We start from the raw sequence: 56276 nt of genomic DNA, 5'->3' as shown, positions 1-56276 counted from the left end.
ACCTCGTCCTCGATCAGCAATGCAGGATCGACCGAGGGCCATTCGGCATCGGCAATAAGCCCGGGCTTGCCAAGCCCAGCCCAGGCTTCCTCGGCCAGATGGGGCATCATCGGCGCGACGAGGCGGACCAGCGTCTCGATCGCCGCGCTGCGGCTGGCGGACGGGGCGGCCTTCTCCACCGCGCCGGTCAGTTCGTAGATCCGCGCCACCGCCTTGTTGAAACCGAGCGCCTCGATATCCTCGGCCACTGTGGCGATCGTCTGATGGGTCTTGCGCTCGAGCGCCTTGTCTTCTCTTGCCGCGTCCCCATCGTGCGCGGCAAACAGCCGCCAGAGGCGATGAACGAAGCGGCTGCACCCCTCGATCCCGGCTTCCGACCACGGCAGGTCGCGCTCGGGTGGGCTGTCGGATAGCATGAACCAGCGCACCGCGTCCGCGCCATAGGTGTCGATGATCGTGTCGGGGTCGACGACGTTCTTCTTCGACTTCGACATCTTGACCACGCGGCCGATCGAGACCTCGCCGCCATCGGCCCGCAGCAGAGCCCGTTCGGCCTCCCTGCTGATCTCCTCGGGTGCGTAATAGACCGTCTTGCCGCCTTCCGAACGACTGTAGGTCTCGTGGGTGACCATGCCTTGCGTGAAAAGGCTGGCGAAGGGCTCCTTCACATCGATCAGGCCGATTCGGGCGAGCGCTCGAGTCCAGAAACGGGCGTAGAGCAGGTGCAGGATCGCATGTTCGATGCCGCCGATATACTGCTCGACCGGCATCCACTTCGCCACCTCGTCGCGGTCGAAGGGCTTGTCGGCGGGCTGGCTGGCGAAGCGCAGGAAATACCAGCTGGAATCGACGAAGGTGTCGAGCGTATCGGTCTCGCGAATCGCCGCGCCGCCGCAGGACGGGCAGTCGACATGCTTCCAGCTCGCGTGGCGTTCGAGGGGGTTGCCGGGCGTACGGAAGTCGACATCCTCGGGCAGAGTGATCGGCAGGCTGTCCTTCGGTGCCGGAACCACCCCGCAGGCATCGCAGTGGATGAAGGGTATCGGCGTCCCCCAATAGCGCTGGCGGCTCACGCCCCAGTCGCGCAGACGCCAGACGGTCTTGCCCTCGCCCCGCCCCTCGGCTTCCAGCCGCCGGATGACCTCCCGCTTGGCCTCCTCGACCTCCATGCCGTCGAGGAAACCGGAATTGACCAGCACGCCTTCTCCGGCTTCGGCCTCGCCATCGAACGGCTTGTCCGCCTCATCTGCGCTCGCCGCGACGACGCGCGGGATCGGCAGGGCGTATTTGGTCGCGAATTCGAAATCGCGCTGGTCATGGCCCGGCACCGCCATGATCGCTCCGGTACCGTAGTCCATCAGCACGAAATTCGCGATGTAGACGGGCAGATCCGCTCCGGTGAACGGATGCCTCGCAGTGATGCCGGTATCGAAGCCGAGCTTCTCCGCAGTCTCCAGCTCCGCCGCCGTCGTCCCGCCGCGCTTGCACAGCGCGATGAAGTCGCGCGCCGCATCGCTATCGAGTGCCTGCGCCACCGGATGATCGGCTGCCACCGCCACGAAGCTCGCGCCGAAGATCGTATCGGGGCGGGTGGTGTAGACCGGCAGCTTCGCGCCGCTCGACAGGTCAAAGCTGAATTCCAGCCCCTGCGATTTGCCGATCCAGTTTTCCTGCATCAGCCGGACCTTGTCGGGCCAGTTCTCGAGGCCGCCCAGACCCTCCAGCAGCTCCTCGGCGAAGTCGGTGATCTTCAGGAACCACTGGCTGAGCTTGCGCTTCTCGACCTCCGCGCCCGAGCGCCAGCCCCTGCCGTCGATCACCTGCTCGTTGGCGAGCACAGTCATGTCGACCGGGTCCCAATTGACCTCGCTTTCCTTGCGATAGACGAGGCCTGCCTCGTACAACGCCAGGAACAGCGCCTGCTCGTGCCCGTAATACTCGGGATCGCAGGTGGCGAATTCCCTCGACCAGTCGAGCGCGAAGCCGATACGCTTGAGCTGCTTCTTCATGTGGGCGATGTTGTCGCAGGTCCAGCCGCCAGGGTGGACGCCCTTTTCCATCGCCGCGTTCTCGGCCGGCATGCCGAAGGCGTCCCAGCCCATCGGGTGCAGCACCTCGTGCCCGGTCATCCGCTTGTAGCGGGCAAGCACATCGCCCATCGTGTAGTTGCGGACGTGGCCGATATGAATGCGCCCGCTGGGATAGGGGAACATCTCGAGCACATAGCTCTTGGGCTTGGAGGAATTGCTGTCGGCCCGGAAGGTCTGCGCCTCGTCCCAGGCACGCTGCCAGCGCCCGTCGGCCTGCGACGGATCGAAACGCATCTCGTTCATGTCGCCCCCGGTAGGAGTGGGTGGATCAGCCGGCGATGGCCTGACGGCGCAGCTCGCGAGCCTTGGTCAGGATGATGTCTTCCAGCTTTTGAACGGTCGCCGCCTGGACCGGCGCCTCGACCCAATTGCTGCCCTGCGCCACCTGCCGGCTGGCAGCGACCCGCAGAGCATCGGCCCGCAGATCGGTGTCGAGGATGGTGACGGTCATCTTCACACGCTCGCCGGGATTGGTGGGGTTCGAATACCAATCGGTCACGATCACGCCGCCGGCACTGTCGGTCTGGAGCAGCGGCGCGAAGCTCACTGTCTCGAGCGCGGCGCGCCAGAGATAGGAATTGACCCCGATCGTGTTGACCTGCGCGGCAGCGAGATTGGCCTCCGGGCGATCGCGCCCGCCACAGGCCGATAGCGCGCCGATCGCGGCAAGGGCGAGGGCGATGCGGGTGGTTCGCGAGTGGGCTGGCGAGATGGTCATGGGAATCCTTGCTGCGTCTGGCCTGCGCTCTATACCGCGCCGCTGGGGCGGGCAAGGCATAGAGCCGCGGCGAATGCGCTCTCGCCACCGGGCGACTGAACCGTCCGTGAATTGGCGTCGGCCCCGGTCCCCGGCATCCGATTGTGTGCACGAAGCCACACTTCTCGCGATTCGCGGGCCGGGGCTTGTGGAAAAGCTGGCAATGCGAATGTCACCTTCCTAACAAGCACATGAAGCCGACGGGATTCGGGGAATCGCGGTGGAGCCGGAATCGGACGATTTCAGGAACCGTTAAGCCGCAGATGGGTCAGTTCGGCAGGTGCAATTGCGAATGGGGACGCAGACAGTGGCATCGAATGGCAGCAAACCGGTTACCGCGCGCTTAGCGCCGGGCCTGTTTGCGGCTGCCGCTTTGGTCGCGATTCCCTCCGCGGGTTACGCGGTCGCCACCGGTGGGGACGTTCCTTCTGCCCAGGCGCCGGCATTCGCGGCCTTCACCCCTGCCAATGTCGATCCCGCTCTCGCCCGCCAGGTGGCGGCAATCGTCGGTAACGACGGTTTGCGCTTCACTCCGGCCGCCCGTCAGCAGCGCAGCGAACGGACGGTGACCATGGCCGTCCGCGTCGATCCCGGTGCCGCACGGGCGATTTCGGTCCGCAACGCGCTCGACAGCATTTCCGACGCCGAGCCTGGCCGCGGCAATGCATCCACGATCATTGCGCCGACACGCTACAATCTCGGCATGGCCAAGGGCTACCAGACCTTCACCCAGCCGGCGCCCAAGGCACTCGATCTTCCGGCCGGCATCCGCAGCATCGCCATGCCCGATCTTGCCGATTTCCGCAGCGAGGAACGCCCCGGCAAGCCGAGCCGTTTCAGCGCGCGGGTCGAACTGGACAGCAACGCTGCCGCCGGTCGCGCGCCACGCACTCTGGAGGGTACCGGAGATCGCAATGTCGATTTCGCCGGCTCCTACCGCGTATTGCGCAATCTCGACGTTACTGCCGGCGTCCGCGTCTCGCAGGATCGCAACCGCATCGCCCCCCTCACCGACGGGGTCGAGGACAGCCAAGCGGTCTATGTCGGAACCCAGTTCCGCTTCTGATCGCCGGGTTCTTCCACCTTCCGACCCGCAAGACCCCGCTTCGGCGGGGTTTTTCTTTGCCATCGCCCGTGCCTTGCCTATGGCTGGCATCAGGGAAAGAGGAGAGACGAGATGGGCAAGATGGCGATAGTTACCGGCGGCACCCGCGGGATCGGAAGAGCGATTTGCGAGACTTTGCGCGAGGACGGGTTCACCGTCGTCGCCAATTACGCCGGGAACGACGATGCGGCCAAGAAATTCACCGATGAGACCGGGATCGCCACCTACCGCTGGGACGTGGGCGACCACGCTGCCTGCATGGATGGGTGCCGTAAGGTGTCCGAAGAGGTCGGCCCCGTCGATGTCGTGGTCAACAACGCCGGGATCACCCGCGATGGTACCTTGCTCAAGATGAGCTACGACGATTGGGACGATGTCATGCGCATCAATCTCGGCGGCTGCTTCAACATGGCGAAGGCCTGCTTTCCCGGCATGAAAGAGCGCGGCTGGGGCCGGATCGTCAACATCGGTTCGATCAACGGCCAGGCGGGGCAATACGGCCAGGTCAACTATGCCGCCGCCAAGAGCGGCATCCACGGCTTCACCAAGGCGCTGGCGCAGGAAGGCGCGCGGTTTTCGATCACCGTCAACGCCATCGCGCCTGGCTATATCGACACCGACATGGTCGCCGCCGTGCCCGAGCCGGTGCTGGAGAAGATCGTCGCCAAGATTCCCGTCGGCCGCCTCGGCCAGGCGGAGGAGATCGCCCGTGGGGTGAGCTTCCTGTGCAGCGACGGAGCCGGCTTCGTCACCGGCTCGACCATGAGCATCAACGGCGGTCAGCACATGTATTGAGCGGGGAAGGGCGGGGTAGCAAGACCCATCGCGCCCGCCGCTTCCGCTCCACCTATTCGGGACCGCCTATTCGACGTATATCCCAGCGATCCGCCACGCTCCGTCTTCACGGATCAGCGATACGGTCTCCGTCAGCCCCTTCTCGCGGGCGAAATCGGTGCTGAACTTGGTCACCACATAGCCCTGGGGGGCTGGTGGGGTTTCGACGGAGAGGAGTTTGCGGCGCAACATGACGCCGGTTCGGCCGCGAACCTCGCGTGAAACGTCACTCCAGACGGCCTCGGTGTTCGCTCCGCGAAAGGCCGAAGCGGTTCTGGCATAGCTCGCACTCCAATCGCTCGCGTCGATCAGTTCGAGAAATTCGCGCGCAGCGATTTCTGCTTCGTCGTCCCGCTTCTCGGAGGAAACCGCCGCCGGCCCATCGAGGGCGGGTTCGAGGCCGAAAGCGAGTATTGCCAGAACGATCGACATGATGAAAACTCCTGCGATGAGAGATGCGCGGACCATCCGCCCATTCGTCGGCTCACGATCGTTTCCAAAGGTCGGATCGGCATCCCCCAATCCTTTGTGCCCTAAAAATTGGGGGGCATCACGTTCGCGCTCGAACAGCATGCGCGCCGCTTCCTTGCTGCTCGTCACCCCGAGCTTGCGCCGGGCGTTGCGCAGCCTTTCGTTGATCGTATGCACCGAAAGGTCGAGCGCGGCAGCCATCGACTTGGCGTCGTGACCGTGGAGGATGAGCCGCAGCGTTTCCTTCTCCTTTTCGGTGAGCGCCCGATAGCCATCCGTCATGATGAAAGGTCTAGGTTCGCTCCGCCATGGGAGCCACCCCCAAAAATTGGTGGGGCCATGGGGCTGGCTGCCCTAGAAGAACAGCCGATGCCCGTCCCCTATCACCCCCCGGTCAAGCGTTCGGTCGAGATCGCCGGACACAAGACCTCGATCAGCCTCGAGCCCTTGTTCTGGGACATGCTGCGCGAGGCCGCAGGGCGCGAAGGGGTGGCAATCAGCGCGCTGGTGGCGCGGATCGATGCCGAGCGTATCCGCAGCGCGACACCGCCGGGGCTCGCCGGCGCGATCCGGATTTGGCTCGTCACCGACCAGCGTACACGCGAAAGGGGCGGCGAAATCGCTTACGCCGCCCCTTCCTAATGCTAGTACCGCGTCAGTATTTGGCGGTCGCGTCGCTGGCCGGATAGGTCTCGTCGAGTGCCTCGTCGGTCCGGCTCATGGGCTGGTGCGAGGTTGTCGATTCCGCACCTGCGTTGCGGAAGGCGCCGCGAGGCTCGCCATCGGCGAACGCGACACCGTTGCGGTCCCGCTGGACCTTCTCGTAATATTTGTAACCGCCGTAACCGATAGCCCCGAGGGCTGCGAGCTTGAGAAGCATGGTTATAATCCTTTCTTTGCGACCCAACGATTAGCGCGCGCGAAAGGTCCTCTGCCCCCGCTATTCGTCGCCCACCCGTTCGATATCCGCGCCTACCAGCTTCAGCTTTTCCTCGAGCCGCTCGTAGCCGCGATCGAGATGATATATGCGGCGGACCTGGGTCTCGCCCTCCGCGGCGAGCGCCGCGATGATGAGACTCATGGAGGCACGCAGATCGGTCGCCATCACCTGCGCGCCGGTGAGCCGATCGACACCCTTGACGATCGCGGTGCGACCCGAGACCTCGATGTCCGCGCCCATCCGGCGCAACTCAGGGACGTGCATATAGCGGTTCTCGAAGATCGTCTCGGTCAGCACGCTGGTACCCTTGGCCCTGGTCAGCAGGCTCATGAGCTGCGCTTGCATATCGGTGGCGAGGCCGGGATAGGGCGCGGTCGATAGGTTGACGCCCTTTAACGGCCCGTTGGCGCTGACCCGCACTCCGTCCTCCTGGGCTTCGACCGTCACGCCGATGTTGCGCAGCGCGTGATTGGTCGCCGCCATCTCCTCCGCATTCGCGCCTTCCAGGAACACCTCGCCACCGGTGATCGCCGCGGCGCAGGCATAGGAGCCGGCCTCGATCCGGTCCGCCATCACTTTGTAGGTAGCGCCGTAGAGCTTCTTGGCACCCTTGATGACCAGCTCGGAACTGCCGATTCCGTCGATCTTCGCTCCCATCGCCACCAGAAGACGGCACAGGTCGACGATCTCGGGTTCGCGCGCGGCATTGCCGATGCGGCTTGTTCCCTTCGCGAGAACGGCGGCCATCACCGCATTCTCGGTCGCGCCCACCGAGACCAGCGGGAAATCGTATTCGCCTCCCGGCAGCCCCCCCGCGGGAGCCTTGGCCTTCACATAGCCTTCGGCCAGCTCGATCTCCGCACCCAGCGCTTCCAGCGCCTTGAGGTGTAGGTCGATCGGGCGGTTGCCGATAGCACATCCGCCCGGAAGGGAGACCGTCGCCTCGCCGGTGCGAGCCAGCAACGGGCCGAGCACCAGGATCGATGCCCGCATCTTTCTGACCAGATCGTAGGGCGCCACGTTGGAAGTGATCCGCGTCGCCTCCAGCGAAACGACTCTGCCGAATTCCTCCGGCCGCTTGCCGGGGATCGAATGGGCGACGCCGAACTGCGTCATCAGGTGCTGGAACCCGTCGATATCCGCGAGCCGCGGCAGATTGCGCAGCGTCACCGGCTCCTCGGTCAGCAGCGCGCAGGGAATGAGGGTGAGGGCCGAATTCTTCGCGCCCGAGATCGGCAGGGTGCCGGAAAGGCCGTTGCCGCCCTTGATGATGAGCTTGTCCATGCGCCCGCTCTTACCGCCACGAGGGAAAAGCGCAAACGCGGCAACCACGGCCTAGCTATGTCGGTTGCTCCTGGCTTCGCGGCATCCTATCCCCGAGCCATGACTGCACACAAACCAATCCGCAAAGCCGTCTTCCCCGTTGCCGGACTCGGCACGCGCTTCCTGCCCGCAACCAAGGCGATCCCCAAGGAACTGCTGCCGATCGTCGACCGTCCGCTGATCCAGTACGCGGTGGACGAGGCGCGCGAGGCGGGGATCGAACAGATAATCTTCGTCACCGGCCGCGGGAAGACCGCGATCGTCGAGCATTTCGACGTGGCCTACGAGCTCGAGACGACCATGAGCGAACGCGGCAAGGACCTTTCGGTGCTCGCTCCCACCCGCGCCACCCCGGGGGACATCATTACCGTGCGCCAGCAGGTACCGATGGGCCTCGGCCACGCGATCTGGTGTGCCCGCGCGATCGTGGGGAACGAACCCTTCGCCATCTTTCTGCCGGACGAGCTGATGGTCGCGCACAAGGAGAAGGGCGGGCGGGACGGATCCGGCTGCATGAAACAGATGGTGGATGCCTACGAAAAGGTCGGCGGCAATCTCGTGAGCGTGCTCGAGGTCCCGCACGAGGAGGTCTCGAGCTACGGGGTGATCGATCCGGGCGCCGAGGACGGCCCGCTCACCGAGGTGCGCGGCCTGGTGGAAAAGCCGCCGATCGAAACCGCGCCGAGCAACAAGATCGTCTCGGGTCGCTACATCCTGCAGCCCGAGGTCATGCGCCTGCTCGAGAGCCAGGAGAAGGGCGCCGGCGGCGAGATCCAGCTGACCGACGCCATGGCGAAGATGATCGGCACCCAGCCCTTCCACGCCGTCACTTTCGAAGGCCGCAGATACGATTGCGGCAGCAAGCTCGGTTTCGTCGAGGCTACCCTGGCCCTGGCGCTGGAACGCGACGACATGGGTGCGGAAGTGCGCGGAATGGCGGAGCGGTTGCTCGCCAAATAATCAGGCCGGCGCGAATCGCAGGGGAAGGGTCTTGAGGCCGCCGACGAAGCTCGATTTGGCGCGTTTCGGCTGGCCGGCAAGTTCCACCGTCTCGAGTCGGTCGAGCAGCGTTTCGAACAGGATGCGCATCTCCAGCCTCGCGAGATGAAGGCCGAGGCACTGGTGCGCGCCGGCGCCGAAGGCAAGGTGCCGGTTGGGGCTACGTGCGGCGTCGAAGCGGCGGGGGGTCACGAACTGGGCCGGATCGTGGTTGGCGGCGACGTAGTTGATCATCAGCCAGTCGCCCTCGGCGATCCGCTGCCCACCGAGTTCGGTGTCGGTGGCCGCCGTTCGCATGAAGTGCTGCACGGGGCTGGTCCAACGGATCGCTTCTTCGACGATGCCGGGCAAGAGGCTGCGATCGGCCCGGACCCTGGCCCATTGGTTGGGATCGCGGGCAAGCGCCAGCATCGCGCCCGCCGTGCTGGCGCTGGTGGTGTCGTGCCCGGCGGCGGCGAGGATGATGTAATAGCCCATCATGTCCCGGTCGTTCAGCGGCTTGCCATCGATTCTGGCGTTGGCGATGATGCTGGCGACGTCGCCGGTGGGGTGCACTCTCTTCTCGGCTGTGAGGCGCGCGAAATAGGCCTCGAAGTCCTTGACCGCGCCGGCCACCAGCATGGTGATCTGCTCGGTGGTCATGTCCTTCATGCCGGACTGGTTGAGTTCTTCGTCCTGCCCGCCGAACATCTGCTGGGTAAGCATCAGCATCCGCGCCTCGTCCTGTTCGGAGACGCCGAGGATCTGCATGACCACGTGGAGCGGATAGGGCGCGCTGACCGCCGCGACGAAATCGGCCTCGGGCCCCGCCGCGAGGAGCCGGTCGACCTCGGCCGCGGCGATAGTGCGGATCTCCCCCTCCAGACCGCGCAAATTCTTGGGCATGAACCATTCCTGGGTCAGCCGGCGGTAGGTCATGTGGATCGGCGCGTCGAAGGTGACGAGGCTGGCGACCAGATGCGGACTGCCGCCGGTCAGCGACTTGGCGAACTCTATCCCCTCGGTGAGGCTGAAGACGACGGTCTGCGGACTGTTGAGATAGGTCGCATTGTCCTTGGACACCCGCATGACATCCTCGTAGCGGGTGACCAGCCAGAACGGTCGATGGATGCCGGCTTCGCTCTCCACCCAGGCCACCGGTGCTTCCTCGCGCAGTCGGTCGAAGGTGTCGAGCAGACTATCCCATTCAGCATAGCTTGCGGGATCGATCACCTGGCGGGCGGTGGCGGGATCGAGCCTCGGGCGGTCCCGCGTCGCCATCACGCGTCCTCGGCCTGGCGCGCACGGGCGGCGTATTCGTCGCGCAGCTCACGCTTGTAGAGCTTCCCGTTCGCCTCGCGTGGCAGCTCCGGGCGAAAGTCGAACAATCGCGGCATCTTGATCCGGGAAAGCTCGGTGGCGAGGTAATCGCGCAATTCCTGTTCCAGCGCTTCGCCCGCATCCGTCATGTCGACCGGCTGAACCACCGCGACGACCTGCTCGCCCAAATCGGGATCGGGCGCGCCGATCACCGCCGCGTCCATCACCTTGTCATGGCTTATGAGAAGGTTCTCGACCTCCTGCGGGTAGATGTTGACCCCGCCGGAAATGATCATGTGGCTCTTGCGGTCGGTGAGGTAGAGGAAGCCCTCTTCGTCGATATGGCCGATGTCGCCCAGCGTCATCCAGCCCTTTGGGTGCATCGCTTCGGCGGTCTTGCCGGGATCGTTGTGATAGGTCGGCAGCACCTCGTTCTCGAAAAAGATCAGGCCGTCCGAGCCCGCCGGCAACTCCTCGCCATCCGGCCCACACACGTGCAATTTGCCGTGGATCGCCCGGCCGACGGTGCCGGGATGGGCGAGCCAGTCCTCCGCCTTGACCAGCGTCATGCCGATGCCCTCGGACCCCGCGTAATACTCGTTCACGATCGGCCCCCACCAGTCGATCATCGCCTGCTTGACCGGCACCGGACAGGGCGCCGCTGCATGCAGGGCGCGCTTGTGGCTCGAGAGATCGAAGCGGGTGCACGCTTCGGGATCGAGCTTGAGCATGCGGACGAAATGCGTCGGCACCCACTGGCTGTCGGTCACGCCGTACCTTTCTATCGCGGCCAGCGCTGTCTCGGGATCGAACTTCTCCATGATCACCACCGTGCCGCCCAGCCGATGCGCGGTGGTGCACCAGCCGAGCGGCGCGGCGTGGTAGAGCGGCGCGGGAGAAAGATAGACCATCGATCCGTCGGCCGGCATGCCGGCACCCATCACCGCAAGGCCGACCAGCGGGTTCGGTTCCTGGATATCCTCGGTCTGCGGCGGGCGCGGTCGCACCCCCTTGGGCCGGCCCGTGGTCCCGCTCGAATAGAGCATGTACTGGCCGGGCCGCGGATCCTCGAGCGGCGTATCGGACTGGGCGGCAATGGCAGCCTCGAGGTCTTCCTCGCCTTCTCCGCCCAGAATCAGAAATTCGCACTCGGGGCACAGATCGCGCAACTGCGCGATCGTATCGGAAAATTTGGTCGAAGTGATCAGCAGCCGCGCATCGCTGTCCTTGAGGATATAAGCGATTTCAGGCGCGGTCAGCCGGGTCGAGATCGGCACCATCATCGGTCCTGCCCGCTGCGATCCCCAGACGAGCTGGAGGAACAGGACGTTGTTTTCCATGAGCATGCCAAAATGGCCATCGCGGTCCAGCCCGCGATCGCGAAGGAGATGCGCGAACCGGTTGGCGGTGCGGTCCATCTCTCCATAGGTCACCCTCTCGCCGCTGCCGGCCATGACGATGGCGGGGTGGTCGGGGCGCGACTGCGCATGGGCGATCGGATGCATGAGCCTCTCCTCGGCGACGTCTTGGCGAGCCGTCCGGTTGCGAGGAGAAACTTACCGGTGTGGTCGCAGCGGGCAAGCAAAAAGGCGGCAGGTTTCCCCGCCGCCTCTTTGCTCTACCGTCCGTGGCAGTTCGTGACGTCGATTATTCGTCGCCGCCGCCCTGGCCGCCGTTCTCGATCATGGCGAGTCTCTCGCCGTTCATATAAGGGGTGGGATCGACAGCGAGGCCGGCGACGCGGACTTCGTAGTGCAGGTGCGGGCCGGTCGAGCGACCGGTAGATCCGACATAGCCGATGAGATCGCCCTTGCGCACCTTGTCGCCCTCGCTGACCTCGATGCCCGAAAGATGGGCGAAACGAGTCTGCATGTCCGCGCCATGCTCGATGGCGATGTACTTGCCGTAGCTGGAAAACCACTCGGCTTTGCTGACGTAGCCATCGGCCGTCGCATAGACCGGCGTGCCGGTGGGCGCCGCGAGATCGACGCCCTTGTGTCCGCGCAACCCACCGAGCACCGGGTGGGTCCGCAGTCCAAAATTGCTGCTCATCCGGGCGTTTTCGAGCGGCATGCGCGAAGGCACCGAAACCGCGGCGGCAAGAGGCAGGACGCGTTCGGTCTTTTCCCAGCTGGCGAACAATTCCTGAAACTGGCGATCGGTGCCCTCGCGGGTAACGCTGACACCTGGCTGCACGTGCTTTACCGAGGGGGTGAGTTCCGCATCATCCGCTTGGGCCGGTGCCGCTGCGATCGCGAGGCCACCGGCAAGCGCGAACAGCTTGGCTTTCAGGAATGTCTTGAACATGTGTCGACCCGTCCTTTTCGCGAGACCCTGGTCCCGCTTGTTCGATCCCGAACCGGCGCTCGCCCCCTGGCGAGCTCATTCTGCCGATCCCTAAATTCCCAAGCGCCGGAACCCCCCGCCGCTCTGTAGGTTTGGGTTAACCGGGAAATTCTGAACGAAACAAGCGCGGGTTCCTGACGAAGCGGCAGGCTGCCTGTTCGGTGCGTCGAGTCGTTTGTCGCAGGGGTCCCGAAGCGCCGAAAGCCGGATTTGGGCCAAATTCCGCCGCATTTCCCGCTGCATCTCGTCGTCCTCAAGGCTCGCCTTGTCGAAAGCACTTGCGAGGAAGCACGCGTGGCGAATCGGTGCGTCAAGGGATTTCCGGAATGACCCTGCGCCAGATCGGGCGATGGGAGCCTTAGCTCGCGAGGGCCGCTTCCAGCACTTCGGCGGCGTGTCCCTTGACCTTCACCTTGTCCCACACCCGGAGAATCTTGCCATCGGGGGCGACGAGGTAAGTCGTGCGGACCATTCCCATGAAGGTCTTGCCGTACATCTTCTTCTCCCCCCAGACGCCGAGCGCATCGGACAGGCCGCCTTCCGCTGCATCGGTCGCGAGATCGACGGTGAGATCGTGCTTGGCGATGAAGTTCTGGTGCTTCTTCGGCGAATCCTTGCTGACGCCGAGCAAGGCGACACCGGCCTTTTCGAACTCTTCCTTGAGGGCCGAGAAATCCTTCGCCTCGGTGGTGCAGCCCGGCGTGTTGTCCTTCGGATAGAAGAACAGCACCAGCTTTCGCCCGGCGTAATCGCTCGGACGCACGGTACCGCCATCGGGTGTTTCCATCGCGATGTCGGGAATGGGGTCGCCTTGCTGCGGTCTCGTCTTCATGTGTCGATCTCCAGTGTCTCTTCGAAAATATCCTGCCAGGCCGCCGCGATTTCCTGCCGCGCCGTGGCGATGGCGGGTTGCAGCGCGCCAGCGCATTCGAAACCGGCCTGTTCGGCCAGCACTCCTGCCGCGACCGGACCCGGTACGGCAAGGTCCGGTGCGAGCAGGCGCCCGCCGACCAGGATGCGCGTCAGCAAGCGGTGCGCCTCGATTAGCGGCGCAGGCAACAGCCCTGCGTCCACGAGTTCGCGCAATGCGCTCGCAAGGTCGGGGTCGAAAGCCGTCCGGTCGCGCAGTTGCAGGAAATGGATGAGGAACTCCAAGTCGATCAGCCCGCCGCGCATCAGCTTGACGTCGAGCGGCCCGCGCGGCGGCTTGTGCGTGGCCATTTCGCTCCGCATCGCCAGCACGTCCTCTCGCAGTTTTGCCGGATCGCGCTCGCAACGAAGCACCCGGCCGATGATCGCGTCCAGGTCCACGCGCTTGTCCGGGGGCCCCGCCAGCACCCGGGCACGGCACAGCGCCATATGCTCCCAGGTCCAGGCCTCCTCGCTCTGATAGCGCGCGAAACTGGAAAGCCCCGCGGCCAGCGGTCCCTGCTCGCCCTGCGGCCGCAAGCGGGTGTCGATCTCGTAGAGCGCGCCTTCCGCCGTCGGGACGCTGAGAGCGGCGGTCACGCGCTGGGCAAGGCGGTTGTAGTAGAGCGTCTGGCCGAGCGGGCGCTCGCCATCGGATTCGGCCTTCTCGCTCTCCGCGAACAGATAGACGACATCGAGATCGGAGGTGTGGGTCAGCGCCCCGCCGCCCAGCCGACCAAGCCCCAGGACCAGCAGCCCGCCGTCCTCGAAACGTCCGTGGCGCCTGGCGAATTCCTTTTCCGCCGCCTCGACCGCGACCAGGAGCGCGGCCTCCGCGGTGCGCGACAGGGCCTCGGCCACCGCGAGCGGATCCTGCGCCGCCTCGACCAGCTGCATTCCGAGCGCAAACCGGGTCTCGCCCGTGACCACCCGGATGCGATCGAGGACCTGCTCGTATTCGTCGTCGCTCTCGCAGCGGCGCATGTTTGCCGCGATTTCCGCGACGGTTCCGGGCAGGTCGAAGGCGCTGTTGTCGATCAGCGCGTCGAGCAGTTCGGGGCGGCGGGACAGTTCGTCGGCGAGCGGCGGGGCGATCGTCAGGCAGTCGATGAGCAGGGCGAGAAGCGCTGGCCGCGCCTCGAGCAGGCGGAAGAAATTGATCGCGGTCGGCAGGCGTTCGAGCAGGGTTTCCCAACGCGCCAGGGCCACCTCGGGCGCTTCCGCCTCGGCAAGGGCGGCCAGCAGGTCCGGCTTGATCGCATCGAGCGCGGCGATCGCGGCCGGGCTCTTCAACGCGCGATAGCGCCCGCTCGACCAGGTCTCGATGCGCGCGGCGAGTTCGTCGGCGTCGCGGTCTTCGATCTTCTCGATCAGCGCCTTGATCGGCGGCTTGATCCGGTCGCCATCGTCCTCGGCCAGCAGCCGATCGTAGCGCTCGGCGACCGGCCGGCACGCCGTCCGCAGTTCGTCGAGAAAGGCCTGCCCTTTTTCCCACCCCCCCAACCGGGCAACATTCTCGAGCGCATCTCCCTCAGGCACGTCATGTGTCTGGCGGTCGTTGACCATCTGCAGGCGATGTTCGGCAGTCCGCAGCCGGTCGTAGCTGTCGCCCAGCACCCGCGCATCCTCGGCCGAGATCCGCTGCGCCTCCGCCAGTGCATCGAGCGCGGCGCGGGTCCCGCGATGACGCAACGCGGGATCGCGGCCGCCGTGGATCAGCTGGTGAGTCTGGGCAAAGAACTCGATCTCGCGGATGCCGCCGCGGCCGAGCTTGACGTTGAAGCCGGGCGCCGGTTCGCCGGGGCCGGACTGACGCTCGCGAATGCGCGCGGTCAGCCGGCGAACCTCGTCGATCGCGCCGAAATCGAGGCTGCGGCGCCAGACGAAGGGCCGGATCGTCTCGAGAAATTCCTCGCCCGCAGCGACGTCGCCCGCACAGGCCCGTGCGCGGATGAAGGCGGCGCGCTCCCAGGCGAGGGCGGAGCTTTCGTAATGGGTCGTCGCCGCCCCCAGCGAGATCGCCAGCGGGCTGACCTCGGAGGCCGGGCGCAGCCGCAGATCGACCCGGAACACGAAACCGTCCTCGGTCACGTCGGACAGCAGACGGACGATGTCGCGGGCATAGCGCTGCGCCGCCTCCCCCGGCTCGTCGCGCGACCGGCGGGGCAGCCTGTCGGGATCGTAGAGCAGGATCGGATCGATGTCGGAGCTGAAATTGAGTTCCCCCGCCCCGTGCTTGCCAAGTGCCAGGGCGATGAAGCCGTCCGGCGCTGCATTGGGGACCCGGCGCGCGATGGCCGCCGCGATCGCGCGCTCGAGCGAGCGGTCGGCCAGCGCGGAGAGTTCCGCCATCACTCGCGAGAGCGGAAACGCGCCGGCGAGATCGGCGATCGCCAGCACCAGCGACACCGCCCCGCGTTCGCGCCGCAGGTCGACGGCAACATCCCCGGTGTCCTCTCCCGCGCGCTTCGCGGCGGCCAGGGCCTCTTCGCCCCGCCCTTCCTCGAGCCGGCCGGCGAGGTCGGGGAAGCGTTCGACCATCCGCGACAGGAACGGCGAATGCGCGCGCGCGCGAACGAGAGCATCGGTCCAGTCGCCGTCCATTCGCCCAGCGTTAGGCGCGCGCCGCACCGGTCCGCAAGCGTCGCGGCCAGGTGCTTGCGGCCCGCCGGCCGGTCTGCAATGACCCGCGGTCCCACCCTCCCTCCTGCCGGGATACCCGAATGACACCCTTCGCTTCGCGCCGAATCGCCTTCGCCCTGCTCGCCCCGCTGGCGCTTGCCGCCTGTGCGACGAGCGGCCCGCCGCTCGCCGGCGCCGCCACCGCAGCGCTCGACATCCCCGAGGTCGCCGACGGCACGCTCAGCGAGGAAACCATGGTCGAGGTGACCCGTCGGCTCTCTTCCGACGCCTTCGAGGGCCGCATGCCGGGCACCGAGGGCGAGGAAAAGACGGTCGACTATCTCATCGAGCGCTTCCGCGCGGCGGGTCTCGAACCGGGCAACCGGGGAAGCTGGGTCCAGGAAGTCCCGCTGGTCGAGATCACCGGCCGCGACTTCGCGCCGCTGACCATCGCCGGTGGGGGCACCGGTTTGTCGTTCGAATACGGCACCGACTGGGTCGGCGTCACGTACCGGGAGGAGGGTGAAACCCGTCTGGAAGGCAGCGAACTGGTGTTCGTGGGCTACGGCATCAACGCACCCGAAAAGGGCTGGAACGATTATGCCGGGGTCGACATGACCGGCAAGACGGCGGTCATCCTGATCAACGATCCCGATTTCGACAACGCCACGCTCGAAGGCCCCTTCGGCGGCAAGGCGATGACCTATTACGGACGCTGGACCTACAAATACGAGGAAGCGGCGCGGCAGGGTGCGGCCGGCGCGATCATCATCCACGACACGGCACCGGCGGCCTATGGCTGGAACGTGGTCGAATCTTCCTGGTCGGGTCCGCAGGCCTATGCCCAGCGAGGCGAGAACGCGCCCCCGCTCACCAAGGTCAATGGCTGGGTGCAGAATGCGGTCGGCGCGCGGATCCTGGAGGCGGCAGGCCACAGCCTGTCCGAAATGTCGCAGAAGGCAAAGCAGCGTGGTTTCCGGCCGGTGCCTCTGGGCCTGACAGCCTCGACCGGTTTCGCGAACGACATCCGGACCTTCGCATCCCGCAACGTTATCGGGGTCCTGCCGGGAAGCGAGCGCCCCGACGAGTACGTCATGCACACCGCCCACTGGGACCATCTGGGACGTTGCACCCCGGCTCCCGACGGCGACGACATCTGCAACGGGGCAGTCGACAACGCCACCGGCACCGCCGCACTGGTGGCGTTGGCCGAGGCGCACCGGAAGGCCGGGCCCGCCGAACGCAGCCTGGTGTTCCTGGCGGTGACGGCGGAGGAATCGGGCCTCCTCGGCGCCGATTACTATGCCGCGAACCCGGTCTTCCCGCTTTCGCAGACCGTCGGCGGGATCAACATGGACGCCTTCCTGATGGCCGGGCCGAGCAGGGACGTCGTGGTGGTGGGGCCGGGCAAATCGCAGCTCGATCGCTTCCTCGACGCTGGACTGGGGGAGAACGGGCGCGTCGCCACGCCCAACCCCAATCCGGAAGCCGGCTATTATTACCGTTCCGACCATTTCGCCTTCGCCAAGCGGGGCGTGCCGATGCTCTACGTCAAGGGCGGCGAAGACCTGATCGATGGCGGCAAGGCAGCCGGGGCCGCCGCGCAGCTCGACTATCGCCAGAATCGCTATCACGGCCCCCAGGACGAGTTCGACGAAAGCTGGGACTGGTCCGGCGTGATGCAGGACTTGCAGCTGTTCTATCGCATAGGCCGGGCGATGGCGACGAGCACCAGCTGGCCCAACTGGACGGAAGGCGACGAATTCCGGGGCATTCGCGACGAACAATGCGCCGCGGCGGGAACCGGTTGCTGAGCGCCGGATCGAAGGATCGCAAGATGACCGCAATCCTCCCCCCGGAATGGGCACCGCAGCGCTGGCTGTGGATCGGATTTCCCCACGATGGGGAGGAATGGCCTGAGGTCCTGCCGAGAGCGCAAGAGCAGATCGCCGGCTTCGCCAACGCCGTGGCCGAGAGCGGGCAGGAGGTGCGGCTGCTGGTCCGCGATGCAGCCAACGAGGCACGGGCACGCGAGCTGGTCACCGGCGCGGTGAGGCTGGAGCGGCGGACCTATGGCGACATCTGGCTGCGCGACACGGGGCCGCTGGTCCTCGGCGACGGCAGCGCCCGCCGCTTCGCCTTCAACGGCTGGGGCGGGAAATACCGCATGGCCGGCGACGAGACGGTGGGCGCCGAACTGGCGCGCGATGCCGGGCTGCCGGTCGAGACGGCGGACTGGATCCTCGAAGGCGGCGCGATCGACGTCGACGGAGCCGGCCGGCTCGTGACGACCGAGGAATGCCTGCTCAATCCCAACCGCAATCCGAATCTCTCGCGCGAGGAAATCGAAGACCGGCTGAAGCGCGATCTGGGGGTCCACGACATCGTCTGGCTGGGCCGGGGCCTCGTCAACGATCACACCGATGGCCATGTCGACAATCTCGCGCGATTCGTTGGCCCCGGGGCGATTGCCCTGCCGCGCGCGAGCGGCGATGACGATCCCCACGCGGCGGTCTATGCCGAGGCGCGGGCGCGGATCGACGGGACCGCATTGTCGCTGTTCGATGTGCCTTCCCCCGGAACGGTCACGATGGGCGACGATATCGCCCCGGCGAGCTACATGAACTTCGCGATCACCAATGCGCTGGTGGTGGTGCCGATCTACGGATCGCCGCACGACGAAGAGGCCGTTCGCGCGATCGGCGAGCTGTTTCCGACGCGCAGCGCGATCGGCCTGCCCGCCGACGCCGTGCTCGCCGGCGGTGGCTCGTTCCACTGCGCCTCGATGCAGATGCCGCAGTTCGGCGGTTAACCTTCGCTTAGGGTTTCGCGCCCACCATGCACGCATGAGCCGCGTTGCCGCCCGCATCCGATCCGCCCGCCTGCAGACGCATGTGGAGGAGATCGCCCGCGCGATCATCGTCGCCGGCTGCGGGCTCTCGCTGGTGATGGCGGGGGCCGCCTTCCCGCTCTGACTTCGTAGCGGGTCGAGCTCACACGAGGCGCCACAGCGCCGCGCCTGCCGCTCCGCCCAGGACGATGCCCACCGCAATCCGCCACGCCCGGTCGCCGACCGCGTCCGAGGCACGCTCGCCCAGCTTGTTGCCCAGCACCACCGCCGGGAACAACAGCAGCGCGAGGATCGCCAGCCGCCAGTCGAGCACGCCCAGCGCCGCGCCCGAGCCGAGGCCGGCGAGCCCGGCAGCGGTAAAGACCAGCAGCATTGAGGCCTTGGCCGTCGCCCGCGGCAGATCGCGCCGGACGTAATACGGCACCACGGGTGGGCCGGGCATGCCCGCATAGCCGGTCATCAGCCCGCTCAGTACGCCGACGCCGGCGGTCGTCGCCCGGCCCGGCGGAAGATCGGAAGCGCGTGGCAGATAGATCGCCACGAATGCCGACAGAGCAATCAGCGCGATGACGAAGCGGGCGAGATCGGGACTCGTCACCGCCAGGGCCCACAGCCCGGCAGGCGTGAACAGCAGCACCAGCAGGCACAGCGTCCACGCGGATCGCTCCGCCGTTTGCACGAGCCGTCGGATGTCGACCAGCCCGATGAACAACGAGAGGAAGTTGGCCAGCAGCACGGCATCGACCGGCACCATCGCCAGCGCCAGGACCGGCACCAGGAGGATCGCCATGCCGAAGCCGGTCAGTCCGCGCACGAAGGCCGACCCGAACGCCGCCAGCAGCGCCACCCCGATCTGCAGCGGCGCGTAACCGGCGAGGATGTCCATGCCGCTCAGTCCGGGCGGAGATCGGGCGGTGTCGCCTCTTCGCGCAGCATCGCCACCGCGTCGGCCAGCGGCATGACCCGCTGATCCTTCTCGCCCAGCGTGCGGATGGCGACGGTGCCCTCCTCCGCCTCGCGATTGCCGACCACGAGCAGCTGCGGAACCTTCGCCAGCGAATGTTCGCGCACCTTGTAGTTGATCTTCTCGTTGCGCAGGTCGGGCTCGGCGCGGATGCCGGCCCGGGCCAGTTCGTCCGCGACCTTGCGGGCGTAGTCGTCGGCGTCGGAGACGATCGTCGCGACCACCGCCTGGGTCGGCGCGAGCCACAGCGGCAACCGCCCGGCGAAGTGCTCGATCAGGATGCCGATGAAGCGCTCGTAACTGCCGAAGATGGCGCGGTGGAGCATGACCGGGCGATGCTTCTCGCCGTCCTCGCCGATGTAGCTTGCGTCGAGCCGGTCGGGCAGGACGCGGTCGCCCTGGATCGTCCCGACCTGCCAGGTCCGGCCGATCGCATCGGTGAGGTGCCATTCGAGCTTGGGCGCATAGAACGCGCCTTCGCCCGGCAGTTCCTCCCAGCCGTAATCGTCGTTGGCCATGCCCGCTTCGGCCACGGCATCGCGCAGTTCCTGTTCGGCCCGGTCCCAGTCGGCATCGGAGCCGAGCCGCTTTTCGGGACGCAGGGCAAGTTTGATCTCGTAGGAGAAACCGAAGTCGCGATAGACCGCGTCCGCCAGCGCGCAGAAGGCGCGGACTTCCTCGACCACCTGCGCCTCGGTGCAGAAGATATGCGCATCGTCCTGGGTGAACTGGCGCACTCGCATGAGGCCATGGAGCGCGCCGTGCGGCTCGTTGCGGTGGCAGCAGCCCATCTCGCCCAGCCGGATCGGCAGGTCACGGTAGGATGTGATGCCCTGCTTGAAGACCAGCACGTGGGCCGGGCAATTCATCGGCTTGATCGCCATCCAGTCGGCATCCGCCGCCACCGAAGGGTGCGCGCCGGCGCCGCTGTCGTCCACCTGCGGCACCATGTCGGGCACGGCGAACATGTTCTCGGCATATTTGCCCCAGTGGCCCGACTGTTCCCACTGGCGCACGTCCATCAGCTGCGGGGTCTTGATCTCGCGGTAGCCCGCACCGTCCATCCTGCGGCGCATATAGGCCTCGAGCTCGCGCCAGATGCGATAGCCCTGGGGGTGCCAGAAGACGCTGCCATGCGCCTCTTCCTGCAGATGGAAGAGGTCCATCTCGCGGCCGAGCTTGCGGTGATCGCGCCTGGCCGCCTCCTCCATCCGGCGGAGATGCGCGTCGAGCTGCTTCTTGTTCAGCCAGCCGGTGCCGTAGATGCGAGTGAGCTGCGGATTGTTTTGGTCGCCGCGCCAGTAGGCACCCGCCACCCGCGTCAGCTTGAAGGCCTGCGGGTCGAGCTTGCCGGTGCTGGGCAGGTGCGGCCCGCGGCACATGTCGAGCCAATCCTCTCCCGACCAGTAGACCGTCAGCTCCTCGTCCTCGGGCAGTTCGCGCGCCCATTCGGCCTTGAACGCCTCGCCCTCGGCTTCCCATTTCGCGATCAGCTGCTCGCGGCTCCAGACCTCGCGGCGCAGCGGCTTGTCGGCACGGATGATCTCGCGCATCTTCTCCTCGATGGCGGGCAGGTCGTCGAGCGAGAAGGGCTCGCGGCTGTCGGGCGCCTTGACGTCGTAATAGAAGCCATCCGCCGTCGCCGGGCCGAAGGTGATCTGCGTGCCCGGCCACAGCGCCTGCACCGCCTCGGCGAGCACATGGGCGTAATCGTGGCGCGCCAGTTCGAGTGCGTCTTCCTCGTCGCGCGAGGTGACCAGCGCCAGCTCGGCATCGCCCTCGAAAGGCCGGCCCAGATCCCGCAATTCCCCGTCGACGCGCGCCGCCAGCGCCGCCTTGGCAAGGCCCGGGCCGATCGCCGCGGCGACATCCGCCGGGGTGGCGCCGCGTTCCATTTCGCGCACCGAACCGTCGGGCAGGCTGATCTTGAGCATTTCCGTCATTGGTCTCGTCCGTCCTTCGCGAGCGCCCATGGCACAGGCAGGCGCGCGCTTGAAGCGGCGTTTGGGAGCATTCGATTTCGGGAGGAAACGCCCACCGCCCGAAACCGGGCGGCGGCGGTGCGGCTCAGGCCGTCACCATCCGCCCCCGGCGCGCCGGGGTGGTGGGTGTCGTCGTGCCGGTCCGCGCGTACATCATCGGAAGCGGAATAGGGCTCCGCACCCCGGGACTCAACCGATATCGAGGCGGCGGTCGGTCGTGGTCGAAATGCGCTTGGTGGCCGCCACGCCCGCGCCCCTTTCGCGCACGCTCGACACGAAGCGGTATTCGCTGGTCGCGCGCTCCGGGGTCAGCTCGACCGCCATGTAGCCACGGCGCGAGCCATCCATCCATTTGAGCTGCGGATTGTGCGCCACCGTCGCGCGCTCCAGGTCGCCGCTGGCAAGGTAGGGCGCGTAGGTTTCGAACCCGGGAGAGGTCACCGACTGGCCGCCGAATTCGACGCCGACCCGCGCGCCCGCATGGTCGAGGTCGAAGGCCCAGGCGTTGTGGGTGTCGCCGGCGAGGCTGACGAGATTGGCATCCGCCGCCAGTGCCGCCTCGAACACCCGGTCGCGCGCGGCGGGATAGCCGTCCCAGGCGTCCATGTTGAGCGGCAGTCCGGCGCGCCCGGCCATGGCCCCGGCGAGGATGCGCCGGCGCACGTAGTCGGGCAGATCGGCCGGCAGCCCCTCGGCCAGCGCCGGCGGGGTCGCCAGCCTGCCCATCAGGACCTGCTGGACCAGCACCTGCCACATCTTTCCGCCGCGTTTCGAGGCGGCGAGGCCCGACGCCAGCCAGCGCTGCTGGTCCATCCCCAGAAGCTCGCGCGACGAATCGCGATAGCCATCGTCTCGAAAGGCAGTCAGCGCGGCGAGCGCCTCCTGCGGATTTTCCTGGCCCGACAGGATCCTGCCGACCGAAAACTGCTCGGCTCGCGCAGTCAGCCGGGTCTCGAGCCGGAACAGCGTGGCAAGATCGCCCACCTCGTAGGCCGCCCAGGGCTCGTCCGACACCGGCATCCATTCGCGATAGGCCCGCATCGCCGCGGCCTTGCGCGCCGACCACGGACCCTCGCTGTCCGGCTGGTGGTTTTCCGCCCCGCCTTCCCACGAATCATTGGCGCTTTCGTGATCGTCCCAGCCGGAGATCATCGGATAGGACTGGTGCAGGCGCCGGAGGTCGGGATCGTTGCGATAGCTGGCATAGCGCAGGCGGTAATCGGCCAGCGCCACGATCTCGCTCGGCGGCCAGACGGTGCGCCCCTCGACCCGCTGATCGGCGGAAGGATAGGTCTGCGGATCATATTCGTAGAAATAATCGCCCAGATGCAGCGCCAGGTCGAAATCATTGCTCTCGGCCGCGTGGCGATAGGCGTTGAACCACCCGAAGCCCAGGTTCGAGCACGAAAACACCGCCATGCGGAACCGGTCGACCGGCCCGGCGGGGAGGGTCCGGGTGCGGCCGATGTCGGAATGCGAGCCGTCGGGCGCGGTGAAGCGGTAGTAATACCAGCGTCCGGGCTCGAGACCCGTGGCGCGCGGTTTGCAGCATCCATCGCTGCCGGGGCCCGCCACGACATCCCCTCCCACGACGGCGCGGGTGAACTCGGGCGATTCGGCGACTTCCCAGGTCAGTCTCGTGTCCTGACCCGCGGCGTAGCGGGTCCACAGGAGAACGCCCTCCGCCGAAGGCTCGCCGCTCGCGACCCCATGCGTGAACCCCCGCGCCCCGAACTGGGCCGCGAGCGGCGCGGACAACATCCCGGCGGCGAGCGCGCCGCCCTTGAACAACGTGCGCCGGTCGAGCGCGGGCAAATGGGGGGCGGCAGGCGGTTCGGTGGGTAGCATATCGATCTCCTCGCCGAGACTTATGCGCGTGTCAGGCGACGTTTGCATGACGAAATTTCGAGCCACCTTTGGAAAGCACACGCGCCATAGCGGAAAGCGACCTTGACATTCCCTGTTACTTTTGACAATGTTGCTTTACACATTGAAAAGGGAGTTTGACCAATGACCATGCTGCAGAAATCCGTGCTCTGGGCCGCGGCCATGATCCTCGCCGCCATCCTCGGCAGGGTCGGGGGATTGAGCGATGGAGCGATGTTCGGCATCGTGGCAGGCCTCTCCGGTGCGGCAGTCGGATCCATCCGATCCCGCAAATCGGCATGCGGGTCTTGCGCATGACCGTCGCCGGCGAACGAGAAGCGAACCGGGGGCCGATGTATGGGGGGCTGATGCTGGCCAGCGCGGCGACGATCCTCGGCCTCAGAGCAAGCGACGCGATCGATGCCACCACCGCCTACATGCTCGCGCTCGTTCCGGTCGCATTGATGTTCGTTGTCTTCCGCCGCGCCCGGCGGAGCGCCACGAAAGGGCCCGGGGCCAGCACCGCCGTGGCGCGCTATCTCACCGGGATATTCGCCAGTTCGCTAGCCTACATGTTCGGGCTCGGCATCGCCTTGTGGGCATGGCGCAGCCTTGAGCCCTCTACCGTGCTCACCTGGGCGTTGGCCATGCTGCCGATCGCCCCGATCCTGTGGATGATCTGGGTCATGGGACGCTACATCGTCGAGGAACAGGATGAATATCTGCGCCACCGCGCGATTATCGCCTCGCTCGTCGGGCTCGGCTTCGTGCTCGCCATCGGCAGCTTCTGGGGCTTTCTGGAAACCTTCGAACTGGTGCCGCACATGCCCGGCTGGTGGGCGGTGCCGGTCTGGGCCGCCGGCACGGCCGTTGGTCATTTGTGGCAGCACCGGAGAGACCGATGAAGAACCGTCTCAAGGTGCTGCGCGCCGAGCGGGACTGGAGCCAGCAGGACCTCGCGGACCGGCTCGGGGTCTCGCGCCAGAGCGTCAATGCCATCGAGACCGGTCGCTACGATCCCTCGCTGCCGCTGGCCTTCCGCATCGCCGCCATCTTCGAAGCAAGGATCGAGGACATATTCGTCAGCGAGGAGTCTTCGTAGCGACGACGCTTGCATCGCCGTCGCCCGACCGCGACAAGCGTGCGCGATGAGCCGCACGATATCGCACTACACCATGCCCGACGGGCGCCGGATCGCCTATCGGATGGTCGAAGGGGCGGGCCCGGCGCTGGTGTTCCTGCCCGGCTACATGTCGGACATGGCGGGCAGCAAGGCGAGCGCTCTGTTTGATTGGGCGGAGGAACATGGGCGTGCATGCATGTTGCTCGATTATTCCGGCTGCGGCGAGAGCTCGGGCGATTTCGCCGACGGCACATTGTCCCGCTGGCGCGACGAGGTGGTCGCGCTGGTGGAGGCTCGGGTGACGGGGCCGGTGGTGCTGGTGGGTTCCTCGATGGGCGGGTGGCTGATGCTCCTCGTGGCCGAGGCGCTGGGGAACAGGGTCGCCGGGCTCGTCGGCATCGCAGCCGCGCCCGACTTTTCCGACTGGGGTTTCGACGCGGCGCAGAAGGCGCGGCTCGCTGCGGGAGAGACGATCCACGAGGACAATCCCTACGGTCCGGAGCCCACGCCGACCCATGCCCGGTTCTGGCAGGATGCGGAAACGCACCGCGTGCTCGATGGCACGATCGCGATCGACTGCCCGGTCCATTTGATCCACGGCCAGCGCGATGCCGACGTGCCGTGGGAGATCAGCCTGAGGCTGGCCGAAGCACTGCGTTCGGATGCGGTAAAGGTGACATTGGTCAAGGATGGCGATCATCGCCTGTCGCAGACACGGGACATCGCCCTGCTGCTGCGCATCCTCGCCGCCATGCCGGAACCCGCCTGATGCTCCTTTTTTCCGTCCTTCCCCTGCTGATCCTCCAGGTCGGTCCCAATCCCGCGGTCGACGCCTTTCCCGGCACGCCGGAGGAATTGCGCGACCGGCCGTCCCGGGAGCAGGCGGTTCCCGAGCAACCGCGGCAGCAAAGCCGGCTGTCGCAATGCCTCCTCAGCGCCGGAAACAATGCCGAGGAGGCGCTCGATTACGCCCAGGCCTGGCGCCAGATGGCCCAGAGCGATCTCGAACTGGCGCAGACTTCGCATTGCGCGGGCCTGGCGCTGGTCCGGCTCGAGCGGTTCGACGATGCGCTGCGGGCCTTCGTTGCCGCGCGCGAGGAGATCGGCGGGACCAATCCCGCCTATCGCGCCCGGCTCGCGGCGATGGCCGGCAACGCGGCGATGGCGGCGGGCGATGCCCAGGCGGCGCTGGTCCATTTCGAGAGCGCCGAGGCGGATGCCGCCGAGGCTTCCGACGGCAGAATGCGCGCCGGCTTCGCGATCGATCGCGCGCGGGCGCTGGTGGAAGCCGGGCAGAACGAACTCGCGGTCGCGGCGCTCGCCAGCGCAAGGGAAAGCGACCCCGCCAACGCGCGCGCCTGGCTGCTCTCGGCCACGCTTTCGCGCAGGCTCGAACGGCTGGGCGAAGCGCAGCGCCAGATCGAATACGCCGCCGACCTCGCCCCGCGCGATCCGGCGATCGGGCTCGAGGCCGGCGTGATCGCGGCGATGGCCGGGCGCGAGGCCGATGCGCGCTCCAGCTTCGATTCGGTGATCGGAGTTGCACCCGACAGCCCCGAGGCCGGGACTGCGCGAAAATATCTCGAACAGCTGAACGGCAAGGCAGCGCCAGAATGACTGATTACTCGATCCTCGACCTCGTTCCGGTGCGCGAAGGCGGCACGCTCGAGGAGGCATTCTCCGCCGCCACCGACCTCGCCAGCACGGCCGAGCGAGCCGGCTGCAAGCGCTTTTGGGTCGCCGAACATCACCTGATGGAAGGGATCGCAGGCGGTGCGACCTCGGTGGTGCTGACGCATATCGGCAATGCCACCAGCACGATCCGTATCGGTTCGGGCGGGATCATGCTGCCCAACCACACGCCGTTCCACATCGCCGAACAGTTCGGCACGCTGGCGGCGCTGTTCCCAGGACGGGTCGACCTGGGCCTCGGCCGGGCGCCGGGGGCCGGGCCGGAACTGCGCCGCGCGTTCCGGAAAGATCTCCACGCCGCGGCCGAGGCCTTCCCGCAGGATGTTGTGGAACTTCGCGCGCTCCTCACCGGCGACATCGATCTGCCGATCCGGGCGACGCCGGGGTACGGCAGCGAGCTGGAGATGTGGATGCTGGGCTCGAGCCTGTTCGGTGCCCAGCTCGCCGCGCAGCTCGGCCTGCCTTATGCCTTCGCCAGCCATTTCGCACCCGACCATCTCGATGCCGCGCTCGCCGTCTACCGCCGCGATTTCCAGCCCTCTGCGGCTCTCGCCAAGCCGCATGTGATGGCGGCGATGAACCTGTTCGCGGCCGACACCGAGGAGGAGGCGGAACACCTCGCCAGCTCGCAGATGCAGGCCTTCGTCGCGCTGCGCACCGGCCGTCCCGGAAAGCTGCCGCCGCCGGTCGCAGGGTATCGCGACACGCTGCCCGCTCCGGCGCGCGCCATGCTCGACCACATCGGCCAGGCGAGCGCGATCGGAACGCCGGACCAGGTCCGCGAGAGCGTGCGGGCCTTCATCGCCCGCACCGGTGCGGAAGAGGTGATCTTTGCCGGGCCGACCTTCGATCCAGCCGCGCGCGCGGCGTCGCTCGAACTTGCGATGGCCGCGCTTGCGGGCGACGCCGCACGGGCTTAGGGGCGGCGCGTCGAAGGGCGATGGCGCACGGCCTCGCCGCTAGCTGTCTGCGGGCGGAGGAGAGACCGCCCACGCGAGGATTTCATGGGTTCCACTAAGCCGTCCGCCAAGCGGACCGACACCCCTCCGGCCAGACTGGTCGAGGCGCTCGCAAAACGCATGGGCGAATCCCTGCTGCCCGGAGACACCCCGTTCGAGAAGCGGCGGCTGCGCGAAGCCGCGGAATTCCTCCTCGCCACCGGCCTGACCCGCGAAACGCGGCGGTCTGCGATCGCGATCGAATCGACCAGCGGCGAGAAGCGCATGCTGCGGATCGCCATCGTAAACGACGACATGCCGTTCCTGGTCGATTCGGCGGCGGCGACGATCGCCGCTGCGGGTCTTTCGATCGACCGGCTGGTCCATCCCGTGGTCCCGATCGAACGGGACGCGGAAGGAAACCTCACCGGATTCGGAAAGGGCGGATCCGAGGACGCCCCGTACGAATCGATGATCTACATCGAGACGCCGCGAGTCGATGCGCGCCAGCGACGGGATCTGATGCGCGCGCTGCGCGAGACCATGGGCGACGTGCGCGCGGCGGTGGCCGACTGGCCCAAGGTCCAGCAGGTCATGCTCGCCGACGCCGAGCGGATCGAGCCGGACCATCCCGAAGGGGCCGCGCTGCTGCGCTGGCTGAACGGCGGGATGCTGACCCAGCTCGGTCATCTCGTGCGCCGCCGCGATGGCGAGATCTCCGAGCCGCTCGGCATCTGCCGCAGGAGCGCGCGCGAGCTGCTCGCCGAGGCATCCTACGAACGCGCCTTCGCCTGGTTCGAGAACGAGGCGAACACGCGCCTGCCGCTGATCATCAAGGCCAATCGCTTGTCGCTGGTCCATCGCCACGTCCCGCTCGACCTCTTCCTGCTGCCGCTGCGCGAGAACGGTAAGCTGGTGGCGCTCTCGGTTCATGCCGGCGTCTGGACCAGCGCCGCCCTCGCCGCGCCGCCGCGCGACGTTCCGCGGCTGCGCAGCGAACTCGAGGCGATCATGGGGCGGCTCGACTTCGATCGCGGCGGCCATGCGGGCAAGGCCCTGGTCCATGCGCTCACCACCCTGCCGCACGACCTCCTGATCGGCTTCAGCGCGGAGGACATCGAGCGGGTCTCGACCACCATGATGAGCCTGGTCGATCGCCCCCGCCCGCGACTGGCGCTGGTCGAAGCGCCGCTTGCGCGTCATCTCTTCGCCTTCGTCTGGCTCCCGCGCGACATGCTATCCACGCAGGTCCGCGAGCAGATCCAGCAGCTTCTCGAACAGGGAGCATCGGCGCGCATGCTCGACTGGAGCCTGGAAGTCGAGGGCGGCACCATCGCGATGATGCGCTTCGTGCTCGACATCCGCGACGGCGACGGCGCGCCGGACGAGGCGGCACTGGACCATCATCTCCAGACGTTGCTGCGCGGCTGGACCGAAGCGGTCGAGACGGAGCTTGCCGAACTCGTCGAGCCTGGACGGGCGGCGGCGCTCGCGCTGCGCTGGGCGGAAAGTTTTCCCACTCCCTTCCGCGGCCGTTTCGGAGCGCAGGAAGCTGCGACCGATATCGCCCGCCTGCACGCACTGGGGGTCCATTCCGATTCCGATGCCCCCCGGCAACGCGACGCCCGTCTCTATTACTGCGAGCGCGAGACCGAAGCCTGCCTGCGGCTCAAGCTCTATCAGGCCGAAGGCAGTCTGCCGCTTTCCGATGCGGTTCCGGCGCTGGAGAATTTCGGTTTCCACGTCCACACCGAAATGCCCTTCGTCCTCGACGAAGGACGGTTGGGAACGATCCACGATTTCCGGCTTACCCTGCCTGCCGGAACCGATGCCGCGGCGCTGGTCGAGCGCTCCGATGCGATCGAGGAGGCGGTGGCCGCAGTCCTCAACGGCGAGGCCGAGAACGACGTCTTCAACCGGCTGGTCTGCGAAGCCTCGCTGTCGGCCAGGCAGACGGGATGGCTGCGTGCCTTCTACCGCTATCTGCGCCAGGCCGGGATGGGGTTCACCATATACACGGTGGTCGATGCGCTGCGTGGAGCCCCCGAGGTCACGCGCGCCCTGGTGGCGCTGTTCGCGGCCCGGCACGATCCCGATTTCGGCAGCAGCACCGGCAAGGGCCGGGAAGAGGCGGTCGAGGAGGCCAAGTCCGCCATCAAGCGAGGGCTGTCGCGGGTGGTGGCGATCAACGACGATCGCCTGCTGCGGCTCTACCACCAGCTGATCGACGCGATCCTGCGGACCAACGCCTATGCGCCCGCCGCCGAAGAGGCGCTCGCCTTCAAGATCGATTCCTCGCTGGTGCCCAATCTGCCCAAGCCGATCCCCTGGCGCGAGATCTTCGTCTATTCGCGGCGCGTCGAGGGTATTCACCTGCGCTCGGGCGCGATCGCCCGCGGCGGGCTCCGCTGGTCCGACCGCCGCGACGATTTCCGCACCGAGATCCTCGGGCTGATGAAGGCCCAGCGGGTGAAGAACGCGGTGATCGTGCCAACCGGTGCCAAGGGCGGTTTCTATCCCAAGCAATTGCCCAGCCCCGTGCTCGACCGCGACGGCTGGGCGGCAGAGGGGCAGGGAAGCTACGAGGCCTTCATCCGCACGCTGCTCTCGGTCACCGACAACATCGTCGACGACAAGGTCGTGCACCCCCAGGACGTGGTGATCCACGACGGCGAGGACCCCTATTTCGTCGTCGCGGCCGACAAGGGCACGGCGAAGTTTTCGGACATCGCCAACGGGATCGCCGAATCGCGCGGTTTCTGGCTCGACGATGCCTTCGCCAGCGGCGGCTCCAACGGCTACGACCACAAGGCGATGGGCATCACCGCCAAGGGAGCCTGGGTTTCGGTCCAGCGCCACTTCCTCGAGATGGGTGTCGACGTGCAGTCCGAACCGGTCGAGGTGGTCGGCTGCGGCGACATGTCGGGCGATGTCTTCGGCAACGGCATGCTGCTGTCGAAGGCGATCAAGCTGGTCGCCGCCTTCGACCACCGGCACATCTTCATCGATCCCGATCCCGATCCGGCGGCGAGCTGGGCGGAGCGGCAACGCATGTTCGATCTCCCGCGATCGAGCTGGGAGGATTACGACCGCAGCCTGATTTCGAAAGGCGGCGGGATTTTCGCCCGCGACGCCAAGAGCATCAAGCTGTCGAAGCAAGCGCGCAAGGCGCTCGCTATCGAGGACAGCGAGATCGAACCCGAAGCGCTGATCTCGGCCATCCTTAAAGCACCCGCGGACCTGATCTGGTTCGGCGGGATCGGCACCTACATCAAGGCCGGCAACGAAAACAACGCGCAGGTCGGCGATCCGGCCAACGACACGTTGCGGGTCGACGCGTCCGAAATCCGGGCCAAGGTCATCGGCGAGGGCGCCAATCTCGGCGTCACCCAGGCCGGGCGGATCGAATTCGCTCTCGGCGGAGGCCGGATCAACACCGATTTCATCGACAATTCGGCCGGCGTCGATTGCTCCGACAACGAGGTCAACATCAAGATCGCGCTGGCCGCTGCGCGCCGCGCGGGGCGCTTGTCCGAGGCGAAGCGCAACGCGTTGCTGAAGGACATGACCGACGAGGTCGCCCGGCTCGTGCTCGAGGACAACCGGCTGCAGGCGCTCGCGCTGTCGATCGCCGAACTCGGCGGCCCGAAGGTAGCCGATGCGCAGCTGCGGCTGATCGAGACGCTGGAAGACAATGGCAATCTCGACCGCCGGACCGAAGGCCTAGCCGATCACGAGACTCTGGGCAGGCGGATCGGCGACGGCAGGGGTCTTACCCGGCCCGAACTGGCCGTGCTCCTCTCCTCCACCAAGCTCCTGCTCCAGGACGCGATCGAAAACGGCCCGCTATCCGCCAGCGAAGCTTTGGAGCCGTTGTTGATCGAGGCTTTCCCCGAACCCATGCGCAAGCCCTACAGGGCGCAGATCCTCCATCACCGGCTACGCCGCCAGTTGGTCGCGACCAAGCTCGCCAACCGCATCGTCAACCGGATCGGGCTGGTCCACCCCTTCGAACTGGCCGAGGAAGAGGGCGCGACATTGGAGCAGGTGGCGACCGCATTCGTGCTCGCCGTCCAGCTCTACGACATGGAAGCACTATGGGCCGATATCGACGGTGCCGCCATGCCCGAACATGCGCGGCTGACGCTGTTCGACCACGCCGCCAAGGGCTTGCGCATCCAGATGGCGGACCTGCTGTGCGCCGGTGTCGATCCGGCCGATCCGCAGGCGAGTCTCGAAGCGCTGGGCCAGGGTGTCGAACGTCTCTCCACCGCGTCTCAAGACCTCCTCGAAAACGAGAGCCGGCTCAGTTCCAGCCGCCTGCAGAGCGAATTCGCCGAGGCCGGCGCGCCCGAGGCACTGGCGGCGCGGGTCGCCCATCTGTTCGAGATGGACGGTGCGGTAGGCCTGGCCAAGCTCGCTCGCCAGACCGATATCGACGTATTCGACCTGACCGGCGCCTTCACCGCGCTGGGAGCGGAACTGGGGCTCGACTGGGCGCAGGCGATCTCGGCGCTGATGAGCCCTTCGGATGTCTGGGAACGCCTGCTCGTGGGCGGTCTCGCGCGCGATTTCCAGCAGATGCGGTTCGATTTCCTGCGCCGTCTCGCCCGGCGCAAGGGTGCCAAGGAGGACATGCCGGCAATGGTCGGAAAGTGGGTCTCGGAAAACGCCGCCGGCGTGCGCAATTTCCGCACCATGATCGGGCGGGCGCAGGCCCAGAGCCCGGTCGCACCGGCCATGCTCGCGCAGGTCGCCAGCATGGCCCGCAACCTGCTGGGCAAATAGGCTGCGCTTGACCTTGCAGTCGTTTGCGCCGAGTCCCGGGACCGATGGATAGCTACGATATCGTCATCGTCGGGTCGGGCCATGGCGGCGCGCAGGCGGCGATCGCGCTGCGGCAGCAGGGGCACGAAGGCACGATCGCGATGGTCTCGCGCTCGCACGTTCCGCCTTACGAGCGCCCGCCGCTGTCCAAGGAATATCTCGCCGGCGAAAAGCCTCTGGAGCGCATCATGATCCGCCCTCCCGCCTTCTGGCAGGAGAGGGGGATCACGCTCGAACTCGGAACCAATGTCGCCGAGATCGACTGGATGCGCCGTCAGATCGTCTGCGGCGACGAGCGCCGGATCGAATATCGCAAACTGATCTGGGCGGCCGGCGGAGACGCGCGGCGGCTGTCCTGCCCCGGATCCGATCTCGCCGGGATACACACGGTCCGCTACGTCACCGATGTCGACGCGCTGCGCGCCGAATTGCTCGGCGGCGCGCGCCGCGCCGTGGTCGTCGGGGGTGGTTACATCGGCCTCGAAGCCGCCGCGGTGCTGCGCAAGATGGGTTGCGAGGTCACTTTGCTCGAAGCCCAGTCCCGCGTGCTGGCGCGGGTGGCGGGCGAGACGCTGAGCGAATTCTATCAGGACGAGCACCGCAAACAGGGGGTCGACTTGCGGCTCGAAACCGGCGTCGAGCGGATCGAGGGCGAAGCGGGGCGCGTCACCGCGGTCGTGAGCGACACCGGCGAAACCCTCCCGTGCGATGTGTTGATAGTCGGGATCGGTATCGTCGCCGCGGTCGGTCCGCTGATCGCTGCCGGGGCGTCGGGGACCAACGGGGTCGACGTCGATCCCTACTGCCGAACGACGCTCGACGACATCTACGCGATCGGCGACTGCGCCGCGCATGCCAACCCCTATGCCGACAACGCCGTGATCCGCCTCGAATCGGTGCAGAACGCCAACGACATGGCCAGTTGCGCGGCCCGGGCGATCATGGGCGACAAGCAGGAATACGACGCCGTGCCGTGGTTCTGGTCCAACCAGTACGATCTGCGCCTGCAGACCGTGGGTCTGTCGCTGGATCACGACACCACGGTGGTTCGCGGCGACCCCGCCAGTCGGAAGTTTTCGGTCGTCTACCTGCGCGACGGGCGCGTGATCGCGCTCGATTGCGTGAACAATACCAAGGACTATGCGCAGGGCCGCAAGCTGGTCGAAGCGCGTGCCGAGATCGCGCCCGAACTGCTGGCGGACAGCAGCATCGTGCTCAAGGACATGCTCTGATCACTCGGCGGGCAGGGCGATCGTCTCGCTCTCGCGGATCTTTCCGGCAAGGCTTTCGTCCGAATAATTGACCTCGCGCAATTGGCCGGTTGCGTAGAGCCCGTGCTGATCGCGCACCCATTCGGGCGGCACCGCGAAATTGCCATAGGGCAGGATCGCGCGGGCCTTCGGAGTGTCGGCGAATTCGATCGCCGCGACCCAACCGGTTCCTCCCAGGAACTGAAGGCCGGTTCCGTCGGGCTTCGGCGCGAAATAGGCGGGCCGGAACGCGCCGAATTCCCCAATCCCCAGATTGGACGGCAGAGTCCCGCCCTTGCCGTCGGGCGTGCGGGCGATCGCGCCCCAGGGCAGGTCCAGCGGCGCACCGGCCTTCTCCAGCATCTGCGCCGCACCGACCAGCGCGGCGACGGCCGCGGGCTCCTTCGCATCGTCGATCCCCGAGGGGAAGGCGGTCGGATCGGCGAACGACCAATCGCGCTCGTAGGGGCTTCCCCCTTCGCGCAGGAACGCGAAGGCCCAGAGCGCGAACAGCGCGGCACCGCGGCTGTCGGCATCGTGCCGGCGGTTCCACCCGGCCAGCACCTCGGCGGCGCGGCCGGCGGTCGCATCGCCCGAGCCGCGCGCCGCCGCGATGAGATCGTCGAGCAGATTGTCCGCCACGGCGAAGCGCGTGTCGTGGGCATAGGCGATCAGTTCGTCGAAGGTGATGCTCTGGTCCGCCAGCAACAGTTCGAGCGAATGCTGGGGCCGGCCGGGGAGCGCGGGCACCGGGTAATCCTGCGGATAGTCCTGCGGGCCGGTGACCAGCGGGAGGGTGGCGGTGTATCCCGGCTCGTTGGCGTTCTGCACGAAGCCCGACGGCGGATTGGCGACGCGGATCAGGTCGGAATAGGGGCGATATTCGGTCCACAGATTTTCCGGGTTCGAACCGTCGACCGGGGCGGCCCAGAATGCCGCATCGCCCTTGTCCCGCACCGGAGTGAGACCGTTCGAGAGGTAGAGGATCTCGCCCGCGCGGTCGGCATAGATGACGTTGAACATCGGCATCTGCATCTGCGCCAGCGCCGCTTCGAATTCGGCGCGGCTGTCCGCCTCGGCCATGGCCGCATATTGATCGAAGGTGCGGGCATGGGCGGCATCGCCAAGCCCCGCGATCTTAACGACCACGGCCTTGCCACCCGCCATGCCCACCACCGGGCCGTGCGCGGTGCGCCGGATCGGCAGATCGCGCGTGGTCATGGCCCCGTCCGCGCCGCGCACCTTCAGCGATACGGTCTCGGTTGCGAACGGCAGCACCTCCTCGCCGATGCGATAACCGCCCTCGGCAAGGTCGAAGAGGAAGATATCCGCCCCATCGAAGACGTTGACGGTGTGGGTCCAGCCGAGTTGCTCGTTGAACATAATCGAGGGGAAGGGCTGGCCGATCAGCGACACGCCGTAGGCGTTCTGGCCGGGGGACACGTGATGCCCCTCGAACCAGGTGAAGATGCCGTCCCACGGCAGGTGCGGGTTCATCAGCAGCATCGCATGGCCACTGGCCGAGCGCGAGGGCGCGATCGCCCAGCCGTTCGAACCGGCCTCGCCCGGCGCGGACGCCGAACCGGCGATCAAACGCTGCGCCTGGGCCAGTTCGCGCCCGCCGTTGAAGCTGAGATTCACCACCCGCTGGATATGCGCCATGATATCCGGCCCGCTGACCGGCAGAACCTGTCGCATGGCCGCGCTGCCGCTGTCGGGATGCGCGGCGAACCAGGCGTTGATCCCGTCTGCGAAGGCATCGATCTGGGCGCGATATTCGGGGGACTGCGCCGCATGGAGCCGCTCGGCCGACTGCGGCACGCCCATGGTCCACAGCATCTGCGCTTCGGCGAGGCGATCCTCCCCCCAGTATTCCGCCCCGCGCCCGCGCGCCGTGCCGATCAGTTCGAGCAGCTGATCGGGCCGCCCGCGCGCCTGGGCCCATCCATAGGCATGGCGCAGCGCCACGTCCGAACCGGCACGGATATGGGGCACGCCCCATTCATCCCAGTCGATCCGCGCTTCCCGCTCGGCGCAGCATTGGCTTGCCGAAGCGGCGGCGAGCGGACCGGTGTCGGGCGCCGTCGTCGCGCAACCCGCCAGTGCGATGGCGAGCATGGGTAGCAGGGCAATTCGGCGCATCGTTATTCTCCTCGTCGAGAACAACAGCGCCTATCGCCGGGATGAAGTCAACCGTTTGCTGGCCCATTGCGCCGCGTCGGCCACCGCCGGATCCGCGTCCCCCCGCAGCCCGTCCACCAGCGGCACCAACGCCCCGGAACCGCTGTTCCCGGCGGCATAGAGACAGTTGCGCACGAAGCGGTCGCGCCCGACGCGCTTTATCGGCGATCCGGAGAAGAACTGGCGGAACCCGGCATCGTCGAAGGCCAGGAACTGCGCGAGCCGCGGCGCGGTCAGTTCCTCGCGCGGGGCGAGCCTGGCATGCCGGTGCGCGGCATCGGCGAACTTGTTCCAGGGGCATACCGCGAGGCAATCGTCGCAGCCGTAAATGCGGTTGCCGAGGGCCGCACGGAATTCCTCGGGGATCGGGCCCTTGTGCTCGATCGTGAGGTAGGAAATGCAGCGCCTGGCATCGAGCCGGTAGGGCTGCGGGAAGGCATCGGTCGGGCATGCATCCTGACAGGCGCGGCACGAGCCGCAGCGGTCGGCATGCGGCGCATCGGCTGCGAATTCGAGCGTGGTGTAGATCGCGCCGAGGAACAGCCAGCTGCCGTGTTCCGTGCTGACGAGGTTGGTGTGCTTGCCCTGCCAGCCGATCCCCGCCGCCTCGCCAAGCGGCTTTTCCATCACCGGCGCGGTGTCGACGAAGACCTTGAGCTCGCTGTCCGGCTCGCGCGCCACGAGCCAGCGGGCGAGCGCCTTCAGCGCCTTCTTGACCACGTCGTGATAATCGCGCCCCCGGGCATAGACCGAAATGCGCGCGGCCTCGGGGTCGCCCTCCAGCGCCAGCGGATCGATATCGGGCGCATAGCTCATGCCGAGCGCGATCACGCTCCTCGCACCGGGCCACAGGCCCTGCGGCGAAGCGCGCTGGTCCTTGCGCGCCTCCATCCATTCCATGGTGCCGTGCCGCCCTTTGCCGAGCCAGCTTTCGAGCCGCTCGCCGCGCAGCGGGTCGGTCGCGGCGCTGGCAAAACCGCAGGCGGCGAAGCCCAGCACGCGAGCCTCGTCGCGAAGATCTGCCTGCAATTGCGAATTAACCACGCTTGCGTGCGCTCCCGTTCACTGTCAGCCCCTATCGGCGATGCGATGCTTACCGACACCGGCACGATGACGCGACCCCCGCGCAGCGAGGACGGCCCTCTGGCGATCGAGGCGCGCGGGCTGGTCAAGCGCTTCGACGACACGCTGGCGGTAGACGGAGTAGACATCGCCGTGCCGCGCGGCGCGATCTACGGCATCCTCGGCCCCAACGGCGCCGGGAAGACCACCACGCTCAGGATGCTGCTCGGCATCATCGATCCCGATGCAGGCGTGCGCCGCGTGTTCGGACACGATCGCCCGCACGAGGTCTCGCGCCTGATCGGATACCTGCCCGAGGAGCGGGGGCTCTACCCGGCGATGAAGTGCGACGAGGCGATCGCCTTCATGGGGGCGCTTCGCGGCCTGCCGCTGGCGGAAGGGCGCGCGAAGGGCCGCGCGCTGATGGAAGCGCACGGGCTCGGCCATGCGGTGGACCGCCAGATCAGGCAGCTTTCCAAGGGCATGGCGCAGACGGTGCAATTGCTCGGCACGCTGGTCCACGAGCCCGAACTGGTGGTGTTCGACGAGCCCTTCAGCGGGCTCGATGCGATCAACCAGGGCAAGCTCGAAGTACTGATCCGCGACCTTGCCGCGAATGGCACCACCGTGATCTTCTCGACCCATGTCATCGCCCATGCGGAGCGGCTGTGCGAACAGATCGCCATCATCGCCGGGGGCAAGGTGCCCTTCGCCGGCGACGTCGACAGCGCGCGGGACCGCATCCCGGCACAGGTGAGGCTCGAGACGCGCAGCGCCGAGGGCCCCTGGCGCACCGCCTTCCCGACCGATGCGCGGCACGAGCACAAGAGCACCGGGGGCCATTTCTGGTCCTTTCCGGTCCCCGAAGGCGGGATCGAGGCGATGCTGCGCCCGCTGATCGAAGGGGATGCCGGCATCCTCTCGCTCTCGATCGAGCGCGCGGGGCTCCACGATGCCTTCGTCGCCATCGCCGGGGAGGCCGCCGCCGAGGCGCTCGCCGAAGACAGTCCGGCGGAGGCGCGGCAATGAGCGCCTCGCGCCTTTCGATCTGGCAGGCCGCCTTCGTGGTGGCGCGGCGCGATTTCCTTGCCATCCTGCTCAGCAAGGCGTTCCTGTTCTTCCTGCTCGGTCCGCTGTTCTTCGGCGGCATCAGCGTGGCGGCAGGAGCCCTGGGCGCGAAGGCAGCCGACAGCGCCGAACCACCGCGTCTCGCCGTCCGGCTCGGCGAAGCGGACAGTGCGCGGTTCGCCGCGAGCTATGCGGTATTGCAGGATGCGATCCGCCTGCCGGAGATGGAGACGATCCCGCACGGCGATCCGCAGTCCCCCGAAGAGCTTCTGGCGGATGGCGGGCGCAATTTCGGGGCGGTGCTCACCGGTTCGCTCGACAGTCCCGCGCTGACCGGCACCCCGGGCGAACTCGAACGCTGGCGCGGTCCGATCGCGCTGGTGGCGTCGGAAGCGCGCGGCGGCGGGCCGCGGCTCCTGCCCGAAGTCGCACTCAACCCCACCCGCTCGAGCAGCGCCGATACCCGCAGTTCGCGGGTCGGCACCGCGACCGCGGGGATTACGCTGCTGTTCCTGCTGACCATGCTGCTGGCCGGCATGGTGCTCTCCAACCTCGTCGAGGAGAAGGCGAACAAGATCATCGAGATCCTCGCCGCCGCGATCCCGATGGACGCGGTTTTCCTGGGCAAGCTCTTCGCCATGCTGGCGATCAGCTTCGTCGGCATCGCGGTGTGGGGGGCGGTGGCGGCGATCGTCCTGGCCCTGGGAGCGGCCGCGATCCCTCCGCTGCCGGTGCCCGCGGTCGGCTGGCCGTTCTTCATCGCGCTGTTCGTCACCTATTTCGCCATGGCCTATCTGCTGATCGGCTCGGTGTTCCTCACCGTGGGGTCGATGGCGGCGACGGTGCGCGACGTGCAGACGCTGTCGATGCCGGCGACGATCCTGCAACTGGCGGTGTTCTTCCTCGCCACCTTCGCGATGACCGATCTCGGTTCGCCGGTCGAGCTGTTCGCCGCCGTGTTCCCGCTGTCGAGCCCCTACGCCATGGTCGCGCGGGCGGCACAATCTCCGCTCATGTGGCCGCATATTCTGGCGCTTGTCTGGCAGGTGGCGTGGGTCGCGATCTTCGTGCGCACCGGGGCGCGGATGTTCCGCCGGCGGGTGATGAAGTCCGGCCTCGGCGGCCGCGGCAAGCGACGCGGGAAGAATCCACTCCCCGCATGATCGGTTGCGAAAAGCAACCCTATTGACACGGATGTCAGTTAGGGCAGGATGGGAAGCAACAGGGAGGGCGGCCGCAACGAGTCGCCGAAAAGGAGAGAACCATGGCCACCGCCGCGATACCGCGCCCCGAAGTCCGCTCCTCGCCGACCGCCTACGAGGCGCTCAAGAACCATTTCGCGGAACATCCCGAACACCGCCCCCAGCATCCCCACAAATGGGACGTCAGCCGGTCCGACATCTATTACGAGAACACCTGGCAGCCGATCTTTCGCGAGATGCGCGAGGCGGGGCCGCTCCACTACATCCCCGAGAGCCCGTTCGGCCCCTATTGGGCGGTCGTCCAGCACAAGGCGATCCAGCATATCGAATCGCTGCCCGAGCTGTTCTCCTCGAGCTGGGAACATGGCGGGATCACGATCCTCAACCGCCTGACCGACGAGGAGCTGGCGCAGAGCAACATCGAGCGCCGGGAGCTGCCGATGTTCATCGCCATGGACCGCCCCCAGCACACCGGCCAGCGCCGCACCGTGGCGCCCAAGTTCACCCCCAGCGGGATGGCCGAGATGGAAGGAGAGATCCGCCAGCGCACCGGCGAACTGCTCGACACCCTGCCGCAAGGCGAGGTTTTCGACTGGGTCGACACGGTCTCGATCGAGCTCACCACCGGAATGCTCGCGATCCTCTTCGGCTTTCCCTGGGAGGACCGCCGGCTGCTGACTTTCTGGTCCGACTGGTCCGGCGACACCGAGCTCGCCACCGTGCGCGAACTCGACGAGATGCGCTGGGGCTTCCTCCACGAGATGGGGGCCTATTTCCAGTCGCTGTGGGTCGAGCGCACGCACGACAAGGAACCGGGCGACGATCTCATCTCGATGATGATCCATTCCGAGGCGATGAACCAGATGCGCCCGGAAGAATTCATGGGCAATCTGGTGCTGCTGATCGTGGGCGGGAACGACACCACCCGCAACACCATGAGCGGCATCATCCATTACATGGACAAGTTCCCCGACCAGCGGAAACTGTTCGAGCAGAACCCGGACCTCATCCCCAACGCAGTCCAGGAATGCCTGCGGATGCAAACGCCCCTGGCACATATGCGGCGCACCTGCACCGAGGATACCGAACAGTTCGGCCAGACGATCAAGAAGGGCGACAAGGTCGTCCTGTGGTATCTTTCCGCCAATCGCGACGAGGAGGTCTTCGAGGACCCCGACCGGCTCGACATCACTCGCGAGAACGCCCGGCGCCACATCGCCTTCGGTTACGGCATCCACCGCTGCGTCGGGGCGCGCCTCGCCGAACTCCAGCTGCGCATCCTGCTCGAGGAAATGCACAAGCGGCGGTTGCGGGTGCACGTGGCCGGCGACGTCGAGCGCGTGCGGGCGAATTTCGTCCACGGATTCCGCAAGCTCGAGGTCGAAGTCACGCGATTCTAGGGGACACCAATTCGCGCGGCACCGGCGGCCGTTCGGCGCGTATTCATGGCGAACCGTGTAGGATTGCCGCCATGACCAGACCAGCCTCGTCCTTCCCATCGACACCGAACCCGCGTCGCGGCTTCCTCGCCTTGCTCGGGGCCGGTGGCGCGTCGCTCGCTCTCGGCGCCTGCGGGTCCAGCCCGGCTCAGGCGAAGAGCTTTCCGGTCTCCATGAGCGAAGCGCAATGGCGCAAGAAACTGAGCGCGCCCGAATTTCGCGTGCTGCGCCAGGAAGCGACCGAGCGTCCCTATTCCTCGCCGCTCAACGCGGAAAAGCGGACCGGGCTGTTCGCCTGCGCCGGGTGCGGCAACAAGCTCTATGCCTCGCGCACCAAGTTCGAGAGCGGAACCGGCTGGCCGAGCTTCTGGCAAGCCCTGCCGGGCGCGGTGGGCACCCGCACCGATCTCAAGATCGGCTATCCGCGCACCGAAGTGCATTGCGCCGATTGCGGCGGGCATCTGGGACATATCTTCGATGATGGCCCCGAGCCCACCGGCAAACGCCACTGCATCAACGGCGTGGCGATGGATTTCCTTCCCGCCTGATCCGCCGGCGCAGCGCGCTCAGACGCGCAGAAGCTGCGGGCACTGGAGCGAGGCCGCGAGGTGCGCGAACTCGCGCAGGGTGAAGGTGCTTTCGAAAACCAGCCCGTAGGACGTACCCTTGCGCCAACGGACCTTGGCGCGGATTTCGGGAACCTTGTCGCCTTGGATCCGCACGATCTGATCGATGGCAAAGGCGCTGTCGCAATCCAGGCGACAACCTTGCTGCGAGAGGTTCTCGGCGATCGCTTCCGCCCGGCCGGACAGCGAGGACACGGTCAAAGGCAATGCGATGTTCAGCCGCAGCTGACGCTTGGGGTACGTCCAGTTCTCCGAAATCAGCTCTTCGACGCAGACCGGTTTGGCAAAGGTGAAGCTCGCTTCCCGTTCGTGTTCGCGGACCTTTTCCAATTCGAAGGTCTCGCCGTTCTGCAATTCGAGCGCGAAATGATTGCCCACCGGAAGCTCGTGGAACAGGCGCAGGCCGATACCGAGAGCCGAAACGTCGCGAATGACGCAGACGAATTCACCCTGTGACGAGATGAGCTTGGCCGCACGAATCAGCGAAATATAGCGGGGCGCCTCGCGCTGATCCGCGGAGGTGCCGGTCGCCTCTGCCGGAATGCGGTCTATCGAGGTGTAGTCCATGCGTTCCTTAACCCCCCAGATTCGCCGCGCTTTCCGGCAATATCGGCGGTGGCGATTGGTTTTGCCCTCATAAGGACATAGGGGTTAATACCGAGCTAATGCCGGAAGAGCCGGAGGCGTGGTTTCCCCATCGAATATTGACCTTGTCATGGTGCGCCCTAGGTGCGGCGTCATGCGCTCCGAAACAGACACGCAGGACATGGGCCCGCGATGAGCCGGAAAATTCTCGTCACCGGCTCGGCCGGCTTCATCGGCTATCACCTCTCGCAGTTGCTGCTCGACGAGGGGTTCGCGGTCCTCGGCTATGACGGGATGACGGACTATTACGATGTCGCGCTCAAGCAAGGGCGACATGCCATGCTGCGCGAAAACGCTAGGTTCACCGCCGTCGAAGGGATGCTCGAGGACGCGACCCTGCTCGACAAGGTCGCAGACGATTTCGCCCCCGACGCGATCATCCACCTGGCAGCGCAGGCAGGCGTGCGGTACAGCCTGGAAAACCCGCGCGCCTACATCGATTCCAACATCGTCGGCACGTTCAACGTGATGGAGGCGGCGCGACGGCTCGGGGTCGATCACCTGCTGATGGCGTCCACGTCGTCGGTATATGGCGCCAACACTGCCATGCCATTCATCGAGACCGAGACGGCGGATACCCAGCTGACGATTTACGCCGCAACCAAGAAGGCGACCGAGAGCATGGGGCATTCCTATGCCCATCTCTGGAACCTGCCGACCACAATGTTTCGCTTTTTCACGGTCTATGGGCCTTGGGGCCGGCCCGACATGGCGCTCTGCAAATTCGTCGAGGCGATCCTCGAGGATCGCGCGATCGACATCTACAACCGCGGCGAGATGTACCGCGATTTCACCTATGTTGAGGATCTGGTCCGCGCCATCCGTCTGCTGATCGACGCAGTTCCTCAGAGGCCAGAAGGCGGCGCGGTGGCCGAGGGCGACAGCCTCTCGCCGGTCGCGCCTTATCGGGTGGTCAACATCGGCAATTCCGGAAAAGTCAGCCTGCTCGACTTCGTGGATGCGATCGAGGACAGCCTCGGCAAGAAGGCGATCCGCAACTTGATGGAGATGCAAAAGGGCGACGTTCCCGCGACCTGGGCCGATGCTTCCCTGCTCGAGCGGCTGACCGGGTACCGGCCACGAACCGATGTGCGCGAAGGCATCGCGCGCTTCGTGGACTGGTACCGGGACTATTATCGCAAATAGGGCAGCTGGTGCGGGTGGTGGGACTCGAACCCACACGATCAAGGATCAGGGGATTTTAAGTCCCCGGCGTCTACCATTCCGCCACACCCGCGATGCCGCATCGCCTAGTCGCGTGACATGCCGGGAGCAACGTATCAGGGGGCGACCCCTCAATCGTCGTTGAGCATGCGCCGCATTTCCTTGCCGGGGCGGAAATAGGGGACGCGCTTCGCCGGAACCTCGACCGCTTCGCCGGAGCGTGGGTTGCGGCCGGTGCGGGCTTCCCGCTCACGGGTCGAGAAGGCACCGAAACCACGCAGTTCCACGCGCCCGCCTTCCGCGAGACGCTGACCGATCTCGTCGAAAAAGATGTCGACCACCTGCTCGACCTCGTCGGCACGAAGGCTCGGGTTCTCCTGGGCCAGGGCAGCAAGCAGTTCGGATCTTATCATGGCCTTCTCCCTGCGCGGGAAGCGAGACACATCTGTGCCTGCTCCCGATGCGACCCCTCGAATTTTCCGTCTAGGTCAGATTTCCGACGGAATCCAGTCTTGCGGGTCCAGGCATGTCAGGCATCCGCCAAAAGATCGCGCGCACGAAGTCCCAGCCGGTCTATCCGCTCGCGAATGACGGGCCACTCCTCGCGTACGAAGTGTTCGCGCTCGCTGTCGCGCAGGCGAGCAGCAGCGCCATCGACAACGTACATCCCGACACCGCGCTGGACGGCCACCAGACCGTCCGACTGAAATTGCTGATAGGCCTTGGCGACGGTCAGCGGGTTCGCGCCCTCTTTCGCCGCGAGCGCGCGTACAGAAGGCAGCATTTCGCCTTCTTCGTAGGTCCCATCGAGGATGGCCGCCGCAATCTGATCGCGCAATTTGAGATAGACCGGCTTCGATTGATTGTTCATTCGCTGTTCCCGACGTGCGACGCCACCCGGCGCTAGTGCATCAGTGCCATAATACAGCGTTGCGCGCAAGGTTCCCGGTTCCTTGACCGCGGCCCGGGACGGGGTCGTCGCGTCTGTAACTAAGGCTTCACAAGCCGGACGAAGCCGTTAGGGTGGCGTGCTTCATGCCGCGGGCACACGCGGCGGTTGCAGACGAGGATGGATCGCATGAAGGATATGGCTCTGTGGGCGCAGGAAGACTGGATCGCGGCGATCGCCGCCGTCGTCCTCAGTGCCTTCCTGTTGCTCGGCGCTTACGCCGTTACCCGTAAAGAGCCGGAGGTGGGCGGGCACCCCAAGGGTCTGTACATCCTGTTCTTCGCCGAAATGTGGGAGCGCTTTTCCTATTACGGCATGCGTGCCCTGCTGATCTTCTACCTTACGCAGCACTGGCTTTACAACGACAGCCGTTCGAACATCATCTACGGTGCCTATGTCAGCCTGGTCTACATCACGCCGGTGCTCGGCGGGTGGTTGGCCGATCGCTATCTGGGTCAGCGCAAGGCGGTGCTGTTCGGTGCCGTTCTGCTTACCCTCGGCCACTTCTGCATGGCCTTCGAGGGTGACGGAGCGCTCGGTCAGCAGAACCCGATGATCAACGTGTTCTGGCTCGCCCTGGCGCTGATCATTGTCGGCTCGGGCTTTCTCAAGGCCAACATCTCGGTGATCGTCGGTCAGCTCTATCCGCGCACCGACGTGCGCCGCGACGGTGCCTATACGATCTTCTACATGGGCATCAACGTGGGCGCCGCGATCGGCACGATCCTGGCCGGTTACCTCGGGGTCACGCTCGGCTGGGCCTACGGCTTCGGGGCGGCGGGCATCGGCATGCTGCTTGGCCTGGTCGTCTTCGTGTTCGGCAAGCCGCTGCTGCTCGGCAAGGGCGAACCGCCGCGGCCGCTGTCCAAGAACACCGAAATGACCATGTACGGCGTCGGGCTGGCGGGCGTCGCGATCATGTGGATGCTGATCCAGTACCAGTCGGTGGTCGGCGGACTGATGCTGGTCTGCGGCGTGGCGCTGCTCGGCTATGTGCTGTTCGAGGCGTTCAAGCTCGAGAAGGAGCCGCGCGAGCGCATGTTCGCCATTCTGTTCCTGATCGCGCTCCAACCGCTTTTCTGGGGCCTGTTCGAACAGGCAGGCGGCTCGCTCAACCTGTTCACCGATCGCTACATCGATCTCGGCGGCGTTCCCGCGCCGATCTTCCAGTCGATCAATCCGATCTACATCATCCTGCTGGCCCCGCTCTTCGCGGGCCTGTGGACCTGGCTCGGTCGTCGGGGCCTCGAACCCTCGACGCCCGCCAAGTTCGGGCTGGGCCTGGTGCAGCTCGGCTTCGGCTTCCTGGTGCTGGTCTGGGGTGCGGCCACCGTCGACGAGACCGCCTTGATCCCGGTCATCTTCCTGTTCGGCATCTACCTGTTCCACACCACCGGCGAGCTGTGCCTGAGCCCGGTGGGCCTGAGCGCGATGAACCGGTTGTCGCCGACGCATCTCGCATCGCTGATCATGGGTGCCTGGTTCTTTGCCACGGCGGGCGGCAATTACGTCGCCGGCATGATCGGGGCTGCCACCGGCGGAGAGGACGGCGCAATGAGCCGCCAGGGAACGCTCGACGTCTATTGGCAAATCGGCCTCGTCGCGATGGCCGTAGGCGTGGGCGTGATCGTCATTTCGGGCTTCGTGAAGCGCTGGATGCATCTCGACACGCTCCGCGACGACAATGTCGGCGACGATCTCGCTGGCCAGGCGGGTGCCGGCCTGGAAAGCCAGGAAGCCGGCATCCACCCTGCGACCAGCCCGCAGGCTCCCGGCAAGCACGAGGAAAATCGCTGAGCGGTCCATGATGGCCGACAAGCGCAATTGACGTACCGGGCCGGGGCAGCGATGCTCCGGCCCGATTATTGGGGGGACTTCATGACAAAATTCGCTCTGCTCGCGTGCGCGGCCGCGATGGCCCTTGGGGGTTGTTCGGCCACGGGAAACAGCGAGACCGCCTCGGCATCCGATGCAGACCGTGCCGCGCCCCTCGGGGCCGACGGCCGCGCGCCCTACGCCAGCACCTACCGCGCCTATCCCGGCCGGCCTACCGCGCTGGTGGGCGCCACCGTTTTCGACGGCAAGGGCGGGCGCATCGACAACGGCACGGTCCTGTTTCGCGACGGCAAGGTCGTCGAGATCGGGCCTGCCTCGCTTTCCACCGAAGGCTACGACCGGATCGACGGGACCGGCAAGTTCGTCACCCCGGGTATCATCGACATTCACTCCCACCTGGGCGATTACCCCAGCCCCAGCGTCGATGCCCATTCCGACGGCAACGAGGCGACCGACCCGACCACGCCCGAAGTTTGGGCCGAACATTCGGTGTGGCCGCAAGACCCCGGTTTCACGCGCGCGCTCGCCAATGGCGGGATCACCGCGCTGCAGATTCTCCCTGGTTCGGCGAACCTGACCGGCGGCCGTTCGGTGACGCTCAAGAATGTCTCCGCGCGCACCGTGCAGGGAATGAAGTTCCCCGGCGCGCCCTACGGCATGAAGATGGCCTGCGGCGAGAACCCCAAGCGCGTCTACGGCAGCCGTGGACGGATGCCGTCCACCCGCATGGGCAATTTCGCGGTCAATCGCCAGATGTGGCTCGACGCCCGCGAATATGCCGACGGCGACCGGGATAATCGGGATCTTGCCAAGGAAACGCTCGCCGGCGTTCTCGACGGCGACATTCTGATTCACAACCATTGCTACCGCGCCGACGAGATGGCGCTGGTGATGGATATGGCCAAGGAGATGGGCTACAAGGTCACCGCCTTCCACCACGCGGTGGAAAGCTACAAGATCGGCGATCTGCTGCGCGAGAACGACGTGTGCAGCGCGATTTGGGCCGACTGGTACGGCTTCAAGATGGAAGCCTACGACGGGATTCCCGAAAACGGCGCGCTGCTGCAGCAGGCAGGTGCCTGCGTCGTGATCCATTCCGACGATGCCAACGATATCCAGCGCCTCAACCAGGAAGCCGCCAAGACCCAGGCCGCGGGCGCGCGCATCGGCATCGCCATTCCCGATGCCGAGGTCATTCGCTGGATCACGCTCAATCCGGCCAAGGCGATGGGCATCGACGCGATGACCGGCAGCCTCGAGCCCGGCAAGATGGCCGACGTGGTGCTGTGGAACGGCGACCCGCTGAGCGTCTATTCGCGGCCCGAAAAGGTCTGGATCGACGGCGCGCTGATGTTCGATGCGATGGAACCCTCGCGCCGTCCGGTGAGCGATTTCGAGCTCGGACAGCCCGGCGAAGGAGATGTGAAATGAACCGGATCGCCCTTCTCGCATCCGCCGCTATCGCTGCCCTGACTGCGCCTCTGGCAGCGCAGGATATGGCCATTTCCAACGTCACGGTGGTTTCCGGCGACGGTGCCGATCCGGTCGCAAACGGCGCGGTCGTCATCCGGGGCGGCCGTGTGGTCTATGCCGGCCCTTCGGCGAATATGCCTGCATCCGCCGGCGCGCCGATCGATGGAGGTGGCGCCTGGGTCACCCCCGGCCTGGTCGCAGCGCCGACCAATCTCGGCCTCTACGATGTCGGCGCGGTCGACGAGAGCAACGACAGTTCGGCTTCCTCTTCGCCCTTCGGTGCCGCACTGGATGTCGCGCCGGCGATCAATCCCCTGTCGCAGCCGATCCTCATCAGCCGCGCGGGCGGCGTCACCCGCGCGGCGGTGATGAGCGGCCCCAGCGGCTCGATCTTCGGCGGACAGGGCGCGCTGATCGACACCGGCGCCGATCCGCAGGCGATCCGCAAGGCGCGCGCTTTCCAGGTGGTGGCCCTGGGCGAATCGGCCGGACGGATCGCGGGCGGAAGCCGCGCCTCGGCCCATGCCCTGTTCCGCAACGCTCTGCGCGAAGCGCGCGATTACGGCCGCGATTCGCGGGTGCTCGGCAGCCCGGCGCGGCCCGCCGAAACCCGCACCGGAGACGACGTGCCGATCGATCCGCGTCTGATCGACGATCCCACCGAACGGGCCAGCGACACGCTGCTGACCCGGTTCGACGCGGCCGCGCTGGTCCCGGTGCTGCGCGGCGAGCAGAAACTGGTGGTGGCGGTCGACCGGGCGGCGGATATCCGCGCCGTGCTGGCGCTGAAGGAGGAATTCCCCCGGCTCGACATGGTCATCGCCGGGGCCGCCGAGGGCTGGATGGTGGCGAGCGAGATCGCCGCAGCCGGCGTTCCCGTGCTCGCCCCTGCGCTCCAGGACCTGCCGAGCAGTTTCGAAATGCTCGCCTCGACCCAGAGCAACATCGGGCGGATGCGCGATGCCGGCGTCACCGTCGGGATCGACGCCAGCACGATGCGCCAGCCGCGACTGCTGACCCAGCATGCCGGCAACCTCGTCGCCCTTACCCGGGTGCCCCGCGCCACCGGCTTGAGCTGGGGCGAAGCATTCGCCGCGATTTCCTCGATCCCGGCGCGGATCATGGGGATGGGCACCGGCGTCGGGACACTGGCTTCGGGCTCGGCGGGCGATCTGGTGGTGTGGGACGGCGATCCGCTCGAGGTGACCTCGAGCCCGCTCAGGGTCTATATCGACGGCGTGGAACAGCCGCTTGAGAACCACCAGACCGGTCTGCGCGATCGTTATCGCGATCTCGATACGAGCGATCTGCCCAAGGGTTACGACTGGTAGGATCGCGAAATGGCGGCGATGAAGGAGATGCGCGCGGCCCTGCTGGCGCTGGGTGCCGCAGCGGCCGCCATCGGGGTTCATGCCATGGCCGCCCAGGACAGCCCGCCCGACCGGTCGCAGGACATCGCCTGGATGAGCGCCCAGCAGGCCTATCTCGGCGGGCTCGAAGCGGAAGATGGCTGGCGAACCATGCCCGGCGGGCTCAAGTGGCGCTATCTCGAACACGCGGGAAGCGAGGTGAAGCCGACCCTCACCGACACGGTGACGGTTCATTACGCCGGGACGTTCATCGACGGCGAGACCTTCGATTCGAGTTACGATCGCGGCGAGCCGGCCACTTTCCCGCTCGGGCGACTGGTAAAGGCGTGGCAGATGGCGATACCCGGGATGGGCGTGGGCGACACGATAGAGATCGCCGCGCCCGCCGACCTTGCCTACGGACCGGAGGGACGCGGTCCGATCCCCGGCGGAGCGACGCTGCTGTTCAAGGTCGAACTGCTGGGCATCGAGGGCCGTTGATTGCCGCGCACGCCGCGGACGGCTAACCCGTAGCGGGTCGCACACCGGGGAGCTTGCCCATGGATCCGCTGACTTCGCTCGCCGCCGCATCGATCGCATTCGTCGGCACGCATTTCGCCCTGTCGCACCCTCTGCGCGCGCCGCTGGTCGGTGTGGCGGGAGCGGCCGGCTTCATGGCGCTCTACAGCCTCGTTGCCGCCGCCTGCATGGTGTGGATGTACCTCGCCTTCGTCGCCGCACCGGCCGGTGGCCTTGCTGGAACCGGCGAAATCGGATGGATGGTCGCAACGATCCTGACCCTGCCGGCGCTGGTCCTTTTCCTCGGCTCGCTGCGCGGCAATCCCGCGCTCCCCGCTCCGGGCGCGGAGAAGCTCGCGGCGCGTGAACCCTCGGGCGTCTTCGCGGTCACGCGGCACCCGATGATGTGGGGCTTCGCTCTGTGGGCAGTCTCGCATCTCGTGCTCTGGTGGAGCTGGCGGACCAATATCGTCGCGTTGGCGATCCTTGTGCTCGCGCTCATCGGTGCGCGCCTGCAGGACCGCAAGAAAGCAGGGCAGATGGGCGAGGCCTGGACCGCGTGGGAAGCGAAGACGAGCTATTGGCCGCGCTGGAGCAGGCTGGCGGGCGCGGGCGCGGTGCTGTGGCTGGTCGCGATCGCCGCGTGGCTGGCGATCACCTGGTGGCATATTCAGGCAGGCGGCGCACCCGCCGGCATCTGGCGCTGGGTCTGACTATTCGCCCGTGAACCGGGGGACGCGCTTCTCGATCAAAGCGTCGACTCCCTCCATATGATCGGCCGTAGTGTGCATGAGCGCCTGTGCATTCGCGGCCATTTCCAGCGCCGTGTCGTAGCTGGTTCCGCGCCCCTGCCGCATCAGGTTCTTCGCCTGCCGCAGCGCATGCGGCGGCATCGCGGCGATCTTGTCGGCCAGCGCACGCGCCTCGTTCATCAGCGCGTCGTGATCGACCACGCGGCTGACCAGCCCCCAGTCGAGCGCGGTCGCCGCGTCGATCACTTCTCCGGTGTAGAACAGTTCGGCTGCGCGCGCCTCGCCGATGATGCGCGGCAGGATCCAGGTTCCCCCGTCGCCCGGGATGATGCCGAGCTTGAGAAAGGTGACGCCGAACTTGGCCCGATCGCTGGCGATTCGCATGTCGGCAAGGCAGGCAAGGTCGCAGCCGAGCCCGATCGCGGGGCCGTTGACCGCCGCGATCAGGGGCACGCGCAGCCCGTGGAGCGCGCGCAGCACCTTGTGGATGTTGTTGCGATAGCCATCGGCGATCTCGGGCGCGGTACCGCCGAAATTGCCGGTCTTGTCCTTCATCGCCTTGATATCGCCGCCGGCGCTGAAGGCGCGCCCCGCGCCGGTGAAAATGACGCAGCGCACGCCCAAATCGGCATTGATCGCATCGCAGGCGGAGGTGAAGGCGTCGCCGTCTCCCGCCTGACCGAGCGGATTCATGCTGTCCGGACGGTCGAGGACCAGCCCGGTGACGGCACCGTCCCGCTCGATCTTGAGGACGCTCAAGCCCGCGCCTCTTCGATCCCCGCCGAATTGTGCCGCAGCGCAGTGAGCACGGTTTCGACGATATGCGGCGCGTTGAGGCCCGCCTCGTCATACTGCTTCATCGGATCGTCCTGGTCCTGGAAGCGGTCGGGCAGGCGCATGGTGCGGATCTTTAGCCCGGTATCGGTCAGTCCGGTGTCGCTGGCATGGGTGAGGACATGCGCCCCGAGGCCGCCGACTGCGCCTTCCTCGACCGTGACGACGACCTCGTGGCTGCGCATCAGCCGGTCGATCAGCTCGGTGTCCAACGGCTTGGCGAAGCGCATGTCGGCGACGGTGGTGGAAAGCCCCTTGGCCTCGAGCTGGTCGGCGGCCTTCCTGGCCTCCTCCAGCCTGGCGCCGAGGGACAGGATTGCCACCTTGGAGCCTTCGCGCACCACGCGGCCTTTGCCGATCTCCAGTTTCTGTGGCGTCTCGGGCAGCTCCACACCGACCCCGTTGCCGCGCGGATAGCGGAAGGCGATGGGACCCTCGTCATGCTCGGCGGCGGTGTAGGTCATGTGGACCAGTTCCGCCTCGTCCGCAGCGGCCATCACCACGAAGTTGGGCAGCGTGGCGAGATAGGTCACGTCGAAGCTGCCCGCATGCGTGCTGCCGTCCGCGCCGACCAGCCCCGCGCGGTCGATCGCGAAACGCACCGGAAGGTTCTGGATCGCCACGTCGTGCACCACTTGATCGTAGGCCCGTTGCAGGAAGGTCGAGTAGATCGCGGCGAACGGCCGCATGCCCTGCGCGGCGAGCCCGGCGGCGAAGGTCACCCCGTGCTGTTCGGCGATGCCGACATCGAAAGCGCGCGCGGGATGTGCGGCGGCAAAGCGATCGACGCCGGTGCCGCTGGGCATGGCGGCGGTAATCGCGCATATCCGCGGATCGCTTTCGGCAAGCTTGGCAAGGGTATCGCCGAAGACGTTCTGATAGGCGGGGGGACCGGCCTTCGATTTCGCCTTCTCGCCGGTGACCACGTCAAATTTGGGCACGCCGTGATATTTGTCGGCGCTGCTTTCGGCAGGGCCATAGCCCTTACCTTTGGTGGTGACGACGTGGATCAGGACCGGGCCCTGCTCGCTGTCGCGCACGTTCTCGAGCACCGGGATCAGGTGTTCCAGGTTGTGCCCGTCGATCGGGCCGACGTAATAGAAGCCTAGCTCCTCGAACAGGGTCCCGCCGGTCACCATGCCACGGGCGAATTCCTCGGCCTTCTCGAGCCCGGAGAACACCCGGCGCGAGAGCTTGCGGCTGATCCGCTTGGCGAGGCTTCGAAGCCCGAGATATTCGCTACTCGACACCATCCGGGCGAGATAGGCGGAGAGGCCGCCCACCGGCGGAGCGATCGACATGTCGTTGTCGTTGAGGATCACCACCAGCCGGTTGCCCGCCTGTTCGGCATTGTTCATCGCCTCGTAGGCCATGCCGGCGCTCATCGCCCCGTCGCCGATGACGGCGATACCCCGGCCGGGCTTGTCCTGCAGCTTGTTGGCCATGGCGAAGCCGAGCGCGGCGCTGATCGAAGTGCTCGAATGGGCCGCCCCGAAGGGATCGTATTCGCTTTCGCTCCGCTTGGTGAAACCGCTGAGCCCGCCGCCCTGGCGCAGGGTGCGGATGCGATTCCTTCGCCCGGTGATGATCTTGTGGGGATAGCACTGGTGCCCGACGTCCCACACCAGCTTGTCGTTCGGCGTGTCGAAGACATAGTGGATCGCCACGGTCAGCTCGACCACGCCGAGCCCGGAACCCAGATGCCCGCCGCTGGTGCTGACGGCATCGATCATCTCGGATCGCAATTCGTCGGAGAACTGGCGGAGCTGGTCCTTGTCGAGCTTGCGAAGGTCGGCGGGATACTCGACCTTGTCGAGTAGCGGCGTATCGGGCGGTGAACTCATGGGCTTGTCTTAGATCACCGATCCCGGCCTGTCGATGAATAGCACCCGCATCAGGGCCTGAGGAATTCGTGAGCGCAGTGGCGCGGGACCCGTATTCAGGCTGCGCAGTCCTCGCATAGGCCGCGCAGTTCGACCACCGGGCGGACATCGGCGAACCCCGCGTCGCGCCCCGCCGCGCGCAAGGCGCCAGTGACCCGGTCGTCGTCGAGATGGCTCGCCTTCCCGCAATCGTCGCAGATCAGGAAGATGCAATCGTGATGGCAACCGGGGTGGGTGTTGACCAGATAGGCATTCGCGCTCTCGATGCGGTTGGCGAGATTGTTGCGCACAAACAGGTCGAGAATGCGATACACGCTGTTGGGAGCAACGCGCTTGCCGCGCGTGCGCGAAAGGTTGTCGGCGATGTCATAAGCGCTGGCCGGCTTCTCGTGCCCGGCGAGTTCCTCGAACACCAGCCCACGCATGCCGGTCCATTGCTCACCGGCCTCTGTCAGCGCCCTGCGTGCGGCATCGACGAGCGCTTCGCCCGCGTGTTCCTTGTGTGCATGGGAATGGGACGCCATGGGGCCGAGGTAGGCGCGGGCGGGCGCCCCCGCAAGTCAGTTGCGGCGGAAGCTCGCGCTGTAGACGCCCGGAAAGAGCCGCTTCAGCGCCGCGACCTTGGGGGCGTCCCACCGAACGATGTAGCCGTGACGCGGGTTCTTGGCGGCGAAATCCTGATGATAGGTCTCGGCCGGGTAGAAGGCCTGCGCGCGGACGACATCGGTGACGATCGGACGATCCCATTTGCCGCTCGCCTTGATCTGCGAGAGATAGGCCTTCGCCACCGCGAGCTGTTCTGCGGAGGTCGGGATCAGCTTGGCGTCGTATTGCGCGCCGCGATCGGGGCCCTGGCGGTTCTTGAGCGTCGGATCGGCGACAACCGAGAAAAATATGCGCAGCAGCTGGTCGTAGCGGATGACCGTGGGATCGTAGGTGACCCTGACCGCCTCGACATGGTCGGTGACGCCGGAAGAAACGAGATCGTAATCCGCCTGGCGCTCGGTCCCGCCGTGATAGCCCGAGACCGCGCTGGTGACGCCCTTGGTATGGCTGAACACCGCCTCCACGCCCCAGAAGCAGCCACCGGCAAAGATCGCGGTCTTCAGGCCGCTTTCCTTGGCAGTGCGCTGAGCAGAGGGCGCCTCGACGATGTTCTCCGCCGCCACGGCCTGCTGGCAGGCACCTAGCGACAGCGCGAGCGCGCCGGCTGCAAGGGCGGAACGCATCCTCAAGCGAGGATGCCGAGAACCGCCGTACCCAGCGCCGGATTGAGCGCTGCCGTGGCGATTCCGCCGAGGATGAAGCCGATACCGAAATTGCGATAGAGCGAGGAGGTGAAGAGGGGCATTGTCACTGTCTTTCGTTGCTTATTGCAACGTGTGTAGGGGATGCGTCTTTGCAAGACCCTTAATGCCTCGGTTGCCCATGGTTCATGCACCGCTCGACGAAAACCGGCCTGCGAGCGACGAACTGCGCTTAATGGCGGAAGTGGCGCATACCCGTAAACACCATGGCGAGACCCTTCTCGTCCGCCGCGGCGATCACTTCCTCGTCGCGAATCGACCCGCCCGGTTGGATCACTGCGGTCGCGCCGGCCTCGGCAGCAGCGAGCAGGCCGTCGGCGAAGGGAAAGAACGCGTCCGATGCCACGGCACTGCCCACGGTCCGGGGCTCGCTCCAGCCGTATTCCGCGGCCGCTTCGGCCGCCTTCATGGCGGCGATCCGTGAACTGTCGCGGCGGTTCATCTGACCCGCGCCGATGCCCACGCTCGCGCCGTCCCTGGCATAGACGATCGCGTTGGATTTGACGTGCTTGGCCACTTTCCAGGCGAACAGGCAGTCGGAAAGCTCCCGCTCGCTGGGTCTCCGCTTCGTCACGACCTCGAGGTCTGCGGGTGCCAGCGATCCGGTGTCGCGGGACTGCAGCAGGAAACCGCCGGCGATCGATTTCATGGTCAGCGCCATGCGGGCCGGGTCGGGCAGATCGCCGGTGAGCAGCAGGCGAAGGTTCTTCTTCGCGGCGAAGGCGGCCCGGGCCGCTTCGTCGGCATCCGGAGCGACCACCACTTCGGTGAAGATCTCGGTGACGGCGGCGGCAGTCACGCCGTCGAGGGGCCGGTTGACCGCGACGATGCCGCCGAACGCGGACACCGAATCGCAAGCGAGGGCGGCGCGATAGGCATCGACCAGCGTTTCGCCCGTGGCCACACCGCAGGGGTTGGCGTGCTTGACGATCACCACGGTGGGCGGGCCATCGGCAAACTCCGCGATCAGTTCGAGCGCGGCATCGGCATCGTTGTAATTGTTGTAGGACAGCGCCTTGCCCTGCACTTGCTCGGCCTGCGCGATACCGGCCGCGGCGGGGCCGGCGGGAAGATAGAGCGCCGCCTGCTGATGCGGGTTCTCCCCGTACCGCAGCGTTTGCGCGTGGCGCACGGGAATCGCGACCGAAGCGGGAAAGATTTCCTTCTGGTCGGCAAAGGCGAACCAGGAAGCGATCGTGGCATCGTATTGCGCCGTCAGCGCGAAGGCGCTCGCCGCCATTTTGCGCCGGAATTCCTCCCCGGTCGCTCCGTTCCCCGCTTCGAGCTCCTTGAGGAAGGCGTCGTAATCGGCGGGATCGGTCAGGATCGTGACGTAGCGATGGTTCTTCGCGGCGGAGCGCACCATGCTCGGCCCGCCGATATCGATGTTCTCGATCACCTCGTCGCGGTCCGCCCCGCGCGTCACGGTCTGCGCAAAGGGATAGAGATTGACCACGACGAGGTCGATCGCGCCGATCCCGTGTGCCGCCATCGCCTCCGCGTGCCGGGCATCGTCGCGCACTGCCAGCAGCCCGCCGTGAACCTTGGGGTGCAGGGTCTTGACCCGCCCGTCCATCATCTCGGGAAAGCCGGTGAGGTCGGACACGTCGCGGACGTCCAAGCCCACATCGCGCAGCGCCTTCGCGGTACCGCCGGTCGACACGAGCTCGACCCCGCGCCCTGCAAGCGCGCGTCCGAGTTCCACCAATCCGCTCTTGTCGGACACCGAAAGCAGTGCCCGCTTGATCTCGACCTGCGCCACGTGAATCACCCCATACGTTTGAGCAGCCAGGGAAACCGTTCCCCGCTGCGCGATGTCAGCCCGCGGATGACGAGCTGCTGAGTCGCCCGCGGACGCCCCTGGCCATCGACCCACAGACTGTCCTCGACCGCGAGTTCCTGGCCCGCACGGTCGCCACCGAGCCGGAGCTGCCAATAGCTGCCGTCCGGCAGGGCGAGCCCCGCGCCGCGCCCGTCTTCCGACAGCCCGACCTCGATTCGCGGGGCGAGGTGGAAGCGGATGGCAAAATCGATCTTGCCGCGCTTGCCGCGTCGTCCGGCGGGCTCGAGCACATCCTCGCCGCGCAATTCCTCGCCTTCGGGCGAGAGCACGAGGATGCGCCGGTGGGTCAGGCCGAAACGCGAGGCGTAGCCATCGTGCGCCGCCTCGATCCGGGTCGCGGGGCGGCCGCGCACCTTGATCTCGCCGCGCTGAACGTCCACTTCCTCGACACCCTTGCCGATCTGGCCCTTGATCAGGACCGCGGTCGAATTGGCATCGTCGAGCACCAGGGTGGAATGGGCGGCGCTGGCGCGCAGACCCTGCTCGATCCGCGCCGGGGTCGCGCCGCCGGCAATCTCGGCCCCGCCGCAATTGACCACGATGCGCTGTTCGCCGTGGCTCAGTTCGAAGGCCAGCGTCGAGGCGCAGCCGAAACGGGCATGGCGCGGACGCGGCGGCGGTGCGGCATCGAACTGAAGCACCGCCTTGCCCGCAGTCGCCCGCTGATACCCCCAGTGGCGCAGTTCGCGCGGGGGCCGGGCGCGGACCGCGCTCGCCTCCACCAATGCCGCCAGGTCGCCTGCCGAGACCGCGCCCCCGCCCTGCCAGCTGCCGAGTCCGCCGTCGCCGTGGCGCAATGTCAGAAGCGGCGGCACGAGCAGGTCGAGCATCGCACCCAGCGCGGCGGGCGGTTCGCGCTTTACGGCGGCATAGCAGGCCCGCAGGTCGATCAGCAGCGCGGTCGCATCCATCTGCGCCAGCGGACTACGCGACAGCACGCCGCCGTCCTCGCTCGC

49 protein-coding genes and 1 tRNA gene (2 of these 50 only partly in view) are annotated in these 56276 nt (G+C 66.7%); 25 read left to right on the top strand and 25 right to left on the bottom strand.

Annotated elements, in window-relative coordinates:
* Positions 1–2333, bottom strand: the 5' portion of a protein-coding gene (gene leuS, locus ACGHN1_RS01395) for a leucine--tRNA ligase (protein ID WP_390547686.1). Its footprint begins 181 nt before the window's first position; the window shows 2333 of its 2514 coding nt (coding positions 1–2333); its start codon is at positions 2331–2333; the stop codon falls past the left edge of the window.
* Between the two features lie 25 nt (positions 2334–2358).
* Positions 2359–2808 carry a DUF3576 domain-containing protein gene (locus tag ACGHN1_RS01390; protein ID WP_390547684.1) on the bottom strand — a complete coding sequence of 150 codons (450 nt, stop codon included), beginning with the start codon at positions 2806–2808 and terminating at the stop codon, positions 2359–2361.
* A gap of 331 nt (positions 2809–3139) precedes the next feature.
* Between ACGHN1_RS01390 and ACGHN1_RS01385 the strand changes: the two genes are divergently transcribed.
* Together ACGHN1_RS01385 and phbB are read left to right on the top strand one after the other, a co-directional pair.
* The gene (locus tag ACGHN1_RS01385; RefSeq protein ID WP_390547683.1) at positions 3140–3913 is read left to right on the top strand and encodes a hypothetical protein; all 774 of its coding nucleotides are present in this window, start codon (positions 3140–3142) and stop codon (positions 3911–3913) included.
* A gap of 111 nt (positions 3914–4024) precedes the next feature.
* On the top strand, positions 4025–4747 hold the full coding sequence (phbB, locus tag ACGHN1_RS01380; protein ID WP_390547681.1) for an acetoacetyl-CoA reductase: 723 nt from the start codon (positions 4025–4027) through the stop codon (positions 4745–4747).
* A 66-nt stretch (positions 4748–4813) separates the two neighbouring features.
* Here the strand turns inward: phbB and ACGHN1_RS01375 are convergent, their stop codons facing one another.
* The gene (locus ACGHN1_RS01375) at positions 4814–5539 is read right to left on the bottom strand and encodes a DUF4019 domain-containing protein (protein ID WP_390547679.1); all 726 of its coding nucleotides are present in this window, start codon (positions 5537–5539) and stop codon (positions 4814–4816) included.
* An 87-nt stretch (positions 5540–5626) separates the two neighbouring features.
* Between ACGHN1_RS01375 and ACGHN1_RS01370 the strand changes: the two genes are divergently transcribed.
* Complete coding sequence (locus tag ACGHN1_RS01370) at positions 5627–5899, top strand: ribbon-helix-helix domain-containing protein (RefSeq protein WP_390547678.1); 273 nt, start codon at positions 5627–5629, stop codon at positions 5897–5899.
* Between the two features lie 13 nt (positions 5900–5912).
* Here ACGHN1_RS01370 and ACGHN1_RS01365 read toward each other — a convergent pair whose 3' ends face one another.
* Both ACGHN1_RS01365 and murA read right to left on the bottom strand, forming a co-directional pair.
* Positions 5913–6137, bottom strand: a complete 225-nt coding sequence (locus ACGHN1_RS01365; protein WP_390547676.1) for a hypothetical protein — start codon at positions 6135–6137, stop codon at positions 5913–5915.
* Positions 6138–6197: 60 nt separating this feature from the next.
* A complete protein-coding gene (gene murA, locus ACGHN1_RS01360) occupies positions 6198–7481 on the bottom strand; it encodes a UDP-N-acetylglucosamine 1-carboxyvinyltransferase (protein WP_390547674.1) in 1284 nt (427 codons plus the stop codon).
* Positions 7482–7580: 99 nt separating this feature from the next.
* Here murA and galU point away from each other — a divergent pair, with 99 nt between their 5' ends.
* Positions 7581–8480, top strand: coding sequence for a UTP--glucose-1-phosphate uridylyltransferase GalU (galU, locus tag ACGHN1_RS01355; protein WP_390547673.1), 900 nt, complete (start codon positions 7581–7583; stop codon positions 8478–8480).
* Here the strand turns inward: galU and ACGHN1_RS01350 are convergent, their stop codons facing one another.
* The 5 genes from ACGHN1_RS01350 to glnE all read right to left on the bottom strand — a co-directional run bounded on the left by ACGHN1_RS01350 (position 8481) and on the right by glnE (position 15677).
* Complete coding sequence (locus ACGHN1_RS01350) at positions 8481–9779, bottom strand: cytochrome P450 (RefSeq protein WP_390547671.1); 1299 nt, start codon at positions 9777–9779, stop codon at positions 8481–8483.
* Positions 9779–11323: an acyl-CoA synthetase gene (locus tag ACGHN1_RS01345; RefSeq protein ID WP_390547669.1), complete on the bottom strand. Its 1545-nt coding sequence runs from the start codon at positions 11321–11323 to the stop codon at positions 9779–9781. The genes ACGHN1_RS01350 and ACGHN1_RS01345 overlap by 1 nt, the downstream gene beginning before the upstream one ends.
* Before the next feature lie 142 nt (positions 11324–11465).
* Positions 11466–12125: a M23 family metallopeptidase gene (locus tag ACGHN1_RS01340; protein ID WP_390547667.1), complete on the bottom strand. Its 660-nt coding sequence runs from the start codon at positions 12123–12125 to the stop codon at positions 11466–11468.
* Between the two features lie 397 nt (positions 12126–12522).
* Positions 12523–12996, bottom strand: a complete 474-nt coding sequence (locus tag ACGHN1_RS01335) for a peroxiredoxin (RefSeq protein WP_390547665.1) — start codon at positions 12994–12996, stop codon at positions 12523–12525.
* Positions 12993–15677, bottom strand: a complete 2685-nt coding sequence (glnE, locus tag ACGHN1_RS01330; protein ID WP_390547663.1) for a bifunctional [glutamate--ammonia ligase]-adenylyl-L-tyrosine phosphorylase/[glutamate--ammonia-ligase] adenylyltransferase — start codon at positions 15675–15677, stop codon at positions 12993–12995. Before glnE ends, ACGHN1_RS01335 begins: the two co-directional genes overlap by 4 nt.
* 119 nt (positions 15678–15796) lie before the next feature.
* Here glnE and ACGHN1_RS01325 point away from each other — a divergent pair, with 119 nt between their 5' ends.
* The 3 genes from ACGHN1_RS01325 to ACGHN1_RS01315 are packed head-to-tail and all read left to right on the top strand — an operon-like array spanning position 15797 to position 18670.
* A complete protein-coding gene (locus ACGHN1_RS01325; protein ID WP_390547661.1) occupies positions 15797–17509 on the top strand; it encodes a M28 family metallopeptidase in 1713 nt (570 codons plus the stop codon).
* Between the two features lie 23 nt (positions 17510–17532).
* Entirely contained in the window at positions 17533–18507 is a 975-nt protein-coding gene (locus ACGHN1_RS01320; RefSeq protein WP_390547660.1) for an agmatine deiminase family protein, read from the top strand.
* Positions 18508–18541: 34 nt separating this feature from the next.
* Positions 18542–18670 carry a hypothetical protein gene (locus ACGHN1_RS01315; protein ID WP_390547658.1) on the top strand — a complete coding sequence of 43 codons (129 nt, stop codon included), beginning with the start codon at positions 18542–18544 and terminating at the stop codon, positions 18668–18670.
* Positions 18671–18688: 18 nt separating this feature from the next.
* On the opposite strand, the gene ACGHN1_RS01310 is transcribed toward ACGHN1_RS01315, so the two are convergent.
* From ACGHN1_RS01310 to ACGHN1_RS01300, 3 genes are all read right to left on the bottom strand, one after another.
* Entirely contained in the window at positions 18689–19432 is a 744-nt protein-coding gene (locus ACGHN1_RS01310) for a sulfite exporter TauE/SafE family protein (protein WP_390547656.1), read from the bottom strand.
* Between the two features lie 5 nt (positions 19433–19437).
* Positions 19438–21453, bottom strand: coding sequence for a threonine--tRNA ligase (thrS, locus tag ACGHN1_RS01305; protein ID WP_390547654.1), 2016 nt, complete (start codon positions 21451–21453; stop codon positions 19438–19440).
* 228 nt (positions 21454–21681) lie between these two features.
* Complete coding sequence (locus tag ACGHN1_RS01300; RefSeq protein WP_390547652.1) at positions 21682–23340, bottom strand: alkaline phosphatase D family protein; 1659 nt, start codon at positions 23338–23340, stop codon at positions 21682–21684.
* Between the two features lie 162 nt (positions 23341–23502).
* Between ACGHN1_RS01300 and ACGHN1_RS01295 the strand changes: the two genes are divergently transcribed.
* From ACGHN1_RS01295 to ACGHN1_RS01260, 8 genes are all read left to right on the top strand, one after another.
* A complete protein-coding gene (locus tag ACGHN1_RS01295) occupies positions 23503–23676 on the top strand; it encodes a hypothetical protein (RefSeq protein WP_390547650.1) in 174 nt (57 codons plus the stop codon).
* Complete coding sequence (locus ACGHN1_RS01290) at positions 23673–24263, top strand: hypothetical protein (protein ID WP_390547648.1); 591 nt, start codon at positions 23673–23675, stop codon at positions 24261–24263. The genes ACGHN1_RS01295 and ACGHN1_RS01290 overlap by 4 nt, the downstream gene beginning before the upstream one ends.
* The gene (locus ACGHN1_RS01285; RefSeq protein ID WP_390547646.1) at positions 24260–24460 is read left to right on the top strand and encodes a helix-turn-helix transcriptional regulator; all 201 of its coding nucleotides are present in this window, start codon (positions 24260–24262) and stop codon (positions 24458–24460) included. Before ACGHN1_RS01290 ends, ACGHN1_RS01285 begins: the two co-directional genes overlap by 4 nt.
* 46 nt (positions 24461–24506) lie before the next feature.
* The gene (locus ACGHN1_RS01280) at positions 24507–25250 is read left to right on the top strand and encodes an alpha/beta hydrolase (protein ID WP_390547644.1); all 744 of its coding nucleotides are present in this window, start codon (positions 24507–24509) and stop codon (positions 25248–25250) included.
* A complete protein-coding gene (locus tag ACGHN1_RS01275) occupies positions 25250–26098 on the top strand; it encodes a tetratricopeptide repeat protein (protein WP_390547642.1) in 849 nt (282 codons plus the stop codon). Before ACGHN1_RS01280 ends, ACGHN1_RS01275 begins: the two co-directional genes overlap by 1 nt.
* Entirely contained in the window at positions 26095–27093 is a 999-nt protein-coding gene (locus ACGHN1_RS01270) for an LLM class flavin-dependent oxidoreductase (RefSeq protein ID WP_390547640.1), read from the top strand. The genes ACGHN1_RS01275 and ACGHN1_RS01270 overlap by 4 nt, the downstream gene beginning before the upstream one ends.
* Positions 27094–27177: 84 nt before the next feature.
* The gene (locus ACGHN1_RS01265; protein ID WP_390547639.1) at positions 27178–31899 is read left to right on the top strand and encodes an NAD-glutamate dehydrogenase; all 4722 of its coding nucleotides are present in this window, start codon (positions 27178–27180) and stop codon (positions 31897–31899) included.
* 44 nt (positions 31900–31943) lie between these two features.
* Positions 31944–33170, top strand: coding sequence for an NAD(P)/FAD-dependent oxidoreductase (locus ACGHN1_RS01260; RefSeq protein WP_390547637.1), 1227 nt, complete (start codon positions 31944–31946; stop codon positions 33168–33170).
* On the opposite strand, the gene ACGHN1_RS01255 is transcribed toward ACGHN1_RS01260, so the two are convergent.
* Both ACGHN1_RS01255 and queG read right to left on the bottom strand, forming a co-directional pair.
* Entirely contained in the window at positions 33171–35330 is a 2160-nt protein-coding gene (locus ACGHN1_RS01255; RefSeq protein WP_390547635.1) for a penicillin acylase family protein, read from the bottom strand. It abuts the gene before it with no gap.
* Positions 35331–35360: 30 nt separating this feature from the next.
* On the bottom strand, positions 35361–36413 hold the full coding sequence (gene queG, locus ACGHN1_RS01250) for a tRNA epoxyqueuosine(34) reductase QueG (protein WP_390547633.1): 1053 nt from the start codon (positions 36411–36413) through the stop codon (positions 35361–35363).
* A 66-nt stretch (positions 36414–36479) separates the two neighbouring features.
* On the opposite strand from queG, the gene ACGHN1_RS01245 reads away from it, so the two are divergent.
* From ACGHN1_RS01245 to msrB, 4 genes are all read left to right on the top strand, one after another.
* Entirely contained in the window at positions 36480–37460 is a 981-nt protein-coding gene (locus ACGHN1_RS01245) for an ABC transporter ATP-binding protein (RefSeq protein WP_390549721.1), read from the top strand.
* Complete coding sequence (locus ACGHN1_RS01240) at positions 37457–38662, top strand: ABC transporter permease (protein ID WP_390547632.1); 1206 nt, start codon at positions 37457–37459, stop codon at positions 38660–38662. Before ACGHN1_RS01245 ends, ACGHN1_RS01240 begins: the two co-directional genes overlap by 4 nt.
* Before the next feature lie 101 nt (positions 38663–38763).
* Positions 38764–40101 carry a cytochrome P450 gene (locus tag ACGHN1_RS01235; RefSeq protein ID WP_390547630.1) on the top strand — a complete coding sequence of 446 codons (1338 nt, stop codon included), beginning with the start codon at positions 38764–38766 and terminating at the stop codon, positions 40099–40101.
* 71 nt (positions 40102–40172) lie between these two features.
* The gene (gene msrB / locus ACGHN1_RS01230) at positions 40173–40688 is read left to right on the top strand and encodes a peptide-methionine (R)-S-oxide reductase MsrB (RefSeq protein ID WP_390547628.1); all 516 of its coding nucleotides are present in this window, start codon (positions 40173–40175) and stop codon (positions 40686–40688) included.
* An 18-nt stretch (positions 40689–40706) separates the two neighbouring features.
* Here msrB and ACGHN1_RS01225 read toward each other — a convergent pair whose 3' ends face one another.
* Entirely contained in the window at positions 40707–41333 is a 627-nt protein-coding gene (locus tag ACGHN1_RS01225; protein WP_390547626.1) for a PilZ domain-containing protein, read from the bottom strand.
* Positions 41334–41543: 210 nt separating this feature from the next.
* On the opposite strand from ACGHN1_RS01225, the gene ACGHN1_RS01220 reads away from it, so the two are divergent.
* Complete coding sequence (locus ACGHN1_RS01220; RefSeq protein WP_390547624.1) at positions 41544–42557, top strand: NAD-dependent epimerase/dehydratase family protein; 1014 nt, start codon at positions 41544–41546, stop codon at positions 42555–42557.
* A 6-nt stretch (positions 42558–42563) separates the two neighbouring features.
* Here ACGHN1_RS01220 and ACGHN1_RS01215 read toward each other — a convergent pair.
* The 3 genes from ACGHN1_RS01215 to ACGHN1_RS01205 all read right to left on the bottom strand — a co-directional run bounded on the left by ACGHN1_RS01215 (position 42564) and on the right by ACGHN1_RS01205 (position 43446).
* A tRNA-Leu gene (locus ACGHN1_RS01215) sits at positions 42564–42648 on the bottom strand.
* A gap of 58 nt (positions 42649–42706) precedes the next feature.
* Positions 42707–42988: an integration host factor subunit beta gene (locus ACGHN1_RS01210; RefSeq protein WP_390547622.1), complete on the bottom strand. Its 282-nt coding sequence runs from the start codon at positions 42986–42988 to the stop codon at positions 42707–42709.
* Between the two features lie 116 nt (positions 42989–43104).
* Positions 43105–43446, bottom strand: a complete 342-nt coding sequence (locus ACGHN1_RS01205; RefSeq protein ID WP_390549719.1) for a GntR family transcriptional regulator — start codon at positions 43444–43446, stop codon at positions 43105–43107.
* A 207-nt stretch (positions 43447–43653) separates the two neighbouring features.
* Here ACGHN1_RS01205 and ACGHN1_RS01200 point away from each other — a divergent pair, with 207 nt between their 5' ends.
* From ACGHN1_RS01200 to ACGHN1_RS01180, 5 genes are all read left to right on the top strand, one after another.
* Positions 43654–45321, top strand: a complete 1668-nt coding sequence (locus ACGHN1_RS01200; protein WP_390547620.1) for a peptide MFS transporter — start codon at positions 43654–43656, stop codon at positions 45319–45321.
* An 81-nt stretch (positions 45322–45402) separates the two neighbouring features.
* Positions 45403–46791 carry an amidohydrolase gene (locus tag ACGHN1_RS01195; protein WP_390547618.1) on the top strand — a complete coding sequence of 463 codons (1389 nt, stop codon included), beginning with the start codon at positions 45403–45405 and terminating at the stop codon, positions 46789–46791.
* Positions 46788–48164 (top strand): amidohydrolase family protein, encoded by a 1377-nt coding sequence (locus ACGHN1_RS01190; protein ID WP_390547616.1) that lies wholly within the window; start codon positions 46788–46790, stop codon positions 48162–48164. Before ACGHN1_RS01195 ends, ACGHN1_RS01190 begins: the two co-directional genes overlap by 4 nt.
* A 9-nt stretch (positions 48165–48173) precedes the next feature.
* On the top strand, positions 48174–48683 hold the full coding sequence (locus ACGHN1_RS01185; RefSeq protein ID WP_390547614.1) for an FKBP-type peptidyl-prolyl cis-trans isomerase: 510 nt from the start codon (positions 48174–48176) through the stop codon (positions 48681–48683).
* A gap of 59 nt (positions 48684–48742) precedes the next feature.
* Positions 48743–49414 carry an NnrU family protein gene (locus ACGHN1_RS01180; RefSeq protein ID WP_390547612.1) on the top strand — a complete coding sequence of 224 codons (672 nt, stop codon included), beginning with the start codon at positions 48743–48745 and terminating at the stop codon, positions 49412–49414.
* On the opposite strand, the gene ACGHN1_RS01175 is transcribed toward ACGHN1_RS01180, so the two are convergent.
* From ACGHN1_RS01175 to ACGHN1_RS01150, 6 genes are all read right to left on the bottom strand, one after another.
* A complete protein-coding gene (locus tag ACGHN1_RS01175; protein WP_390547611.1) occupies positions 49415–50212 on the bottom strand; it encodes a crotonase/enoyl-CoA hydratase family protein in 798 nt (265 codons plus the stop codon).
* On the bottom strand, positions 50209–52131 hold the full coding sequence (dxs, locus tag ACGHN1_RS01170) for a 1-deoxy-D-xylulose-5-phosphate synthase (RefSeq protein WP_390547609.1): 1923 nt from the start codon (positions 52129–52131) through the stop codon (positions 50209–50211). The genes ACGHN1_RS01175 and dxs overlap by 4 nt, the downstream gene beginning before the upstream one ends.
* 95 nt (positions 52132–52226) lie before the next feature.
* Positions 52227–52694 (bottom strand): Fur family transcriptional regulator, encoded by a 468-nt coding sequence (locus ACGHN1_RS01165; RefSeq protein ID WP_390547607.1) that lies wholly within the window; start codon positions 52692–52694, stop codon positions 52227–52229.
* A gap of 36 nt (positions 52695–52730) precedes the next feature.
* The gene (msrA, locus tag ACGHN1_RS01160; protein WP_390547605.1) at positions 52731–53399 is read right to left on the bottom strand and encodes a peptide-methionine (S)-S-oxide reductase MsrA; all 669 of its coding nucleotides are present in this window, start codon (positions 53397–53399) and stop codon (positions 52731–52733) included.
* 250 nt (positions 53400–53649) lie between these two features.
* Complete coding sequence (purH, locus tag ACGHN1_RS01155; RefSeq protein ID WP_390547604.1) at positions 53650–55239, bottom strand: bifunctional phosphoribosylaminoimidazolecarboxamide formyltransferase/IMP cyclohydrolase; 1590 nt, start codon at positions 55237–55239, stop codon at positions 53650–53652.
* A gap of 5 nt (positions 55240–55244) precedes the next feature.
* On the bottom strand, positions 55245–56276 hold the 3' portion of the coding sequence (locus ACGHN1_RS01150) for a heparinase II/III family protein (RefSeq protein ID WP_390547602.1). The gene runs 822 nt beyond the window's last position; only the last 1032 of its 1854 coding nucleotides appear in the window; the start codon falls outside the window, past its right edge; the stop codon is at positions 55245–55247.

Source organism: Qipengyuania sp. MTN3-11 (genome assembly GCF_042851825.1).
In the GTDB taxonomy this organism is placed as follows: domain Bacteria; phylum Pseudomonadota; class Alphaproteobacteria; order Sphingomonadales; family Sphingomonadaceae; genus Qipengyuania.
Note: the sequence above shows the minus strand (reverse complement) of the source record. Positions and strands in the feature narration are given on the sequence as shown.

What these genes read in the sequence shown, in the direction of transcription:
- phbB (WP_390547681.1), top strand. Translation starts at nt 4,025, where the DNA reads ATGGGCAAGATGGCGATAGTTACCGGCGGCACCCGCGGGATCGGAAGA.
- glnE (WP_390547663.1), bottom strand. Translation starts at nt 15,677, where the DNA reads ATGGACGGCGACTGGACCGATGCTCTCGTTCGCGCGCGCGCGCATTCG.
- ACGHN1_RS01180 (WP_390547612.1), top strand. Translation starts at nt 48,743, where the DNA reads ATGGATCCGCTGACTTCGCTCGCCGCCGCATCGATCGCATTCGTCGGC.
- msrB (WP_390547628.1), top strand. Translation starts at nt 40,173, where the DNA reads ATGACCAGACCAGCCTCGTCCTTCCCATCGACACCGAACCCGCGTCGC.
- ACGHN1_RS01310 (WP_390547656.1), bottom strand. Translation starts at nt 19,432, where the DNA reads ATGGACATCCTCGCCGGTTACGCGCCGCTGCAGATCGGGGTGGCGCTG.
- ACGHN1_RS01165 (WP_390547607.1), bottom strand. Translation starts at nt 52,694, where the DNA reads ATGGCGTCCCATTCCCATGCACACAAGGAACACGCGGGCGAAGCGCTC.
- ACGHN1_RS01390 (WP_390547684.1), bottom strand. Translation starts at nt 2,808, where the DNA reads ATGACCATCTCGCCAGCCCACTCGCGAACCACCCGCATCGCCCTCGCC.
- ACGHN1_RS01325 (WP_390547661.1), top strand. Translation starts at nt 15,797, where the DNA reads ATGACACCCTTCGCTTCGCGCCGAATCGCCTTCGCCCTGCTCGCCCCG.
- ACGHN1_RS01320 (WP_390547660.1), top strand. Translation starts at nt 17,533, where the DNA reads ATGACCGCAATCCTCCCCCCGGAATGGGCACCGCAGCGCTGGCTGTGG.
- ACGHN1_RS01205 (WP_390549719.1), bottom strand. Translation starts at nt 43,446, where the DNA reads ATGAACAATCAATCGAAGCCGGTCTATCTCAAATTGCGCGATCAGATT.
- ACGHN1_RS01275 (WP_390547642.1), top strand. Translation starts at nt 25,250, where the DNA reads ATGCTCCTTTTTTCCGTCCTTCCCCTGCTGATCCTCCAGGTCGGTCCC.
- ACGHN1_RS01365 (WP_390547676.1), bottom strand. Translation starts at nt 6,137, where the DNA reads ATGCTTCTCAAGCTCGCAGCCCTCGGGGCTATCGGTTACGGCGGTTAC.
- ACGHN1_RS01210 (WP_390547622.1), bottom strand. Translation starts at nt 42,988, where the DNA reads ATGATAAGATCCGAACTGCTTGCTGCCCTGGCCCAGGAGAACCCGAGC.
- ACGHN1_RS01260 (WP_390547637.1), top strand. Translation starts at nt 31,944, where the DNA reads ATGGATAGCTACGATATCGTCATCGTCGGGTCGGGCCATGGCGGCGCG.
- ACGHN1_RS01370 (WP_390547678.1), top strand. Translation starts at nt 5,627, where the DNA reads ATGCCCGTCCCCTATCACCCCCCGGTCAAGCGTTCGGTCGAGATCGCC.
- ACGHN1_RS01385 (WP_390547683.1), top strand. Translation starts at nt 3,140, where the DNA reads ATGGGGACGCAGACAGTGGCATCGAATGGCAGCAAACCGGTTACCGCG.
- ACGHN1_RS01375 (WP_390547679.1), bottom strand. Translation starts at nt 5,539, where the DNA reads ATGACGGATGGCTATCGGGCGCTCACCGAAAAGGAGAAGGAAACGCTG.
- ACGHN1_RS01270 (WP_390547640.1), top strand. Translation starts at nt 26,095, where the DNA reads ATGACTGATTACTCGATCCTCGACCTCGTTCCGGTGCGCGAAGGCGGC.
- galU (WP_390547673.1), top strand. Translation starts at nt 7,581, where the DNA reads ATGACTGCACACAAACCAATCCGCAAAGCCGTCTTCCCCGTTGCCGGA.
- ACGHN1_RS01340 (WP_390547667.1), bottom strand. Translation starts at nt 12,125, where the DNA reads ATGTTCAAGACATTCCTGAAAGCCAAGCTGTTCGCGCTTGCCGGTGGC.
- ACGHN1_RS01315 (WP_390547658.1), top strand. Translation starts at nt 18,542, where the DNA reads ATGAGCCGCGTTGCCGCCCGCATCCGATCCGCCCGCCTGCAGACGCAT.
- ACGHN1_RS01220 (WP_390547624.1), top strand. Translation starts at nt 41,544, where the DNA reads ATGAGCCGGAAAATTCTCGTCACCGGCTCGGCCGGCTTCATCGGCTAT.
- ACGHN1_RS01290 (WP_390547648.1), top strand. Translation starts at nt 23,673, where the DNA reads ATGACCGTCGCCGGCGAACGAGAAGCGAACCGGGGGCCGATGTATGGG.
- ACGHN1_RS01185 (WP_390547614.1), top strand. Translation starts at nt 48,174, where the DNA reads ATGGCGGCGATGAAGGAGATGCGCGCGGCCCTGCTGGCGCTGGGTGCC.
- ACGHN1_RS01225 (WP_390547626.1), bottom strand. Translation starts at nt 41,333, where the DNA reads ATGGACTACACCTCGATAGACCGCATTCCGGCAGAGGCGACCGGCACC.
- thrS (WP_390547654.1), bottom strand. Translation starts at nt 21,453, where the DNA reads ATGACGGAAATGCTCAAGATCAGCCTGCCCGACGGTTCGGTGCGCGAA.
- ACGHN1_RS01240 (WP_390547632.1), top strand. Translation starts at nt 37,457, where the DNA reads ATGAGCGCCTCGCGCCTTTCGATCTGGCAGGCCGCCTTCGTGGTGGCG.
- ACGHN1_RS01235 (WP_390547630.1), top strand. Translation starts at nt 38,764, where the DNA reads ATGGCCACCGCCGCGATACCGCGCCCCGAAGTCCGCTCCTCGCCGACC.
- ACGHN1_RS01285 (WP_390547646.1), top strand. Translation starts at nt 24,260, where the DNA reads ATGAAGAACCGTCTCAAGGTGCTGCGCGCCGAGCGGGACTGGAGCCAG.
- ACGHN1_RS01300 (WP_390547652.1), bottom strand. Translation starts at nt 23,340, where the DNA reads ATGCTACCCACCGAACCGCCTGCCGCCCCCCATTTGCCCGCGCTCGAC.
- murA (WP_390547674.1), bottom strand. Translation starts at nt 7,481, where the DNA reads ATGGACAAGCTCATCATCAAGGGCGGCAACGGCCTTTCCGGCACCCTG.
- ACGHN1_RS01265 (WP_390547639.1), top strand. Translation starts at nt 27,178, where the DNA reads ATGGGTTCCACTAAGCCGTCCGCCAAGCGGACCGACACCCCTCCGGCC.
- ACGHN1_RS01245 (WP_390549721.1), top strand. Translation starts at nt 36,480, where the DNA reads ATGACGCGACCCCCGCGCAGCGAGGACGGCCCTCTGGCGATCGAGGCG.
- msrA (WP_390547605.1), bottom strand. Translation starts at nt 53,399, where the DNA reads ATGCGTTCCGCCCTTGCAGCCGGCGCGCTCGCGCTGTCGCTAGGTGCC.
- ACGHN1_RS01195 (WP_390547618.1), top strand. Translation starts at nt 45,403, where the DNA reads ATGACAAAATTCGCTCTGCTCGCGTGCGCGGCCGCGATGGCCCTTGGG.
- ACGHN1_RS01190 (WP_390547616.1), top strand. Translation starts at nt 46,788, where the DNA reads ATGAACCGGATCGCCCTTCTCGCATCCGCCGCTATCGCTGCCCTGACT.
- ACGHN1_RS01255 (WP_390547635.1), bottom strand. Translation starts at nt 35,330, where the DNA reads ATGCGCCGAATTGCCCTGCTACCCATGCTCGCCATCGCACTGGCGGGT.
- ACGHN1_RS01335 (WP_390547665.1), bottom strand. Translation starts at nt 12,996, where the DNA reads ATGAAGACGAGACCGCAGCAAGGCGACCCCATTCCCGACATCGCGATG.
- ACGHN1_RS01350 (WP_390547671.1), bottom strand. Translation starts at nt 9,779, where the DNA reads ATGGCGACGCGGGACCGCCCGAGGCTCGATCCCGCCACCGCCCGCCAG.
- ACGHN1_RS01200 (WP_390547620.1), top strand. Translation starts at nt 43,654, where the DNA reads ATGAAGGATATGGCTCTGTGGGCGCAGGAAGACTGGATCGCGGCGATC.
- dxs (WP_390547609.1), bottom strand. Translation starts at nt 52,131, where the DNA reads ATGAGTTCACCGCCCGATACGCCGCTACTCGACAAGGTCGAGTATCCC.
- ACGHN1_RS01280 (WP_390547644.1), top strand. Translation starts at nt 24,507, where the DNA reads ATGAGCCGCACGATATCGCACTACACCATGCCCGACGGGCGCCGGATC.
- ACGHN1_RS01295 (WP_390547650.1), top strand. Translation starts at nt 23,503, where the DNA reads ATGACCATGCTGCAGAAATCCGTGCTCTGGGCCGCGGCCATGATCCTC.
- ACGHN1_RS01345 (WP_390547669.1), bottom strand. Translation starts at nt 11,323, where the DNA reads ATGCATCCGATCGCCCATGCGCAGTCGCGCCCCGACCACCCCGCCATC.